41 protein-coding genes are annotated in these 40,836 nt (G+C 40.6%); 22 read left to right on the forward strand and 19 right to left on the reverse strand.

Annotated features, from left to right (window positions below):
* Positions 1-468: 468 nt before the first annotated feature.
* Together RMX98_RS29460 and RMX98_RS29465 are read left to right on the forward strand one after the other, a co-directional pair.
* Positions 469-1,485 (forward strand): NF038130 family PEP-CTERM protein, encoded by a 1,017-nt coding sequence (locus RMX98_RS29460; RefSeq protein ID WP_409881987.1) that lies wholly within the window; start codon positions 469-471, stop codon positions 1,483-1,485.
* 745 nt (positions 1,486-2,230) lie between these two features.
* Entirely contained in the window at positions 2,231-2,620 is a 390-nt protein-coding gene (locus RMX98_RS29465) for a response regulator (protein WP_322681845.1), read from the forward strand.
* A 21-nt stretch (positions 2,621-2,641) separates the two neighbouring features.
* Here RMX98_RS29465 and RMX98_RS29470 read toward each other — a convergent pair whose 3' ends face one another.
* Entirely contained in the window at positions 2,642-2,821 is a 180-nt protein-coding gene (locus RMX98_RS29470) for a hypothetical protein (protein WP_322681844.1), read from the reverse strand.
* A gap of 669 nt (positions 2,822-3,490) precedes the next feature.
* Between RMX98_RS29470 and uvrC the strand changes: the two genes are divergently transcribed.
* Positions 3,491-5,368, forward strand: a complete 1,878-nt coding sequence (uvrC, locus tag RMX98_RS29475; RefSeq protein WP_322681843.1) for an excinuclease ABC subunit UvrC — start codon at positions 3,491-3,493, stop codon at positions 5,366-5,368.
* Positions 5,369-6,020: 652 nt separating this feature from the next.
* Positions 6,021-6,200, forward strand: coding sequence for a replication restart DNA helicase PriA (locus tag RMX98_RS29480; protein WP_322681842.1), 180 nt, complete (start codon positions 6,021-6,023; stop codon positions 6,198-6,200).
* Positions 6,201-6,280: 80 nt separating this feature from the next.
* On the opposite strand, the gene RMX98_RS29485 is transcribed toward RMX98_RS29480, so the two are convergent.
* The 5 genes from RMX98_RS29485 to lgt all read right to left on the reverse strand — a co-directional run bounded on the left by RMX98_RS29485 (position 6,281) and on the right by lgt (position 10,756).
* Positions 6,281-6,799, reverse strand: a complete 519-nt coding sequence (locus RMX98_RS29485; RefSeq protein ID WP_322681841.1) for a hypothetical protein — start codon at positions 6,797-6,799, stop codon at positions 6,281-6,283.
* A gap of 474 nt (positions 6,800-7,273) precedes the next feature.
* The gene (gene rlmN / locus RMX98_RS29490; RefSeq protein ID WP_322681840.1) at positions 7,274-8,368 is read right to left on the reverse strand and encodes a 23S rRNA (adenine(2503)-C(2))-methyltransferase RlmN; all 1,095 of its coding nucleotides are present in this window, start codon (positions 8,366-8,368) and stop codon (positions 7,274-7,276) included.
* Between the two features lie 75 nt (positions 8,369-8,443).
* A complete protein-coding gene (locus tag RMX98_RS29495) occupies positions 8,444-8,797 on the reverse strand; it encodes a phenylpyruvate tautomerase MIF-related protein (RefSeq protein WP_322681839.1) in 354 nt (117 codons plus the stop codon).
* 104 nt (positions 8,798-8,901) lie between these two features.
* On the reverse strand, positions 8,902-9,666 hold the full coding sequence (cobM, locus tag RMX98_RS29500) for a precorrin-4 C(11)-methyltransferase (protein ID WP_322681848.1): 765 nt from the start codon (positions 9,664-9,666) through the stop codon (positions 8,902-8,904).
* 214 nt (positions 9,667-9,880) lie between these two features.
* Positions 9,881-10,756, reverse strand: a complete 876-nt coding sequence (gene lgt / locus RMX98_RS29505; RefSeq protein WP_322681838.1) for a prolipoprotein diacylglyceryl transferase — start codon at positions 10,754-10,756, stop codon at positions 9,881-9,883.
* A gap of 414 nt (positions 10,757-11,170) precedes the next feature.
* Between lgt and coaD the strand changes: the two genes are divergently transcribed.
* The 3 genes from coaD (at position 11,171) to RMX98_RS29520 (ending at position 12,774) form a co-directional block, all read left to right on the forward strand.
* A complete protein-coding gene (gene coaD, locus RMX98_RS29510) occupies positions 11,171-11,725 on the forward strand; it encodes a pantetheine-phosphate adenylyltransferase (RefSeq protein WP_322681837.1) in 555 nt (184 codons plus the stop codon).
* Positions 11,632-12,303: a DivIVA domain-containing protein gene (locus RMX98_RS29515; protein WP_322681836.1), complete on the forward strand. Its 672-nt coding sequence runs from the start codon at positions 11,632-11,634 to the stop codon at positions 12,301-12,303. Before coaD ends, RMX98_RS29515 begins: the two co-directional genes overlap by 94 nt.
* 144 nt (positions 12,304-12,447) lie before the next feature.
* Positions 12,448-12,774 carry a hypothetical protein gene (locus tag RMX98_RS29520; protein WP_322681835.1) on the forward strand — a complete coding sequence of 109 codons (327 nt, stop codon included), beginning with the start codon at positions 12,448-12,450 and terminating at the stop codon, positions 12,772-12,774.
* A gap of 75 nt (positions 12,775-12,849) precedes the next feature.
* On the opposite strand, the gene RMX98_RS29525 is transcribed toward RMX98_RS29520, so the two are convergent.
* From RMX98_RS29525 to cysS, 4 genes are all read right to left on the reverse strand, one after another.
* The gene (locus RMX98_RS29525) at positions 12,850-14,196 is read right to left on the reverse strand and encodes a TldD/PmbA family protein (protein WP_322681834.1); all 1,347 of its coding nucleotides are present in this window, start codon (positions 14,194-14,196) and stop codon (positions 12,850-12,852) included.
* 184 nt (positions 14,197-14,380) lie between these two features.
* Positions 14,381-15,820: a TldD/PmbA family protein gene (locus RMX98_RS29530; protein WP_322681833.1), complete on the reverse strand. Its 1,440-nt coding sequence runs from the start codon at positions 15,818-15,820 to the stop codon at positions 14,381-14,383.
* Between the two features lie 51 nt (positions 15,821-15,871).
* Positions 15,872-16,237 carry a four helix bundle protein gene (locus RMX98_RS29535; RefSeq protein WP_322681847.1) on the reverse strand — a complete coding sequence of 122 codons (366 nt, stop codon included), beginning with the start codon at positions 16,235-16,237 and terminating at the stop codon, positions 15,872-15,874.
* A gap of 10 nt (positions 16,238-16,247) precedes the next feature.
* Positions 16,248-17,696: a cysteine--tRNA ligase gene (cysS, locus tag RMX98_RS29540; protein ID WP_322681832.1), complete on the reverse strand. Its 1,449-nt coding sequence runs from the start codon at positions 17,694-17,696 to the stop codon at positions 16,248-16,250.
* A gap of 347 nt (positions 17,697-18,043) precedes the next feature.
* Between cysS and RMX98_RS29545 the strand changes: the two genes are divergently transcribed.
* From RMX98_RS29545 to RMX98_RS29565, 5 genes are all read left to right on the forward strand, one after another.
* Entirely contained in the window at positions 18,044-19,153 is a 1,110-nt protein-coding gene (locus RMX98_RS29545; protein ID WP_322681831.1) for a GTP-binding protein, read from the forward strand.
* A 530-nt stretch (positions 19,154-19,683) separates the two neighbouring features.
* Positions 19,684-20,136 (forward strand): D-aminoacyl-tRNA deacylase, encoded by a 453-nt coding sequence (dtd, locus tag RMX98_RS29550; RefSeq protein WP_322681830.1) that lies wholly within the window; start codon positions 19,684-19,686, stop codon positions 20,134-20,136.
* Positions 20,137-20,240: 104 nt separating this feature from the next.
* Complete coding sequence (gene psb28, locus RMX98_RS29555; protein WP_322681829.1) at positions 20,241-20,582, forward strand: photosystem II reaction center protein Psb28; 342 nt, start codon at positions 20,241-20,243, stop codon at positions 20,580-20,582.
* A 145-nt stretch (positions 20,583-20,727) separates the two neighbouring features.
* Positions 20,728-21,240: a molybdenum cofactor biosynthesis protein B gene (locus RMX98_RS29560; RefSeq protein ID WP_322681828.1), complete on the forward strand. Its 513-nt coding sequence runs from the start codon at positions 20,728-20,730 to the stop codon at positions 21,238-21,240.
* Positions 21,241-21,530: 290 nt separating this feature from the next.
* The gene (locus tag RMX98_RS29565; RefSeq protein ID WP_409881995.1) at positions 21,531-23,129 is read left to right on the forward strand and encodes a diguanylate cyclase; all 1,599 of its coding nucleotides are present in this window, start codon (positions 21,531-21,533) and stop codon (positions 23,127-23,129) included.
* Between the two features lie 728 nt (positions 23,130-23,857).
* Here RMX98_RS29565 and mraY read toward each other — a convergent pair.
* On the reverse strand, positions 23,858-24,949 hold the full coding sequence (gene mraY, locus RMX98_RS29570) for a phospho-N-acetylmuramoyl-pentapeptide-transferase (protein WP_322681826.1): 1,092 nt from the start codon (positions 24,947-24,949) through the stop codon (positions 23,858-23,860).
* A gap of 80 nt (positions 24,950-25,029) precedes the next feature.
* Positions 25,030-25,269, reverse strand: a complete 240-nt coding sequence (locus tag RMX98_RS29575) for a DUF3134 domain-containing protein (protein WP_322681825.1) — start codon at positions 25,267-25,269, stop codon at positions 25,030-25,032.
* Between the two features lie 244 nt (positions 25,270-25,513).
* Between RMX98_RS29575 and RMX98_RS29580 the strand changes: the two genes are divergently transcribed.
* The 4 genes from RMX98_RS29580 to RMX98_RS29595 all read left to right on the forward strand — a co-directional run bounded on the left by RMX98_RS29580 (position 25,514) and on the right by RMX98_RS29595 (position 28,055).
* Positions 25,514-26,098 (forward strand): PAP/fibrillin family protein, encoded by a 585-nt coding sequence (locus tag RMX98_RS29580; RefSeq protein ID WP_322681824.1) that lies wholly within the window; start codon positions 25,514-25,516, stop codon positions 26,096-26,098.
* 301 nt (positions 26,099-26,399) lie between these two features.
* A complete protein-coding gene (locus RMX98_RS29585) occupies positions 26,400-26,615 on the forward strand; it encodes a photosystem I reaction center subunit IV (RefSeq protein ID WP_094349537.1) in 216 nt (71 codons plus the stop codon).
* 253 nt (positions 26,616-26,868) lie between these two features.
* Positions 26,869-27,753, forward strand: coding sequence for a DNA-formamidopyrimidine glycosylase (locus RMX98_RS29590; protein WP_322681823.1), 885 nt, complete (start codon positions 26,869-26,871; stop codon positions 27,751-27,753).
* A gap of 86 nt (positions 27,754-27,839) precedes the next feature.
* Entirely contained in the window at positions 27,840-28,055 is a 216-nt protein-coding gene (locus tag RMX98_RS29595; protein WP_322681822.1) for an NAD(P)H-quinone oxidoreductase subunit O, read from the forward strand.
* A 434-nt stretch (positions 28,056-28,489) separates the two neighbouring features.
* Here the strand turns inward: RMX98_RS29595 and RMX98_RS29600 are convergent, their stop codons facing one another.
* Both RMX98_RS29600 and RMX98_RS29605 read right to left on the reverse strand, forming a co-directional pair.
* Complete coding sequence (locus tag RMX98_RS29600) at positions 28,490-28,879, reverse strand: translation initiation factor (protein ID WP_409881743.1); 390 nt, start codon at positions 28,877-28,879, stop codon at positions 28,490-28,492.
* Positions 28,880-28,970: 91 nt separating this feature from the next.
* Positions 28,971-29,453 (reverse strand): hypothetical protein, encoded by a 483-nt coding sequence (locus RMX98_RS29605; RefSeq protein WP_322681820.1) that lies wholly within the window; start codon positions 29,451-29,453, stop codon positions 28,971-28,973.
* Positions 29,454-29,792: 339 nt separating this feature from the next.
* Here RMX98_RS29605 and RMX98_RS29610 point away from each other — a divergent pair, with 339 nt between their 5' ends.
* From RMX98_RS29610 to RMX98_RS29620, 3 genes are all read left to right on the forward strand, one after another.
* Positions 29,793-30,473, forward strand: coding sequence for a hypothetical protein (locus RMX98_RS29610; RefSeq protein WP_322681819.1), 681 nt, complete (start codon positions 29,793-29,795; stop codon positions 30,471-30,473).
* Between the two features lie 63 nt (positions 30,474-30,536).
* Positions 30,537-32,444: a P-loop NTPase fold protein gene (locus RMX98_RS29615; RefSeq protein WP_322681818.1), complete on the forward strand. Its 1,908-nt coding sequence runs from the start codon at positions 30,537-30,539 to the stop codon at positions 32,442-32,444.
* Complete coding sequence (locus tag RMX98_RS29620) at positions 32,441-33,892, forward strand: DUF1802 family protein (RefSeq protein ID WP_322681817.1); 1,452 nt, start codon at positions 32,441-32,443, stop codon at positions 33,890-33,892. Before RMX98_RS29615 ends, RMX98_RS29620 begins: the two co-directional genes overlap by 4 nt.
* Before the next feature lie 129 nt (positions 33,893-34,021).
* On the opposite strand, the gene RMX98_RS29625 is transcribed toward RMX98_RS29620, so the two are convergent.
* Both RMX98_RS29625 and RMX98_RS29630 read right to left on the reverse strand, forming a co-directional pair.
* Positions 34,022-34,384 carry an aspartyl protease gene (locus tag RMX98_RS29625; protein WP_322681816.1) on the reverse strand — a complete coding sequence of 121 codons (363 nt, stop codon included), beginning with the start codon at positions 34,382-34,384 and terminating at the stop codon, positions 34,022-34,024.
* Positions 34,381-34,698, reverse strand: coding sequence for a hypothetical protein (locus RMX98_RS29630; protein ID WP_322681815.1), 318 nt, complete (start codon positions 34,696-34,698; stop codon positions 34,381-34,383). Before RMX98_RS29630 ends, RMX98_RS29625 begins: the two co-directional genes overlap by 4 nt.
* A gap of 456 nt (positions 34,699-35,154) precedes the next feature.
* On the opposite strand from RMX98_RS29630, the gene RMX98_RS29635 reads away from it, so the two are divergent.
* Positions 35,155-35,817, forward strand: coding sequence for a Nif11-like leader peptide family natural product precursor (locus tag RMX98_RS29635; RefSeq protein ID WP_322681814.1), 663 nt, complete (start codon positions 35,155-35,157; stop codon positions 35,815-35,817).
* 319 nt (positions 35,818-36,136) lie between these two features.
* Here RMX98_RS29635 and RMX98_RS29640 read toward each other — a convergent pair whose 3' ends face one another.
* From RMX98_RS29640 to RMX98_RS29650, 3 genes are all read right to left on the reverse strand, one after another.
* On the reverse strand, positions 36,137-37,723 hold the full coding sequence (locus RMX98_RS29640) for a glucose-6-phosphate isomerase (RefSeq protein WP_322681813.1): 1,587 nt from the start codon (positions 37,721-37,723) through the stop codon (positions 36,137-36,139).
* A 112-nt stretch (positions 37,724-37,835) separates the two neighbouring features.
* A complete protein-coding gene (locus RMX98_RS29645) occupies positions 37,836-38,093 on the reverse strand; it encodes a cytotoxic translational repressor of toxin-antitoxin stability system (RefSeq protein ID WP_099102182.1) in 258 nt (85 codons plus the stop codon).
* A gap of 62 nt (positions 38,094-38,155) precedes the next feature.
* On the reverse strand, positions 38,156-38,353 hold the full coding sequence (locus tag RMX98_RS29650; protein ID WP_322681812.1) for a hypothetical protein: 198 nt from the start codon (positions 38,351-38,353) through the stop codon (positions 38,156-38,158).
* A 361-nt stretch (positions 38,354-38,714) separates the two neighbouring features.
* Here RMX98_RS29650 and RMX98_RS29655 point away from each other — a divergent pair, with 361 nt between their 5' ends.
* Both RMX98_RS29655 and RMX98_RS29660 read left to right on the forward strand, forming a co-directional pair.
* Entirely contained in the window at positions 38,715-39,848 is a 1,134-nt protein-coding gene (locus RMX98_RS29655) for a branched-chain amino acid ABC transporter permease (RefSeq protein WP_322681811.1), read from the forward strand.
* Entirely contained in the window at positions 39,838-40,620 is a 783-nt protein-coding gene (locus RMX98_RS29660; protein ID WP_322681810.1) for an ABC transporter ATP-binding protein, read from the forward strand. Before RMX98_RS29655 ends, RMX98_RS29660 begins: the two co-directional genes overlap by 11 nt.
* The last annotated feature ends 216 nt before the right edge of the window (positions 40,621-40,836 follow it).

Here is a 40,836-nt window from a genome sequence, read left to right on the forward strand (position 1 = left end):
TTTCTAATAGTATAGCTTGTATTGATTGCCTCATGGGGCTTCTAGCGATCGCCCTCCCGGAAAGTGACAGAAGAGGGTTATAGCCGTAGCCACATAGGTTAGGACATTTTGAAAACTTCAAGGCTAGGAATAGTAATACTTTTACCTCCTGCCTCCAGCAAGACTGCCTTCTGCCTCTTGCTATATGTAATTTAATATACTTATATATTTTAGTTTAATAAGTAATTAAACTTATAAAAGTCTCAAAACATTCGTCATTTTTTTATTGATTATCAGAAGTAACTTTACCCAATCAGGTCTTCAAGTTTCTTAAACTGGGTTTGTGCGCTGAGATACCAAAGATGGCTAACAATACAGGTCGCGTTTTTAAGCAGCTGTATTGCAAAAAGCCTGTAGTCAAAACAGCCGAAGCCTAAAAATGGCAATAGTTTAAAACTTAACTTCCAAACTGACAGAGACTTGAAAACAATGAAGATGAATTTTCATAAACTTGTAATTGGTGCTTCAATGGCTATTGGTGTGAGCGCTCTTGCCACCGCCCCAGCACATGCTACATCTTTTAGCTTCGATAATAATACAGGAGAAATTAACACTTACACTGGTGGCTCAGATGGTACTTTCATTAGAGGGAATGCACAAGGTGGTACTAACGCTGCCATCAAAGCTTTAACAGATAATGACCCCACTTCTAACGTCGAGCTTTGGTATAGTACTGAGAATCCAACTTCTAACGTTGGCTTCACCGCCACACAAGGAAGCTATAGTGCTACCGTTAGCAGTGTCACTGCTGATGACTGGAGTAGTTTTGGTTCCAAATGGGTGGGTGATTTGTTGAATACCTATACTCCATTCCAGTCAGTGTGGAATGGGTTTTCAGCGAATACCAAATCATTAATAACGAGTTCTTTTCCTTCATTGGGCATAGGAGATCCTAACATTGGTGGCTTCCAATTCGGTCAAAATGGCGGTGTACAACTGCAATTGGTTGGTCACTTGGATGTAAAGACCAAACTCTCAGCTACAATTTCTAGTAATCTTAATACTGCATGGAGTGCAGGAGTCGGAGCAATATTAGGTAAAACGCAAGCAAATATAACCGTTTCTGATATTGACGCTAAGATTTCATTACTTAAACCCTTGAGCGCATCAACTACTGTACAAGCTCAAATAAATCTACTGACATCATACAAAGACCTCCTCAACTTCCAAGCGACATTAAATGGCTACGCAGGTGGAATTGGAGTTAGTGAAATTGCGAAGGTAGTTACTGGTGGTCAAACCTACTACGCTTACAGCTTTAACCCCACTGTGTCAGGAATTACAGCCTCTGATGACAAGTTATCCTACAGCGCATATTACACTTGGAACACACCAGGATACACTGATCCTTCAAAGCAAGTCCCAGAACCATCAATAATACTGGGTCTGCTAGGTGTTGCTGGTATGTTTGCTACCCAACGCAAATTTAAAAAAGCATCTATTTAAGATTGCAGGTTCAAAACTACAAATAACTAAGGGAGCTAACAGCTCCCTTTTTTGATGAATACTTCCTTGCAGCTATAATAAAATTTAATATTCTAAGTTATACTGCTTCTAAAAATATTTGCAACAAATAAATTACTTATAACGTAATATATTTATACGCCTCTACCAACCTATTCATAGCATAGATTTTTTTAAATAGTATTACTTACCCTTACATCTAGATAAAACCTATTTTAATAAGGGCAACTACCATACCGTTAATTAAGTATGCCTAAGTAGTTTTACTTATAAAAATTTGGCAATTAAATTTTGATAAACAGTTGTTTATTTATAACTATAAAAATCCGCTTTGATTTCTGTTCGCGCAGTGTGGTGTAGCCATACTGATTTGCGTTAGACAGGGAATAGGCAATAGGCACTCTTGCAAGGGGAAAGAAGGCTTCCTAGTTCTACTGAGCTTTTTCATGCAATCAAATATGAATTCTATAGAAGCTTAGAGAGGTTAGAGAAAAAGCTTAAATTTTGATTAAAATCTACTTAAAAAGACTATTATTTTAAGTAACATAATGCAGCTAAATTTAATAGATTTATATATTTAAATATATTACATAAGTAAGCTTTGTATTCATTTCACAATTTTAATCCACTACTGTTTTAGCTTCTGGTAACAATTGTTGGCTTTTACTTAAAATTATTAGATAATAGATAGCAATGACAGCACAATTACTCAAAGAGAGATAAGCCATTGCGGTCACACAAAGTTAAACGAATTTTGCTAGTTGAAGACCATTATCTCAATCGGATGTTACTTAGTGACTATCTAAGTTACTGTGGGTACGAAGTCCAAAGCTTATCAGAAGGGTCTGCTTTTTTCTCAACTATAGAGAAATTTGAGCCAGATTTAATGTTATTGGACTTGAAATTGCCAGATATTGACGGTTATTCACTCTTAAAAGAAGTCCAGCAAAAACCTGATTTGTCAAAAATACCGATTATTGTGATTTCAGCCTTTGCTTTTAAAGCAGATCAAGAACTAGCTCTGAGTTTGGGCGCACGTAGTTATTTTGTCAAACCTTTAAAACTCAAGGATCTCATCCTTACAATTGAAGAGGAGTTTATTTGTCGCCACAGATAAACTTTTATGCTATGCGTGCATTTATTCCCCTTTTTGGTCAGCAATAAACTCTTCAACGCGCTCACTAAGATTTTGTACAGAATTACCAATTGTTGAAATTTTCTGTTGTACTTGCGCTAACAACAGAGCTGCTGTTTGCAGTTCGTTGAGAGTTTCAGCCATAGCTTCACGATACTGGACTTCAAAATCTTGTAAATTCATAGTTTAAATTTCGTCTGGAATCATTATAATAACTATATTCTCAATCATAATCGTAAATTGAACTTCCTAAATCCGTTAATTCGCTTAATGTTGTAAATTCATTAAAAAAACCGAAATATTGTGGATTTATAAAATTTTTATCTAATATTTATATAACCAATATTTAGAGATATTTTTTAATTTTATAAATCAAGTAAATTAACACAAGAGATATTATTTAATAATATGTAAAGTTTTAGATATAAAGTATTATCAAATTAAAAACATTCACTATAGATTTAAAAAGCAAAGTTTTTATTCTGACAGTAGCAGCCAATGACTAAGGTCGTAGTTAGACAAACTTTCGTTTGCTCTAAAGTTTTGATACTTGCAGCAAGCCTCTAGCTTAGAAACTGATTCACTCTGCGGGAAGTTGCAGAAGCGTCTACGGCAGACTTCTGTTTGTGTTATCTGGCTTGAGAGTGCTGTTAGCGGATAGCTAGGGTTAAGCCAGTGCTGTAGTTAGGAGTTATTATTCTCCCGCAGTTCCCAGTTCCGAGTCTCTCTTTCATCTATTCTGGTGTATGCCGCTAGTGAAGCTTATTTTATATTTACTTGATAAATAATCTGTTAAATCGGCACGAAAAAATAATTTTTCTTAAAATAGAGAAAGATTACCTAATTTTGGTTGTGACAATATCTACTCAAATATTACCACTGGTTAAAGAGCCAGAACGACTAGAAAACCGTCTAGCCGAAATTCCACCGGAACCGGGGGTTTATTTCATGCGGGACAGTAGCGATCGCATTATCTATATAGGTAAATCACGTAAGTTGCGATCGCGTGTCCGTTCCTATTTCCGGGATGGCTACAACAAGACTGAACGGATCGCCACGATGGTCAAGTTGGTGACAGAAATTGAATTCATCGTCACTGATACTGAAGCCGAAGCTTTAGCGCTAGAAGCCAATTTGATCAAGCAGCACCAGCCATACTTTAACGTGTTGCTCAAAGATGATAAAAAATATCCCTATCTCTGCATTACTTGGTCAGAAGATTATCCGCGAATTTTTATTACCCGTAAACGCCAATTCGGTAAAGAAAAGGATAAATTTTACGGGCCTTATACTGATGCTGGTTTGTTGCGAGAAATTGTCCGCATCTGCAAGCGCATCTTCCCACAACGACAACGACCTCAACCACTTTTTAAAGACCGTCCTTGCTTGAATTTTGATTTAGGGCGTTGTCCTGGTGTTTGTCAACAGATGATTTCACCAGAAGAATATCGCAAAATTGTCCAAAAAATAGCGATGGTTTTTCAAGGTCGAACCCAGGAACTGATTGAGATTTTGACCCAACAGATGAACGCAGCTGCTGAGAACTTGAATTTTGAGTCAGCAGCAAGAATTCGCGATCAAATTTCTGGGTTAAAGTCGCTGACAGCCGACCAAAAAGTTTCCTTACCAGATGATACAGTTTCGCGGGATGCGATCGCACTGGCAGCCGACGAACAGCACGCCTGCATTCAATTATTCCAGATTCGTGCTGGGCAATTGGTAGGACGTTTAGCCTTTGTGGCGGATACTCACGCGGAACCAGGAGCTATTTTACAAAGAGCTTTAGAGGAACATTACCAAACTGCTGATTCCGTAGAAATACCTTTAGAGATTTTGGTACAGCATGATTTACCAGATACGGAAATATTGGCAGATGTTTTAACTCAACGTAAAGGCAAAAAAGTCACAATATTGACTCCTTTGCGCCAAACTAAGGCAGAATTAATTGAGATGGTAGAGCGAAATGCTCAGTATGAATTGCAAAGAATGCAGAAATTTGGCGATCGCAATCACCAAGCAATGCAAGATTTAGCTGCCATTCTCGATTTACCAGATGTGCCTCACCGCATCGAAGGTTATGACATCTCCCATATTCAAGGGTCAAATGCTGTAGCTTCGCAAGTCGTGTTTATCGACGGATTACCTGCAAAACAGCATTATCGTCACTACAAAATTAAAAACCCCACGGTGACAGCAGGACACTCAGATGATTTTGCTAGTCTTGCTGAAGTCATCCAGCGACGGTTCCGTAAATATGCGGAAGATCCGCAATTAAAGCGTTTGGGTAATCCTGACTGGCCTGATTTAATCATGATCGATGGTGGTAAAGGTCAGTTATCATCAGTTGTCGCCGTTTTGCAAGAGATGAATTTATTAGAAGACTTGCGAGTGGTAAGTTTAGCAAAGCAGCGAGAAGAGATTTTTTTACCAGGAGAATCTAAACCCTTGACAACTGATGCAGAACAACCAGGGGTACAGTTGTTGCGACGGCTGCGGGATGAAGCGCATCGATTTGCAGTGAGTTTCCATCGTCAACAGCGCAGTGATAAATTGAAGCGATCGCGTTTAGATGAAATTCCTGGCTTAGGACATCATCGACAAAAGCAGCTACTAGGGCATTTTCGCTCAGTTGACTATATTCGGCAAGCAACAACCACGCAACTCGCTGAAGTAGCAGGAATCGGGCCGCGTTTGGCTCAAGAAATTTACGATTATTTTCATCCTGCTTGAGGAGATTAGTAGTCTGTAAAATTTCAATTTATGTATGAATAAACAAGTTTGTAGTAAGGGCTAAAGTCCTTACTACACACCCTTAAAACTAGCTTGAAAAAGTATTAGTTCCACTCTCGCAGAGGATTCTGTTAAGTTTTTCTGCGAGAATTTAAGATGTGTATATACGGTAAATTTACGGTATCTCGTAACTATATCTCGTAACTATGGTAATTTTGATTAAATTTTCACACCAGAATTCCACCTCATAAATCTTGCCAGCAAAAATTAACTAATCCTTAAGATAACTATTTTGTTACTAAATATACAGTATTTTCTGTAGTTTAACTTTTGAATACAAGAACGGCTCTTTTTTGTATCTGTCCAAGATGACTAGAAATAAGCCTCTCTCAAAGCATTCGTCATAGGGATCAGTAAATATCTAAACGTCATTTAATTAAAAAAGAATTTATGTACCTAAAGTAAGAGGGTAAAATCACTTAAATTATAGGATAGTATAAAGAGAAATCGAAGTTTTTTCAAATCTGAAATTTTGTTTAAAATAATTAGCCAATATTAAAGTCGTTTGTTAAGTTGGGTCAAACCAAAATCTTTTCTACTTTAACTGGCAGTTTTCTCAAATAAAAAATAAATTACAACCAGGGGTTTTAAAATGCAGATAGTACAAAAGATTTACTGCCCAAATTGCGGCAGCCAAGCAGAACGTTATTATATTTCTGATAGTCAATTAACTCGAACACAATGCTCTAGTTGTGACTATTTGATGATTAGTTGCACTCGCACTGGCAAAGTAATTGAGGCTTATGCACCAGGAATTTATGCACAGCGCTAAATAATAAAAATCAAAAAAAATTAGAGAATATTTTCTCTAATTTCTAATAATAAATTTACTTGTCATAAATTTTAAAGACTTTACAGATTCTTCTGTTGTCTGAGTTGTTGCTGTCGGATTTGTTCTTGTAATCTAAATTGTTGCTGTTGTCTAATTTGTTGATCTTGTCTAAGTTGTTGCTGTTGTATTCTCAGTTGTTGCTGTTGTGAAAAGTTTTGCTGTTGTAGTCTTGTTTCTTCCTGTTGCAGTCTCAATTGTTGCTGACGCAACATTTCTTGCCGTTGTCGTGTAAATTCTTGCTGTTGTATTATCTGTTGTTGTTGTAGTTGTTGTGGTTGTTGAAAATTTTGCCGTAGCCATGTTTCCTTCATTCGTTCTTGTGTTTGCTGATTTTGCTCCTCTTGTTGTTGTCTGATTCTTTCTTGAAGCGAATCTTGTATCTGGGGATTCGTCCGAATTATTTGTTGCGGATTCGTCGGAATTATTTGTTGGGGATTCGTCTGAATTATTTGTGCAGACGCAGGAAAATTAATCGATAAAGCTTTGGCAAGCACAATCAATGGTAGCCATACTTTAACCAACGATAAGCGATTCAACATATAATTATTTCCTCAATTGTTATAGGTTGGGTTGAGCGATCGCTAAACCCTTAAAATGTCAACAGAATTTCCCTATATATCAATATAGGGGCTTGCAATAGTTAACTGAAGCTAATGTCTTATTTACCGTTATGGGCTTACGCAATACTTACGGCTGACTACGCCAACATTCTTCAGTCGGCGACGTGTTCTAAATATTAGTGCGTTGGGAATAGCTTTCTAAATCAAGGTTATATCCTGTGCATTCTCTTGATTTTTCATAAAACTCTTGCTTCTTAGATATTCATCTTAATTAAATTATATATTGAAATTTTTTACATGATTTGCCGGATTACCGTAAATCTACCTGCGGTGGGTAAGTTAACAAAGGGATCTCAAGCAGTTTTACGCCAGAGATAAACAGAGATGTATCTGAAGACATATCTCTGTTTGTCTGCGCTTTGATATTTATTCATAGAATTGATTGCAACAAGTTTAATCTTTACTTGCTCTCAATTGTCCGCAAGCAGCATCGGCTTCTAAACCACGGGAATAACGCACACTCACAGCAGTATTTTGTTGCTTAAGGACGTTGACAAATGCTTGAATGCGATCGCGGTTGGGGCGTTTGTAGTCTACTTCTTGGATGGGATTGTAAGGAATCAAATTCACATGACTTTGGAATCCCCGCAGGCATTTTGAAAGTTCTAATGCATGTTCTGGTAAATCGTTGACACCAGCGAGGAGAATATATTCAAAGGTAACGCGGCGGCCAGTGATTTCCACATATTCTCGGCATTCAGCCAGCAAATCTTCTAAAGGATAGGCGCGGGCGCTGGGGATGAGTTTTTCTCGCAGTGCTTGGTTGGGCGCGTGGAGACTCACAGCCAGAGTGATTTGCAAATGGTTTTGCGCGAATTGACGGATGCGATCGCGAATCCCCACTGTAGAAACTGTAAGCGATCGCTGTCCTATACCGATATCTTGATTTAGAGATTTCAGTGCTGCTAGGACATTCTCAGTATTCAACAACGGTTCACCCAGCCCCATAAACACCACATTGCTAACCCGTTGCTGAAAATCTTCTTGCACAGTTAACACTTGATCGACAATTTCGTGCCGTGCTAAGTTACGCTTGTAGCCTCCCTTACCAGTAGCGCAGAAATCACACGCCATTGGGCAACCCACTTGAGTAGAAACACAAACTGTCAAACGGGATTTTGGCCCATCTCCCCCTTCTGCAAAGGTAGGGATGCCAACAGTTTCAATAATTTGATCGTCTGCTAATCGCAAAAGATATTTGACAGTGCCATCGGGTGCTTCAGAGCGGTAATGTAAAGTTGAGCGCCCAATGGAGATTTCTGCTACTTCTTTGCGCCATTGCTTGGGGAAGACAGAAATATTAGCTAGTGATCGCACTCCCTTGTTATAGATCCATTCATGCAACTGCTTGCCTCTGTAGGCAGGTTGTCCCTGCTGCTGCACCCAAGTAGTTAACTCTGCAACAGAAGCACCGAGAAGGGGGGGAATTAATTGTGATTTTACTGGGTTGTGTAACTCAACTTGAGATACAAGCGGCGTAGCAGACATAAAAAATCAAGAGTTGATGTAGGATCTCTATCCTACACCTGCCAGATTAACTTAGTCTTAACCAAAGAAGACGGCTTAACCAAAGGTTGTGCCGTTCCAGCCCCACATTGCACCCTTAGCATCTGCAAACTCTATATAAATTCGATTTTTAGGCACGCCTAGAGTTTGGTTAATCTGCTGACAAAAGTCTTGACTCATTGCTGCGGTTTGATCTGGCTTCATCGTGCCGATGCTCTTAATTTCAATGTAGCAAACTGGGTCTGTATTCCCCGCAAAAGTCATAGGAACTTCTGGCTCAAAAGCAGTCATTACATAGGATTCTGGTTTTCCCAAATGTTTTGCTAACTTGGCTGATAGGTTTAAAAGCATCGATTCAATTTCAGCTTTTTCAGGAGCAGATGCAGAAGTTTGCACTTTAATTAAAGGCATAGTACCGAATTGCGATTTGGGATTTTATTTACATTGTTAAGTTTATCGAACCGCAAAGGAGATGAGAGAGTGAGGGAGAAGAATTAATCACCAGTGCCCAGTATTTAGTTATGAGATGAGCGAAATAGATGACTATGTTCAGGATGATATAAACGCGATCGCCCTGTTGCTGGAGAGAGTGCTGGACTGATTATATAAAGTGTAGTACGAATTAGTTTTTCTTGATGAGTGCAGTCTGCCATTTGATTTAAAGGGACAACTCTGATTTTTTCATCGGGCCAGCCGATGCGAAAGCAAATCGCAATCAGGGTTTCGCCAGGGTAATGTTCGAGTAGTTTAGCTTGGGCATTTTCGACATGACGCGCACTTAAATATAGGCAGAGGCTAGCCTGATGTGCCGCGAGAGAGGCTAATTCTTCAGTGGCGGGGACTTCTGTACGTCCACTGATGCGTGTCAGGATGATGGTTTGGACTAAACCAGGGACAGTCAGTTCTACTTTGAGTTTGGCAGCAGCAGCTTGAAAGGCGCTGATACCCGGTATGACTTCAAAAGGAATATTTGCCTCTCTTAGGAGGTGCATTTGCTCGTGGATAGCGCTGTAGAGACTAGGATCGCCAGAATGGAGACGGACTAGAGATTTTTGCTGCGATCGCACTCTATCGATCATAATCGCCAAAATTTCTTCTAAAGTCTGATTCGCAGTTCTAATTATCTCCGCATCTTTTCGGCAAAGTTCTAAAATTTGTTCGGGTACTAAAGAATCAGCAAATAAAATCACATCAGCAGTAGCCAGAAGTTTCTGCGCCTTCACCGTCAATAAATCGGGATCTCCAGGCCCAGCACCTACAATATACACAGATGGTTCTATCGCATATAGTGTTTTTTTATCACTCCCACTTTCTGTATATTCACTTTTAAAAGAACACACGGCAATCCCTCAAAAAATTTTTTGGCAAATTCTTCAGTATCTTTCCGGATTCACTCTCTTTCCCTAGTAGAGAGTAATGGTAGATGCACCCTGGTTAAGCCCTAGAGAATATTCTGGGGCATTTTTTATTATTTGGGTATTCTCCTTGTCTTCCTCATCTCCCACTCTCTCCGTTTCCCTTAAGAGTAGGAACTACATCGGGTAAAGGGCGTTTAAGTAAGTAAAGCCAAGCTAATCCAACTAATCCTAATAAAATTCCTAGACTACTGACTACTTGTGCCATCCGTAATGGCCCCAGCATCAAGCTATCAGTACGAAAACCTTCAATCCACAAGCGTCCTAAGCTATAGGCTGGCCAGTAAACGAGAAACAGTGTGCCTACCTTTAGGCGTGGCTTACCGGATAAAGACCGGAAAAACAACGTTATGAGTAGCGTAAACACCATTAAATCCCACAGAGATTCATAGAGGAAGGTGGGATGAAAGTAATCAGAACTAGCATATTCTAAAGGACGATGGTCTGGTGGAATATAGAGCTTCCAGGGTAAATCAGTAGGGTCGCCAAAAGCTTCAGAATTAAAGAAATTGCCCCAACGTCCGATCGCTTGCCCTAAAATCAACGAAGGCGCTACTAAATCTGCTAGTTGCCAGAAAGAAACCTGTTTGATTTTAGCAAAGATTAATGCAGCCAAAACCCCACCAAGAATCGCTCCATGAATAGCAATACCTCCTTCCCAAATCGCAAAGATTTTTCCTGGAGTTGGGGCATATTTTGGCCATTCAAAGAAAACGTAATATAGTCGTGCGCTCGGAATTGCCCCAATCAGCAACCAAAAAAACAAATCCCCTAGCAACTCAGGATTAACATTACGGCGCTTTGCCAAATGCTGGGAAAGGATGACGCCAATTAACACTGCTGTGGCAATCAACAAGCCATACCAACGGATACTTAGTGGCCCTATTTTCACCAGAATCGGTCCTGGAGAAGTAAATTGAAATGCCAAGGGCAAGGTGGAAAAATCCAGTGCCATGAAAAATTACCTAGAAAAGTTCGTTAACTACCCGCGCACTTTGCGAAGTACGGAGTTTTGGTGTTGCTGAATCGAGGTATGAATTTGGATGTAGAGACGTTGCAATTGCTAGTCTCTACAAGGATTTTGAAATAACGCAAAATTATTTTTCATACCGCAATCAGCAACGCCGGAGTTTTTTTTGTCTTGAATACTGGAACTACACTTGAATTCTCCACAAGATTGTGGGGACATAGGTAAAAATCCAGCAGCCATATTTAGGAGTCTAGTTCCTAACGCTTAGTTGAGCATAACTTGTGCCACTAAAACAATTGGTTTAGTATTCTTACTCACAGCGCAAGATGGTAGATTTGAATAAGTTACACAAAACGGTTTCGATATAATCACTTAAACAACTTTGATATATTTAAAATTGTGATTGCTATTTATCCTGGTAGCTTCGACCCCATCACCTTGGGACACCTTGACCTCATCGGGCGCGGGAGTCGGCTGTTTGAGCGGGTGATTGTCGCTGTACTGCGGAACCCTAACAAAATGCCACTTTTTAGTGTTGAGCAACGGCTAGCTCAGATCAGTATTTCTACAGAACATTTACCTAATGTAGAAGTAGACAGCTTTGATGGTCTTACCGTCAACTATGCCCAAATGCGACAAGCACAAGTTTTGATCCGGGGTTTACGAGCTGTGTCAGATTTTGAAGTGGAACTGCAAATGGCTCACACCAATAAAACTCTTTCTACCCAAATAGAAACAGTTTTTCTCGCAACCTCAAATGAGTATAGTTTTTTAAGTAGTAGTGTGGTAAAAGAGATTGCAAGGTTTGGTGGCTCTATCGATCATCTCGTTCCCCCACACATTGCCCTAGATATATACCAATGCTACAATCAGAAATCTCCAATAATATTGAACCCAATCTCAACGGAAGCAATCCCCCCCCTCAAGAGTATCTCGGTGGAGAGGGAAGCATAGATATTCAGGAGGAACTCAATCGGCTAGAGGAAATGGTTCTTTCTAGTCTCAGGATTCCGTTGACGGGACGCACACTCATAGATGAAGAAAAGCTGCTCGATCAGCTTGATTACATCCGGCTGGCTTTACCATCGCTTTTTCAAGAAGCAGCAGCAGTTCTTGACCAAAAGGACGAAATTCTGCTAGAAGCGGAAGAGTATGGACAGCAGGTTGTTGAGGCTGCACAAGCAAAAAGAGCGCAAATTTTAGCTGAAAGCGATATTATTCACCAGGCAGAACAGGAAGCTGAACAACTGCGGCGACAAGTGCAACAAGAGTGTGAGGGAATAATGCAAGAAACCCTCGCCGAGATTGAGCGTAAGCGGTATGCTTGTCAGCAAGAGTTAGAGTTGATGAGACAAAATGCGATCGCTCACGCTCAAGAAATTGAAGATGGTGCTGATGCTTATGCCGATGGCGTTTTGGGAAATATCGAGCAGGATCTCAAAGATATGTTGCGAATTATCACCAACGGACGGCAACAATTGCAAATTGATAACCTCACTCAGCGCAATTCACCTCCTGGTAAAAAAAGATAGAGGTTCTAACCAGAAATGAGCAAAAATTATCGGTTGGGTTTCGCTATTGCTTAACCCAACAATTTTCACTAAGGAGAATTTTTGGAAAGCTACCTGGTAATAGATTTAGAACTTTGGCTTGTAATTAAGCAGGATTTTTAATAAATGCTTACTTTTGCTCAAGTGAATTTTGGAATAAATCTAGCTGGTTTAATTGGAATTATTTATTTGCTTTGGGCAATTATTTACTTGATTTTAACAGTAGTTTGGCTATCCCAACGTGGAACCAGGCTTAGAGGTTGGGCTTTAGCCCTTTACCTTATTCAACTTATATTTACGCCAATTATAATGTTGTTAAGTGGAGCAATCTCGTATTATCAAGGTTGGCGTTTAGATCCAGTTCTTCAATTTGAACAATTTTTATTATTGCTATTAATTCTTTATCTGAGTATCAAAGATATTGTAATTAATGCAGTTTACAGAGATAGATAATTTTATAATTTGTTGTAGAGACGTGGAATTTCGCGTCTCTACCAAGCAAGAATACGGGGTTTTTATACAAAGCGATTACAATGTATACGTAAAATCTTCCACCAGCATACCGGGAACTAAGCTACCTCCTAGTTGGCGACTTTCATAAGTACCTACTTCGGGAATAAACTCCTGAAAATTTGTAAAATCTACTAATTTTTCTCCCCAAAACTGATAAAGACTTTCATCAAAGCGTAGGTTTTCAATGGGGGCAATAATTTCTCCATTTTCGACCCAAAAACAAGCATAGCGGGTCATACCTGTGATTCTACCAGTGTGGCGATCGCTCCAATTCAAGTAATGCAGATTTGATACATATAATCCTGTATCTAAACTCGGCAGAATTTGCTCAGATACTAAATTTCCTGGACTCACTTCTGGCGCTCGTAAAGTTTCTGAACCATTAGCGCCGTTGGCAATTTTTTGATATTCTTTCGCAGTCCGAGAATTCACCAAAGTATTTACCAAATATCCTTTTTCGATTACAGGTAACTCTGGTGCTGCTATTTCTCCCAATTCATTAAATCGTGGTACTAATCCCCGTTGAAAGTTTTCTTTCAAACTAAATGCAGTAGAAAGTTGTTTTTCTTTACGCCATAGAGCAGCCAAGGAACTGTTTCCTTGTTGAATATCAGCTTCGCTAACAGATCCCCAAGAAAGCATCAATAATAAATCTGCAACAGCAGCAGGTGCAAAATAAGTTCTGTACTGTCCCCGTGATAATTCTTTAACTGGACGAGCAAGCAATTCTAGTTGTTTTTTAGCTTCGTTAATTTTAGCTATATATGCAGATATATCCCAATTACTCCCAGCAAATGTACCTTTAACTGCTTGTTCAGATATGGAGAATAGAGAATAATCTAAGGTAAAAGAATCAGTAGCAAACCAGTGTTTTTGACCGCTAGAATCACCATAAGCTTTAATTACCATTCCCCCTGCATATATCCCGGTAAAATCCAATTCAGCAACTAGTTCTAGAACAGTTGGTACTACAGCTTCAGCCGCCAATAAATTCCCAGAATGTATTTCTCGACTGGTATTATTTCCTGATGGCAAAACTAGATATGGATCGATGGGTAGTAGAATAAGTTCGTCACGTAGCTCTTGCAAAGCAGTATATGCTAATTGCCAATCTACCTGCCAATTTCCAGTAAAGGGAAACTGCCGAACACTGTTACGCTGATCTTTCATCAAAGTCAGTTCTATCCACCCATCAGCAACACAACCAGTTTGTCGTACTTTGGCATGATTAAAACGAGTAAATTGACTTATTTCACTGCTGAGTCTCACAGTGAATTGTTCATTTTCTAATTTTTTGACCAGCAGATTTTCAATCAGTCGATTAAAGCTGATTTCTAATGCAGATAATTCCTCAATTTTCATAGATATTAAATATTAATAGGGAATAAGGTGAGGGAGAGAAAGTTATGAATTAGGAGTTGAAGAAATTAGTTAGTAATTACTAATTCATAATTATTCGATGGGTTAAAATCCCCCACTATGAGTAGAGACATTTTGTTTAGGGTCTAAATCCCTATGCAAAACTCAATTACGAATTACGAATTATTTAAGTTCCTCCACCAAAAACTTCGACATTAGCAAATACACAGACAGGTGAACCGTGTCCTACCCAAATGGCCTGATTTGGTTCTCCTTTGCCACAATAAGGAGTACCATACATTTGCCAGTTTGTAGCATCTCCGACTTTAATTAAACTATGCCAAAACTCTGGTGTTGTGGCGCGATAGTTAGGATTACGAAGGGTTTTGGTAAGTTTACCGTTTTCAATTAATTTAGCGTACTCACAACCAAATTGGAATTTGTAGCGGCGATCGTCGATTGACCAAGAACGGTTAGATTCCATGTAAACGCCATGTTCTATCCCGCCAATAATATCTTCAAAAGTGCCATTTAAAGGCTCTAAATTCAAGTTACCCATACGATCAATCGCTGGTCGATTCCATGAGGAAGCACGGGCACAGGCAACTCCTGCTACACCTGCTCTGGCTTGACTTTCCAGACTGCCTAAACCCCGTTGAAGTACTCCTTCTTTAACCAAGTATTCCTTTGTTGCGACAGCACCCGTATCATCAAAGCCATAGCTGGCAAATTCACCAGGCACGGTGGGATCAAAGGTAATATTCATCAATGGCGAACCATATACGAGGTTGCCAAAATCGCTTTTATTAACAAAACTGCCCCCAGCATAGTTACGCTCATCTCCCAAAATTCGGTCAATTTCTAGGGGATGCCCGACACTTTCATGGATTTGCAGCATCATTTGATCTGGGGCTAAAACTAAATTGGTGCGGGTAGTTGGGCATTCTTCTGCTGTCAACAGTTCTACTGCTTGTTCGCCAATTTGCCGCACCCGATGCCATAAGTTTTCTTGTTTTAATAGTTCGAGTCCGCCTTGGTAACAGTTTGCTTGGGAGCCGTTGTAGCTGCGCTGCTGTATAATTGCTCCATCTTGGGCAGTGGCTCCGTAATTAGTGCCTATAGATAGGATTTTTTGATAAACTTCTGAGCCGTTGCTGCTGACAAACCAAGACTCTCTCTCAATGGTGCTGGCACTGGCTATGGTTTGCACAATTTTGTCGTCAACTTTGAGCGTTTGGCAAATACGAATCAGTAAATCGTTGATTTCTCCTGGACTCAGAGCATCCAATGGCTCAAGAAATGGAGATTTGTATTCACCAACGACTTTAGGACGCTCACTTTCACGGAAGGGATGTATCCACCATTCACTGGCTGCTAGTGCCTGTTTATAGGCTGTTTGAGCAGCAGTTTGCAGGGAAGACGGTTCTAGAGAGTTAGTAGCTGCATAACCCAGACAGCCATTAACCAAAACTTCCAGCATAGCTCCAACAGTGAAGGATTTGCCGTTTAGTTGGGGTAAAGCGTCACGGACAAAACGGGTAGTAGAAGTCTCCTTTACGGCTCTAATACCAATCCAATCAGCAGGAATATCGAAACTAGCGATCGCTTTTTTAAGTTCAGACCACATAATTCAATTCAAAATTCAAAATTCAAAATTCAAAATTCAAAATTCAAGAAGTTATTGTTGACGATTTTGTTTGGTTTTGACGACTATTGCGGCAATTATTTTAATTAGCTCGTTAATTTCACCCAAAATTGGCAGTAGACGGTCTTCGGGGATCAACTCAGTTGCAATTAGAAGTCTTAGCCAATATTTGGTTTCCCTACCTTCTTTGAGAGCAATTTCTAGCTTGTGAATGAAATCGGCTGTACTCTGTGCCGATTGCGATTCTTCAACGTTTGCTCCAATCGATGTACCAGACTTAAGTAACTGTTGTGAGAGTGTTCGCCCCACTCCAGAACTTTCATTGAGTACCTTACAAAGGTTAATTATGCGAACAGAAAATTCAAATGTTCTATCTGTGATTTGTTTGTGGTTGTTCATCATTTTGAATTTAATTATTCCGATGCCAGCGTGTGCCATCACGGCTATCAATTAGCGTAATACCTTGTGCTTGAAGTTCGTCACGAATGCGATCGCTTTCAGCAAAATTCTTGCCTTTACGTGCTTCTTGCCTTTGCTGAATTTTCGCCTCAATTTCCGCATCGCTTAAACCATTACTCGTGTCAGTTTCGGCTTCTATCTCGGCTTCTAAACCCAAGACTCCAGCTAATGTGACGAGTGTTTGCCATTGTCGCTTTAACTCCTCTGGTAATGTTTCAGTTTTCCCTTCATGCACAATAATATTTCCCTCACGGCGCAGTTCTTTGGCTAATTCAAACAGCACTGTTAATCCACCAGGAAAATTAAAGTCGTTATTCACAGTTTCTTGAAAGCGTTCAACAGTTTCAGGAAGTAGTAAGGCAGTTTCTACTCCCCAGTCTAGTTGTTTACCGTACTGATAACCGAAGAGTAACCCTTCTTTAATGGTGTGCCAGCCGTTGGTTGCTGCGGCGATCGCTTCGTCGGTAAAATCTATTGGTGTGCGATATTGAGCGGTCAACACGAACAACCGCACTGCCATCGGGTCAACTCCTCGATCCAGTAAATCTCGAATAGTGGTAAAATTACCCAAAGATTTGGACATTTTTTCACCATCTACCTTCACCATGCCGTTATGCAACCAGTAACGCGCTAAGGGTTTTCCGGTTACAGCCTCAGATTGGGCAATTTCGTTTTCGTGGTGGGGAAAAATTAAGTCAGCACCACCAGCATGAATATCTATGGTATCACCCAGGCGATCGCGCACCATTGCCGAGCATTCTATATGCCACCCTGGACGACCTGCACCCCAAGGTGACTCCCAAGCTGGCTCTCCTGGTCTTGCTGCCTTCCATAAAGCAAAATCAAAGGGATCTTTCTTTCTTTGATATTCTGGATCATCTACGTTGACGCGATCGCTTTTCCCCGCTTGCATATCTTCTAACTTGCGTCCCGATAGCTTGCCATACTCAGCAAACTGCCGCACTGCATAATATACATCGCCGTCAGCAGGGTAGGCAAAACCTTTATTTTCCAACTCATGAATTAATCGCTGAATACCATTCATCGTGTGGGTAGCGCGGGGATATTCATCAGCTTCTTTGATTCCCAACCGCGCCATATCCTCAAAATATGCTTTGATAAAGCGATCGGCTACAGCTTCCATTGAGGAATGTTCAACACAGGCTCGATTGAGAATCTTGTCATCAATATCGGTAAAATTTTGGATATATCGCACTTCATAACCGATAAACTGGAGATATCGGCGTACTACGTCCCAAACGATGCAAGCTCTAGCATGACCCAAATGGCAGTAGTCGTATACCGTCACGCCGCAGTAATACATCTTAACCTTGCCTGGCTCGACTGTTTCAAACGGTTCTTGACGACGGGTGAGGGTATTGTAAAGTGTTAGGGTCATATATCAATTCAAAATTCAAAATTCAAAATTCAAAATGGAAAACCACGTATTGGCGGGCATTCTGGCTGCTGACTGTGTGAAAGTCAAAGGTGAAACAGCTTAACAGATGTAACCCTGAATAGAGAGATACGTAATAATAGGGTAAAGCAGCTGGGATGGCAGTCCAGCATCCCTATGCTAGTACGTCATGGCGGAAATCAACATACTATTGGACAAAATCTCGAAAGCTCATAAATCAAGAGTTTTTGAATTTTGAATTTTGAATTTTGAATTCCGCGTAGCGGCGCTAGTGTTTTATGGACTCTCTGCGCTACATTACTATTTTTTGATTATTTGATAACAGCGCTATGCAATCAGCAGTTACACCCGAATCTTCGGCAATGGATACGCCCAAACAAGGAATGCCAGTAACAATTATTACGGGTTTCCTCGGTAGTGGCAAGACGACTTTACTCAATCATATCCTCAACAACCAACAGGGTTTAAAAACCGCCGTTCTCGTGAATGAATTTGGCGAAATTGGCATCGACAATGAGCTAATTGTTTCCACTGGTGAGAACATGGTGGAACTAAATAATGGTTGTATTTGCTGCACTATTAATAATGATTTAGTAGATGCAGTTTACAAAGTTTTAGAACGCCAAGAAAATCTAGATTATCTAGTAGTAGAAACAACTGGATTAGCAGATCCGCTACCAGTAGCTTTAACATTTCTGGGCACAGAATTGCGGGATTTAACCCGCTTGGATTCGATTATTACCGTGGTAGACGCGGCGAATTACAGCCTAGATTTATTTAACTCAGAGGCAGCATACAGCCAAATTGCTTATGGCGATGTAATTGTGCTGAACAAAGCAGATTTGGTTGATGAAGCCACTTTGAACGAGTTAGAAGGAAAAATTAACGAGGTGAAGGAAGGAGCAAGAATTATCCGCGCGACGCGATCGCAAGTGCCACTCCCGTTAATTCTCAGTGTTGGTCTGTTTGAGTCGGATAAATATTTTGACACAGTGGTGGATGAACACGACCATCACGATCATGACCATCATCACGATCACGACCACTCAACATGTGGTCACGATCATCATGACCATGACCACGATCACCACGATCATCACCATCATTCTGACCATTTAGAAAATGATGGTTTTACTTCCATCTCTTTCCAAAGTGACAAGCCTTTTTCTATTAGGAAGTTTCAGTATTTCTTAGATAACCAGCTACCCTCAAATATCTTTCGAGCCAAGGGTATTATGTGGTTTGATGAAAGTCCTAAGCGTCATATTTTCCACCTTTGCGGTAAACGCTTCACCTTGGATGATGATGAATGGAAAGGTCAATTGAAAAACCAACTAGTACTGATTGGTCAAAATTTGGATCGTGAGGCTTTAATTAGTCAACTCGAAAAATGCATTTGTCTACCTTCAACCTCTCGCGGTAAAGGGTTTGGCAAATAAAAGTTAGGAGTTAGAAACGCTATTAATCGCGTCTGTATAAAAGTTAGGAGTTTAATATTCGTACTCATTCCCAGGTTCCACCTGGGAATGAATTCCCAATGGCTTTGCGTCATCTATTTTGAGCAATGAAAATGAGAGAATAGCTAGGCGTAGCCCGCACTTCTCTACAAGACGCTCCGCGTAGCTTGCTTCCCCGGAGGGGTAGGGCTGCGCGGAAATCGAGCGACTTGCACTGAGTTTTGACACAACGACAAGCTCAGTGCATCGCTTGGCGGAAATCGAGCGACTTGCACTGAGTTTCGACTACGCGGTAATCGAGCGAAGTCGAGATTCAACTACCGCGTAGTCGAAGTGAGTCGAGATTCAGTGACCATCGTAGACATCGCTTCCTCGTCACTAGAGAAAGTTTCAGCAAGAAACTTACAAACGTTATCGAACATTAAGAAATTTTATCAGATGGTAGACACTCGTTGTTTTTAGTTTTTATATATTGCTCTAAAATCAAAACGTTGATAGATGTTCTGATTAAAATGCGCGTTGTCATCCAGCGAGTCAAATCATCTCAAGTTACGGTTAATGGTGAAATTGTCGGCAAAATTGGGCGGGGGCTAAATTTGCTCGTCGGTATTGCTAATAATGATACTGATGCTGAAATTGACTGGATGGTGCGTAAGTGCTTAGATTTGCGGCTGTTTCCTGACGAAGGAGGAGACGATCGCGGGCAAAAATCTGTACAAGAAATTGGCGGCGATTTGTTAGTAGTCAGTCAGTTCACGCTTTACGGTGACTGTCGCAAAGGTCGCCGTCCTTCTTTTGACCGTTCAGCCGCTCCTCAATCAGCAGCAGATTTGTATAATATTTTTGTTACCAAATTAAGAGCTAGCGGGTTGCAAGTAGAAACAGGTCAATTTGGTGCAATGATGCAAGTTACAATTGAAAACGATGGGCCTGTAACTTTGTTACTTGAGAAAGAAGCAATTTAAGTATATACACTAAAAAAATGAATAACAGTAGCCTCTAGACCGTGGTGTTCTAATTGATGAGACAATATTAAATTAACCATCACAAAAGTTTAAATTCACTCATCATGGCGAAAATCCAGTTTTCTAGAGGTCTTGACGAAGAGGTAACTCCAGATGTGCGTTTGACGCGATCGCGCACTGGCGACAGTGGTACAGCGACGTTCATTTTTACAAATCCGAAGATTTTAGATCAAGGTACTACCGAAGATATTACTGGGATGTACTTGATTGACGAAGAAGGCGAGATAATTACTCGTGAAGTTAAGGCTAAATTTATCAACGGGAAACCGGAAGAATTAGAAGCATTTTACGTGATGAAATCTGCCCAAGAATGGGATCGCTTTATGCGCTTCATGGAACGGTATGCTGAAGAAAACGATCTAGGACTGAGCAAAAATCAGGCATAGGGGAGCCAGTGCGTTGCGGAGGTTCCCTCCGTTGAAGCAACTGGCGTTATAGGGAATCGCGCATCGCGTATGGGGCATAGGTAATTATTGTTATGCCCAATGCGCCATTCCCCGTTGTCTACGATCAAAAATTTATCACTGACCTATGACATCACAACCCCACCCAGATACGCCTAGAATTACAGTAAATTGTGCTGTGGTTACTGTCAGCGATACACGCACTTTTGAAACAGACAAAAGTGGACAGCTAATTCAGCAGTTACTCCTTGATGCTAATCATGCTGTGGGAGGCTACACGATTATCAAAGATGAACCGACACAAATTCAAGGGCAAATAGAAAATCTGGGTAAAAAATCAAATTTGGATGCTGTAATTTTCAGTGGTGGTACAGGCATTGCACCAAGAGATACCACTTATGATGCTATTGAAAAGTTACTAGAGAAAACCTTACCGGGATTTGGTGAGTTATTTCGTTTTTTAAGTTATCAAGAAATTGGTTCACGGGCGATCGCTTCTCGCGCTGTTGCCGGTGTTTATCAAGATAAATTAATCTTCTCACTTCCTGGTTCCAGTAATGCTGTGCGGCTGGCAATGGAAAAATTGATTTTGCCAGAACTCACTCACTTGGTAAGTCAGGTTTGTAAGGGGATAAAATGAGCAGTCTTTCAGAGAGTTACCATAATAAATTTTGTAAAACCAAGGTATGAGGCACTGAAATCATCCTTTCTCTACTTACATTTTGAGGCTACCCAGAATTATAGTGAAACCAATAAAATCTTAATGTTACATCAGCAATGCAGCCTGTTTACTGGAATTGCATAATAGCTCACGGCATCACTGCATTTTCATACTTTGGCATTCCTACAATAATAGGAGTTTTCTTTGCCAAAACTAGGGCGACTATCCCTTCTAAGTTTAGGCTAGCCTTTTTCTTATCAGGTGGATTCGTGCTATTTTGCGGATTTCATCATCTTTTAGCCGTCTTTGAGCCTCATTCGGCAATGTCGCTGTTGCACTTAGCTGTACTCGACTTAACGGCGTTTATTTCGTTATCTGCATTAATCTGCTTAATGCCAACTGCCTATCAAATTTTAGAAGCGATCGCTAAATCTCAAGAAAATAGTCGCGAACTTCAACGCAGCCAGCAGATGCAACAGCTATTTCTAGATCAGGGCCCGTTTGTAGCCTATATCAAAGATGAGCAATCTAGAATACTCTACTACAACCAGGAGCTACAGTCTAGATTTTCAGTAGATTCACAAGAATGGTTGGGGAAAACAGATAGTGAATTCTTGCCAGATCCAGAAGAGGGGCGGCAGGTGATGGAAAACGATCGAGTTGTTTTGAAAACTCTACGCCCTTTGAAGCTAATTGAAGAGGTAAAGATACCTGGGAACGATCAGCCATGCTACTGGTTATCTTTTAAGTTTCCGTTTAGCGATTATGCAACGGGTGCTAACCGTATTGGTGGGATCAGTATTGATATTACAGAATCTATAGAAGCACAGCGATCGCTCACTGACCTAAATCGGCAGCTAGAAGAAAAAACACTGGAATTAGAGGCAAAAAAACAGGAACTTATATATCTTTCAGATATGGCGGATATGCTTTATTCTTGCGAGTCTGAAGATGAGGTATATCAAGTAGTTACTTTAACCTGTTCCAAGCTCTTTCCTAATATGAGTGGTTGTATTTGTATAACTGCTAATTCCAAGAATTATGTTCAGATGAGTAGTTTTTGGGGAGATAGAAGAACCAATAAAGAAATATTTTCACAATCTGATTGTTGGGCATTGCGGAGAGGAAAAGTTAACCTTTTATCGTCTGCCAACTTAGGAATGATGTGCAACCACTTAATACGCCCTGTTAGCGGCGCACATTTGTGCCTTCCATTGTTTGGAAAAGGCGAAGTTGTTGGGATTTTATATATTTATGCCCTTAAAGAAATCAGTCCAGAAGATCAACAAATTGCTGAGATTATTGCTAGAACTTTAGGCTTTGCACTGAATAATTTATCGATAAAACAACGTCTAACCTATGATAGCTTGCGGGATGGGATGACCCAACTATTCAATCAAAGCTATATGGAAACCATAACGGAACAAAGGCTAGCGGAAGCTGAACGATCGGGACAACCTCTTAGTATTATTTTTCTTGATATCGATAACTTCAAATCTTATAACTCGCGCTATGGGCATGTAACTGCAAACATTGTTATTCAAGGATTAGCAAAGCTGCTATTAAAATCTATTCGCTCTTTTGACATTCCTTGCAGATGGGGTGGTGAAGAATTTGTGATTTTGATGCCTAATATGACATTGGAAAACCTCAGGAAGCGAGTAGAACAACTAAGGGTAGATGTTGAAAAAATGCAATTGAAGGACGGCGATCGCATCCTCGAAAACATCACCGCTTCTTTTGGAATAGCTGTATCAGAACCAGGGATTACAGTTAAGGATTTGCTGAATCGGGCAAATCAAGCGATGCTTGAGGCAAAGCGAACAGGGAAGAATCAGGTTCGGGAGTATGTAAATAGTTGTAATTAATTGAAGAAGAATTTAGGAGTCAGAACAAGAAAGCGTGGAATTTATATCTGCCACTAATTAGATTTCTTGGCAAAAGTCGGGGTAAAGGTGAAGGAGAAAAGGGTAAAGAAACTCAAAATCCTTCCCCTTTAACCTTTACCCTTTACCCTAAGAGTGGAAAAATATATTTTTGCAAGAGGTCTATTGGAGACCGCCATGATTTCGATTAATGAATTGGTGTTATATAGGACTCATATTTGATTGCGTGAAAAAAAAATCGGTATACCTTAATCTTCTGAAATCCTATTGCCTTTTGCCTACTAAGCCAAGTGATTTCAGTAATCAAACCGGATTCCTATAGCCGAACTCTAATTCCTACTGAATTCTGACTCCTGACTCCTGACTTCTGTTTTGATAATTTCCCTCATAAAAAAACAACTCCCTAAAGATGTGGGAGTTGTTTTTTCGTATTCAAACAGTTAGTTGTTTAAAACATTCAGAATGGAGCGATGCCTGCGGCGGTCACTGAATCTCGACTCACAACGACTGCGCGGTAGTTGAATCTCGACTTCGCTCGATTACCGCGTAGCGATGCACTGAGCGTAGTCGAAGTGTCGAAACTCAGTGCAAGTCGCTCGATTTACGCGTAGCGATGCACTGAGCGTAGTCGAAGTGTCGAAACTCAGTGCAAGTCGCTCGATTTCCGCGCAGCCGTTGCGGAGCGTCTCGTAGAGAAGTGCGGGCTGCACCTACGCTAAACAAATAGTAGCTAATATAGCAGCGATTATATAAAACACTCCAACCACTTGTAATTCTGACCAGCCAGTAAGTTCCAAATGATGGTGTAATGGTGCCATTTTTAAGAGCCGCTTGCCTTTACCATCAGGGCCCTTTGTAGCTTTGTAATAACTTACTTGTGCCATCACCGAAAGGGTTTCTACAAAAAAGATCCCACTGAGAATAAACAGAGCTACTAAAGTGTTTGTCAATAAAGCTACAGCAGCCAAAGCTCCTCCTAGCGCTAAAGAACCAGTATCTCCCATGAAAACACGGGCTGGATTACGGTTATGGGCTAAGAAACCTAAGCATCCACCACTTAAAGCAGCACAGAAAACCATCAATCCTGGTGCTGTCGGTGCGACTAAAGCACCTAATGCCAAAAGTGCGATCGCTACTGTTCCTGCTGCCAAGCCATCAATACCATCTGTTAAATTAGTCGCGTTACTTTCTGCAACTAGTACAAAACCTGCTAAAGGCCAAAATAGGAATCCTAAGGGTAGTGTGAAGCTCACCCAAGGTAAAGCAATATTTGTAATATTAGAAGGTTGATTAAACATCAGCCATAAACAAAACACAGCCGCAAAACTCACCTGCAAAGCTAGTTTTGTGCCGGGAGATATACCTTTATTTGATTTACGGCGCAGAATTTGCCAATCGTCGAGCCAACCAATCAATCCGTAGCTGATTGTCAATGCCGAAACTGCAAGCACCTCTTTAGAAAAGCCAGACAAGATGCAAGCAATTATCACACCTACAGGTATAAAAAATATACCGCCCATTGTGGGAGTGCCTGCCTTTTTCAGATGAGCCTGGGGCCCATCTTCACGAATTATTTGTCCAGTTTTGAGTGCTTGAAGTAAAGGGATTACCCAATAGCCCACCACACCTGAACCCACAGCACACAATAATAGTGGCAGGGTTAACGACATACTTTGCCACGGTAGCCTGTTGGCCATCGAATCCAAGAAAAATGCTGTTGTACCTAGCCCGATGGCTAATAAAGAGGCGAGAGCGATTCCAGAAATATTTAATCCTTGCTCAGGAGATAATTTAGCGTCCACAGAAGTTTCCCTTCACTCCACACTTAATAAAACTGAATACCAGGAACTAGGGATACTACCAAGTCCCCAACCTGAAAAGGCTAATCCTCAGCGATTCCTATATCATCATCGTCATCATCGAGGTCATAGCCAATCCCATCTTCTACACCCATTAGGGAGTCTATCCCTTCTTCGTCATCTTGAAAATCCGGTTCGTGAACATCACGCGCTATGATCCGACCTTTATTTTGTAACCAGTCCAACATAGAGGACTCTGGCTTTAAGGGGATGACATCGGCTCGTTGGTTACGAGGTTCTTCACGTAATGGAGAGTTCAACATAATCGAATGAGGACAAGAAAAGGTTTACGTAAGTTGACATTTAGAGTCTATCACTTGACACGGATTAATTTAGTTATCTTTTCAACCCTTTAGTTGATAAATCCGCATTCAGATAGAAATTTTTTATTTAATAGGCATATCGCTCAAGTCAAGCGATTCTTAGTAATTTTTATGGCTCTCCATATATGTCATGAATATCTTGTTTATGCTGATGGAAAGTGAGTGATTTTTGAGGTGACAGGCGATGATGGGAAAAGCGGCTCTTATGGATGCGATCGCTGGTACAAATCGCGGTCTACTGGCGACGCAAGCACAGAAACAGGTTATCTTAGCAGCGATCGCCAATTTAGAAGACTTTAATCCTACACCCCGTCCGGTGGAAGCTAGTAATTTACTAGATGGCAATTGGCGATTACTATACACCACTAGCAATGCTCTTTTAAATTTAGATCGTCTACCTTTGTGCAAACTGGGTCAAATCTATCAGTGTATCCGGGTAGAGACTACCAGTGTTTACAACATAGCTGAGATTTATGGCTTACCTTATTTGGAAGGATTAGTCAGCGTTGCTGCTAAATTTGAGCCAGTTTCAGGTCGGCGTGTCCAAGTTAAATTTGAGCGTTCTATTATCGGCTTACAACGTTTAATAGAATACAATTCTCCGGTAACTTTTATCCAACAAATTGAAGCAGGTAAAAAATTTCCCGGAATTGATGTTGCCATAAATAGTGACAAACAGCAAGGCTGGTTAGATATCACTTATATAGATAACGACCTGCGGATCGGCAGAGGTAATGAGGGAAGTGTATTTGTGTTAACTAAAACATAAGCTTTTACAAAATAACTGTTTGCGAACGAAGGTACGCCATAACGTGTGCCTTGTCAAGTAGTATCTAATACATTTTTAAATTTGGGTTAGGGAGATAAGGAACAAAGAATAACTAGTATTCAATACTCACCCCATTTCCCTAGTCCCTAGTCCCCAACGATGCACTGAGCTTGTCGAAGTGTCCCCAGTCGCCAATTCAGACAAATAACTTAACAAAGACTCTAACTGCAACCTTGAGGTTGTAGAGTGAAATCAATTAGCCCTCTAGATTGGCGATTGATAACTAAAAGGGAAAATAATCATGGTTCAACGTGGTTCTAAAGTACGTATTCTCCGCCCTGAATCCTACTGGTTTCAGGATCTAGGAACTGTGGCTTCCATTGACCAAAGCGGCATCAAATACCCTGTAATTGTCCGCTTTGAAAAGGTCAATTACTCTGGTATCAATACCAACAACTTTGCCCAGGATGAATTAGTCGAGGTTGAAGCACCAAAGGCTAAAGCACCTAAAAAATAGCAGCAAAGCTACAAGGGGGTTGTTTGATGCGATGATGAAGGGTAGTCTTAAGTCTGAAGTTATGAAGTCTGAAAATTTCAGTTCATTCATTCTTCGTACTAGCCTACCCTAATCTACAAGAAGCCGCCCTGCGGGTATTTACGGTTTCTTTTGGGTACTAATACAACCCACTTACGGGTATGTAAGTTACTACCCTATCTCTTCTTCCTTAATCCCTCAAATACATCACAATTGCTTGCTTAACTCAGCTTGAATGCCTGAACTGCCTGAAGTTGAAACAGTCCGAAGGGGTCTAAATCAATTGACCCTCAGCCAAGAAATCACGGGTGGAGATGTGTTGCTCGATCGCACCATCGCCTACCCGTTTTCTGTTGGTGAGTTTGTTGATGGAATTAAAAAAAATGCGTACCCCGGAGGGGTTGGCGCAGCCATCGCTACTTGGCATCGTCGCGGTAAATATCTGCTTGCCGAACTCTCCTCCCCCTCTTCCACAAGTTGGCTAGGGGTTCATCTGCGAATGACCGGTCAACTACTATGGCTGCATCGAGATGAACCATTACATAAGCACACGCGGGTTAGATTATTCTTTGGGGATCAACAGGAATTGCGTTTTGTCGATCAGCGTACCTTCGGTAAAATTTGGTGGGTTCCGCCTGGTGTTGCTGTAGAAAGTATTATCACTGGTTTAGCAAAACTGGCAGCAGATCCATTTTCGCCTGAATTCACTGTTGAATATCTAGCAAGCAAACTCAAAAATCGCCGCCGTCCGATTAAGACTGCGCTACTGGATCAGTCGGTGGTGGCGGGATTAGGTAATATTTATGCTGATGAGGCATTGTTTAAGAGTGGAATTTTACCTGAAACTTTGTGTATAGATTTGCAGCTAAAGCAAATTGAGCGTTTGCGAACAGCCATAATTCAAGTTTTAGAAACCAGCATTCAGGCTGGCGGTACAACTTTTAGTAATTTCTTAAGTGTTCAGGGTGTCAACGGCAATTATGGTGGTGTTGCCTGGGTTTATAATCGCGCTGGAGAACCCTGTCGAGTTTGTGGTATGCCAATTCAACGGATTAGGCTAGCTGGGCGATCTAGTCATTTTTGCTCTGAGTGTCAAACGCTATCGGGAGTTAGGAGTTAGGAGTTATGAGTTAGGAATTTTTACTTCTAATTCGGAATTCTCCTAAAATGCAGATAAAACAATCTAGAAATTTGAGAGAGGAATTCATGGCAGTTAAAAAGGGAGATATGGTTCGCGCTATCCGCGAGAAACTGGAAAACAGTCTAGAAGCAAAAGCCAGTGATACTCGCTTTCCTCCTTATTTGTTTGACAGCAAGGGCGAAATTGTCGATATCAAAGGTGATTACGCCCTGATTAAGTTTGGGAAAGTGCCGACACCAAATATTTGGTTACGTGTAGATCAACTGGAAGAGTTTAAATAATAAAGAAGAATTCAGGAGTCAGAATTCAAAATTGAGCATTTATTCTGACTCTGGATTCTTGTTGAGAAAACAGAAATTGTGGAATTGGTAATTCGTAATCAAGAAACCTCTCCCTGGTTTTACTACGTAAAACCGTCCCTCTCCGAGTCGGAGAAGGGAAAAGTTTAAGGTAGGGAGAGATTCGTGGAACTCAGGTTAATTCAGTATTTGAATGCGAGATTGTTTGACTTTTTCGCAACTTTGCGGTGATTGCAAAAACAAAAGGCACTAGGTTCAAATCCTAATGCCTTTTTTGTTAGTTATTCCAAAATTTATTATTTTTCACCGAGTCTAGACAACCTCAATTTCAAGCTTTTCCTCTTTTAGGCGAGAGGCTTTGAATTTCTGCCATTCGTTCCCTACTAGGAAAGCTTACTCAGAGGTTAGGTTTGGGGTTAACGGCGGTAATCCTCGTCTGCGGGGTCGCCGTAGGGATCTTCGCTGGCTGGACGGACGTTACCAAACTCCCCTTGGTCTGCGGGGTCGCCGTAAGGGTCTTCACTAGCTGGGCGAACGTTGCCGTAAGACGAGATATCTCCAGGATCGCCGTAGGGGTCTTGACTGGCTGGAATAACGTTGCCGTAAGACGAGACATCTCCAGGATCGCCGTAGGGGTCTTGACTGGCTGGAATAACGTTACCGTAAGATGCTGGGTCTGCGGGATCGCCGTATGGATCTTCGCTGGCTGGGCGGACATTGCGGTCGCGGAATTCAGCATCTTCAGCTTGATCGCTGTTTCCTCCAAAGAAAAGATCCTTCGCCTTTCGCAAAAAGTCATCTACCATGATCTGTCTCCTGATTTAAGTTCGTGTTTCCGACGTGCGCGAGGCGTTATCCTTCGGGGAAACCCGCTTAGATTTACACACGCTTTGCTATCTAGAGTGCTGGTGCTGCGGATGAAGTTATGCCACTTAGATCGCGACCTGTAGAACTCCTGTTATAACCTTGGAATTGGCGATATTGTTGTGCTTCAGATTCTGGTACTCGAATTCCTTCTGCTGGTGGAGTTACCCAATGAGCGCGATGTTCAGCATCGCGGTAGTATACACGCCCGTTCTTAGAGAGATAGTATTTACCTTGCGCTCCTTCTTGGGGAGCATTCTTGTGTTGGTTGTAGAGGTAATAAAGTCCCGCAGCACCTGCCAAAATCGCAACTTTTTGTCCTGTAGATAAGCCCTTTTTAGCTTCGGTTTGGCGATCGCTGACTGTTCTACCAACGGTATCATCAACAGGTGGTGGTGCTGAGGCTTTTTGGGAACCGCCTCCGCAGCTACTTAGCAAGGGTACCATTAGCAATGCCGAAAGTAGCACTGCAAATAGACGCGAAACTATTTTACGTTCTTTATATATTGTGTTCATTGGATTTCTTCATCACCTGTATTTGCTAAAAGCCTCGCTGTTGCAAAAACCAAGTTGGAAATCCTGTTATTTCACCTGGGATTGAAAAAACATATTTCACTTAATTTGTAACTGCACCAGCTACAGCATTTCACTTTTATGATGAGCGGTTTTTTCAAGTCTTCCATCCTGCCTTTGAGAGAAACTGCATTCATCCCAAAGAAATATATTATTCATTTTTGATTAATCAATTTAGCTGAAACGCCCAAATATTCAGCAATTTCTCGGTTATTTTTTCTGGATAAATAAATTAAAAAGATACAGCTACTATGATGATCTTTGCCAAAAAATAGATTAAATATGACATCAAAAAATACTGCCCAAACTAGCACTCGTGTCCTTTTGGCTTTGTGGGATTTGGGAGGAACGCAGCAGGAAGTTAAGAAGGGTCAACTCACTAAGCGAATTGTATCCAAAAGCCAGAAGGCGGCAGATTATCAGGGTTTATTTGAAGAATTGCAGAATCAGGGTGCGATCGCAATCTCCAAAAAAGGATATTCTCTGACATCTCCCAAGGGTTTAGAGGTATTGGGTGAGGGTTTGAGAAGTGGCGAGTTTAAGTTTGAAGGGACAACTGTTAGCACTTGGGTGGCGAATGCATTGGTGAAGTGGATTAGTCAGATTGATGTTGCGGTAGTTAGTGCAGATGTACCAGTTAATGGGGTTAAAGGTGGGTTAGTGAAGCTTTCTGAAGGAATCGCATCTTACGACGAGTTTAAATCTGTGGCGTTGGAAGTATACGACAAGCTTAACCAAAACTACAACCTGGATGATCTTGTCCCAATTTATCGTATCAGGAGAGAAATAGGCGATCGAGTTAGTCGTGAAGATTTCAACACATGGCTGCTAGAAATTCAGGAGAAGGACATTTTGCAACTTCAGGGTGGAAGCATAGAAGATAGCGCCCCCGACAAGATTGAAGATTCCATTACTACTAAAGTCAGTGGATTACGCTGTTATGCTAAACGCCTCAATTTTTAAACTAAGTTTCTCGATTTTTTCCCCTTTTATTTCTCAGTAATTATTTTCAGAAGATGCACAATCATGATTAATTCTTTCTCTTCATACTCAGACATCAACAAAGCTATTACAAGCCATAACCCATTTGATAGATCATTAGTAGTCAGAAATTATGATATCTGGAACAAAACTTTTCCTGATGTTCCTTCCATAAATGCTCATGCATCAGATGCTGTTTATCAGGCAATAGAGCAAATTAGCACAGGAAAACGTTCAGTTATTGGTATAACTATTAAAGCTGAAAAAGGATTAGGTAAAAGTCACTTAATGAGTCGGATTCGCCACCATATTCAGGATGAAGGTGATAGTTTTTTTGTCTATATGAGCGAAGTTGATTATGGTGACTCAAACAAAATACATTCTAAATTTTTAAACACATTGGCATCTAGTCTAAAACAGACTTGTAATCAAAATGTGATGCAATGGCAAGAGATCGCAACTACTTTAGTCAATGAGGTATATAAGTCAAGCTACACTCCTCAAGAGTTAATGAAGCGATTTCCTGGGGTTTTAGCTCAACATCCCAAAATCGTTGATGCTTTGACTGCTAAAGTACTGAAACTTAAGTCAAATATTGAAAATCCTTATTTGATTCAGGCTATCCTATGGACACTTTCTTTAGATAAAGTTTCATTTGCAATTAATTGGCTTGCTGGCAGAGACTTAGCACAGTCACAAGCTGACTCTATGGGATTACCAAATACTAGTCAAGACGATAAAGAAGCTGAAGCATTCCAAACAGTATGTCAAATTCTAGACTTAATTGGTGATTACAGGACAATAGTCATCTGCTTTGATGAGTTAGAAAGCGTCAATTGTAATGAGCAAGGTTTTACGAGGGCACAGGTTATTGCTCTGTTTGCAAAAGATATATATAGCAAAATTAAACGTGGAGTCTTAATTCTAGCTATGTTCGATGAAACTTGGACGCAACAAGTTAAAGTTGTACCACAAGCAGATTCAGTTATTGATAGAATTGGTGAAAAGAAATTTGATTTAAGGCATCTTAATAGTGATGATGTAGTAACTCTTGTTTCGCACTGGCTGAAAGATTTTTATGATACGAATAACTTAACTCCACCTCATCCTGTCTATCCTTTTGATGAGAATAATTTACGAGAGCTTGGTAAAGAAAAACCAATAGTTAGAAAGGTTTTACAGTGGTGTACAAATAATTGGAATTTGCCGGGTGTACCACTGGTGCAAGTAGATCCACTACATAAAATTGAAAAAGCTTTTAATAAAGAACTTACAGCACTTGATAATACAATAGACAATTACTTTGAAGACAGTAGTACCATAGCTAAATCTATAAGTTTTTGTTTATCAACTCTGAAAGGCGAAACTGTAGAGAGAGTAAAAATTGATGACGTTGAAGAAGTTATAGTCAAAAATGTAGATAAAGGCTACCTTAACTTTAGAATTATTGGTAAGGAAGATGGAAGAGTTGTCAAAATAGTCGTAGCAGTTGTACAAGAATCTAGCAATAGATTTGTAAGTGCTGCATTGAGAAGATTAATAGATTATAAAACATTTGATATGACTCGTGGCTGCTTAATTCGTGCCAAAGAAGTGAAACCTAATACTAAAGGAAAAGAACATTTAGATGAACTACTGTCTAAAAATCTAGGAGGAGAATTTGTAAAGCTTAGTATTGAGGATATTAAGCCTCTTTTAGCAATTTTATTTGTTCAGCAAGCTTGCAAAGATTATGAAATTAGTGAAGAGGAAATTTCTCAGTTTATAGTTAAACACAAAATTGCAGTTGATAACTACTTGATACGTGAAATTTTAAGTTATCCATCTGGTCAAATTCCCAGTGGCTTAATAAATGAAGAATGTGTTGTTGAAACTCAGCCTATACAAAATCCAAATGTAACGAAAGAGCTAGACGCTATGCTTGATAATTTAATTGTTAAACTTGGTTTATGAGTAATCTAATTTTGCTCAATACTGCCTTATGTCTACCTTCTCCCGATGTTGAAGGTTTGCTACAGGGTCGAATAATCATAGCTCTACCCCGGACATTTATTCATCCGGGGCGTTCCTTTGCTCTCTGTGCGTCTGAAAGCTCAACCAATGTGTTACCTAATGAACAATACTACAAATCAAATTTCTTGACGGTTACACAGAAAGCTATTACTCAAATAAGTTCTGAAACAGTCTGGATTCAATCTTGGGGTAAGTGTGAACTGTGCCAAATCTTAAATAATTCAGAATCGTTAAAAGCTTTGTCACAATTAAATATTTGGACAACAAAAGGATTACAAGAAATTCTGCTGCAAAGGAAGCATATCTTTCTTGCTTATTTGCGTGTCTATTTGTTATCTCAGCCAATTAAAATACCTGTGAATCCACAAAGCCAGTTTATAGGTTTACCTGATCCTTTGAAGGTATCTGTTGATTTACCAGTATTAAACGATCACACCTTCGCCCAACGCAAACACCAGTTAGAAAAGCTAGAACCCCCACTACATCCTGAATTGGAAGAATTGCAGAGTGCGATCGCATCCTTAACCATTAGCCAACCAGCAGCTAAACAATTAGACGACGATATCAAAGTATTTTTAGGTTGGAGTAGTGACAAGCTAATTAAGCAACCCGATCCAAATTTAGCTTGGATAAATGATATTGCAGCATTGGGCGATCGCAGCATTGAGCTAGAGGATAAAAAAACTAACCATGAAGCTGGTACAGACTTTGAAATCATCGCACGCCGTAGCCTTGATTTTTTAGGATTCAAAGTTGAAGAGAACTACAAAGGCGGTGCAGGTGGCTTAGACTTATATTGCTCACAGCCTTATCCTCTTGTTTGTGAATGTAAAGCAGGTAAAAGCATTCCCGATCGTGCAGTAGAAGAATTAGATAGGATTGGTAGAAGGCATCTAAAAGAAAATTATCTCCAAGCTGTAAGGTTAATTATTGGCCCAGGTAAACCGACTAAAAATTTAAAAAAATCTGCTGAAATATCAAAAATCAGTATTATAAATGTAATGACTCTACAAAAGCTAGTTGAATTCAAAGCAAAATATCCAGGTGCTATTAATTTAGTCGAATTACAGCAATATCTAGAACCTGGGCAAATTGACTATAAAATTGATGAATATATTGATAAAGCTGAGAAAGAGATTAAATTGCGATCGCACGTTATCCAGCTTGTCAAAAACTATTTAGAAAACTCAGGGATAAAATCTGCTGGTGTTGAAGCTTTACATGGTGCGTATTTCGGCTCACATCCGCCACAGCCAATAGAAACAGCAGAAATGCACGAAATTCTGATAGAACTTTCTTCACCCTTAACAGGCTATTTAGGAAGAATAAAAGGTAGCGATTGGAATAGCGATCGCTTTTACTTTCTCCGCAACTTACCTCTTAACTAAAGATAGTAAAATATATCTCTTTTCTTACCTTCGCGCTCTTTGCGCTCTTCTCTAACAAGACGCTGCGCGAATGCGGTTCGTTTGAAAGTAGGTGAAATGTATAGGCGTAGACATCCGTAGGCATCACAGTTAACCAAAAGTTAATATATCAGCCTGATAATTAACTATCAACGGCAGAATTTTTAGCCACTCTGAACCTAATAAAACTTCTATAATTTCATCTCCTGCATAAACAGGAGTTTTATACTCTTGTTGGTTTAATATCAACTTTCCTAAGTATATTTCAAACAAGGTTTCACCTTGTGCAGTTCGCAAAGTTTCCTTACCAATATAAGCCCAGTTCAGACTCTCTAAATCTTGTTTGTTAATAGCCAGAAAGCCTGTAAAACCAGAATCTAACATAGCATATACAGGCAAATTTAATTCATCATAAGTTATTAACTCAACTTCAAAAAATAGTTGCCCCTTTTCTCCAAAATTACCCTGAATCATATTCTACCAGTGGTTCCTGTTTCATTCAGACAAAAAACACAGTGGTCAGTATTTGGGTATTTTTCAAGGGCTTTTTTGTGAGCTTGCATTTTATCTGCATCAATCAAATAATCACCACTATTTGGCTCCACAGCAATATACCAGCCATAGTGTTCTTGAATAAAATCGGGGCGTACACGGTCAAAAATGTTCCGACAGCGCTGATAAAATACCTCATCTTCAGCTTTGCGTCTAGCAAGTTCTTCTGGTGATAAAGTACGTTCTGGAAAAATTCTGCCTCGACGTGCGGGTTCTTTTGCCGTTGATTCAGTCATAATAATTAACCCATTTATGAATGCTGCCTTAACTTTATTTTACAAGAAGATAAAAGCGATCGCTTTTACTTTCTTGGCGATTTACTTATTAACTAAAGATAGCAAAATATATCTCTTTTCTTACCTCTGCGTTCTCTCCGCCTCTATGGTTCGTTTAAAAATAACAGAAGTGCAATTCTGTGTAGTTAATTCATGAATAATTAATACTATCTATTGACTTAATTTTATTTTATGAGAATAAATAACGAGCGTAGGCATCGCAATCTTTCGTTTTTTCTCTCAGTATAGATTATTCTTTGTGATAAACCTTACAAAACTCTTATACTTATCTACTGTGTAACTTCATTTACATTAGATAAGTGATTTAGTACTGTCGAAGAAACACATTATACTTACTACACTGGAGTTAATTAATTACAAACCTCTATCAAGTTTAAAACTTAGGCAAGATGACCCATGTATTATCAAATTTGGAATTTCTTTCTTAAAGAAGATAAATACATTTATTGGAAAGAAAAAATAAAAATCAATAGAGGGTTTGACACAGTTACATGGCAAAAGATTGTTGATTTTTTATCGTTAGTAGAGCAAACTTTCCAATTGAAAAGTCAATTAGCAGAAACTGCTAGCCTTGAGCCGTTTCTAAAGTTGGCAATAGAAAATGGGTACAATTTGACTGCCGAAGAACTTGCCTGGTTTCTAATTACAAGGAGACAAATTTGGGATCTTTTTGATTTTGCCCAAAAAACACCATCACTCAAAGAAGAATTGCTCATTGCTAAAGATCCGCAGCAATTCGTCAACGTAGCTGCCGAGAATGGCTATTACTTTTCTATAGAAGAGTTAGCTTGGTTGTTAATCGAAATCAAATCATCGTCAGAATTAGTATCCATTAACAATAGTGTTGGAGAGATTCTCACAGGTTCAAACTACGGCAGAATTGAAATCGGATACTGGATTTGGCTGGCGGAAGACTGGGGAATTGTGCCACCATTCTGTCATATAGAGAAGCCGGGTAATTTATTATCTGGAGATACCAACAATCCTTTTTTACTTGATCGCTGTTTCCTACCCAAGAGCTATTTTAATCAACGCCTCTTGGTAAGTAGTAATTCTTAATTCTTAATTAAGAGGATTTTTAAATATCCTTGTAAATCCACGCCAGAAGCAACCAGAGTTGCTGACATTAAAAAGCTACAGGGTGCATAAGCTGTTAAGCATATAAGAAAGCACATTGAGATCGCAGGGAACAAGGGGGAGGGTTTGCAGCTTTTAGTACCATGAAAATGCTGCAATTTAAATGAGGATATACTCTAAATCACGAATTATACAGTGAAGCATCCTAGACGGAAGATATATCTTCTATCTAGGATGCTTCACGAAAAATTGTTGCTGATACAACAATTTTGTCCAAAATGTGATACTTAAACTAGAGCTATCAGCTAGCAGAAATCTTTAAACTACCGGGTTTGTGAAGATCACCTTGCAAAACGATACCTCGCTGATTGGCATGGATATGACGCAAAATCTTGTAAATTGCCTCAACTTGCTCTGATGCGCCTGCCTTTTCGGCAAGTTCGTCAAGAGAAAGGGGAGTTTTTTCTTTTTGTAGCACTGCTACGACTCGTGTTTGCAAATCGAGAATGGAGGCAGCAGCTTTTTTGCCAGCTTCTACACCTGGTTGATGGTAGGCGTTGATGTTGACCAAACTAGCATATAAACCAACAGCACGCTCATACAAAGCAATTAATGCCCCTACAGTTCGGGGGTTAACTTGGGGAATGGTGACTGTAATCGAATCGCGGTGATTTTCATAAAGCGCTTGTCGGGTTCCTTGAAGAAAACCGGAAAGATAATCGCCTGATGTAACTCCTGGATCTATTTCAGTGGATGGGCCTTGACGATCTTCCAACACTTCGATGAAGGTAGCAAAGAAATTCGCTACACCCTCGCGTAACTGCTGGACGTAAGCGTGTTGATCTGTTGAGCCTTTGTTGCCATAAACGGCGATGCCTTGATGGACAACGTTGCCGTCTAAGTCTTTTTCCTTGCCCAAGGATTCCATCACCAGCTGTTGCAAATAGCGACTGAATAAAAATAAGCTGTCCTTGTAAGGTAGGACAACCATATCTTTTTCGCCTTTTCCGTTACCAGCAAAGTACCAAGATAAAGCGAGTAAGGCTGCTGGGTTGTTTTTCACATCTGGGACGCGGGTAGCGTCATCCATCTCTTTTGCACCATCTAGCATGGCGCGAACATCAATGCCTTGCAATGCGGCGGGTACTAGCCCTACAGCAGACATTTCTGAGGTGCGTCCTCCTACCCAGTCATACATGGGAAATCTGGCCAGCCAACCTTCGTCTTTGGCTAGTTTATCGAGGTTGCTATCAACGCTGGTAATAGCTACTGCATACTGAGCAAACTCCAAATTATTTCCAGCGTAGGCTTTTTTAACTTCAATCATGCCGTTACGAGGTTCCGGTGTTCCTCCAGATTTGGAGATCACCAATACCAAAGTGCTGGCGAGGCTATTTCGTAGATGATTGAGAACGCGATCAATACCTGCCGGATCGTTGTTATCGATAAAGTGAATTTTCAGGGGCGGGAAATCAGGAGCGAGAGCTTCTGCGACGAATTGGGGGCCGAGGGCGGAACCACCAATGCCAATGGAGATAATATCCGTGAAGCGGTTTGCTCTGGGAGGATGAATAGCACCTGTTTGGACTTTTTCGGCAAAGGCTTCGATTTGTTCTAGGGTTTGGACAATTTCTTGTGTAAGTTCTGGAGCTGGCGCTAAATCAGGATTTCGCAGCCAGTAATGTCCAACCATACGGTTCTCGTCAGGATTTGCGATCGCACCCTTCTCTAGTTGAGCCATATCCGCAAACGCCTTGTCAAACTTCGGCTGCAACGATTCCACAAAGGCATCATCGAACCGAATTCGACTTATATCTAAGTACAGTCCTAATCCCTCGTGGAAATATAACCAGTTTTGGTATCGTTGCCAAAGTGCCCTAGCATCCATAGGGAAATCTCAAATAAAGTGTTTTTCAAAAACCAGTTTAATGGAAGGTTATAGCGATCCCTGCCTAGCCTTATACAGTTTACAGTTTTCAGTGTTCCCTTGACTCTTGACTTTAAACATCTGGCATAGGAATGACACGCAGAAATTTCACAATTTCACCCCGAATTTCTATACCAATCAGATAATTATCAAGGGTAAAACGGTGAAAAATGCCTTCACTATCAAGCTGTCGCAGTTCTTTTAAATCAGTCAGTTGCCACTTTTGGGCTAACTCAATAAAAACAAAATCATGCACCCGCTCGTAGGCGGCAGGCTCTAAATTCTTCAGGTCTAGTAAAAAAGACCTGGCATAGCGCATTTCCAGACTCACTAGGCGTTACCTTAACCAAAACTTTCGGGGTCACTGGCACTAGAAAAGAAAGCGCTGCTGAATTAAAAAAACATCAACAGTCTTACCGCTTCCTCATGGGTTAAGATATCCCACGGTTGCTGCGATCGCTTAACTTGTTGTATCGCTTTAAGCATATAAAAGTCACAATGTAAAGCTTCGAGAACGTTCCAAATGCCTTGCAAATCGTCATCGGCTAACTGCTCGATTAAATGATGCATTCTAAGTCGCAACAAATTCATACGTTAATTATTCCCTACCACCAAACACCAACAATAAATAGTATTCCCATAAAATTAGCTACGCTCAAGCTACGCTAAAATTTATTCGCCCGCCGCGAGGGGCAGAGGGGCAGGGGAGACAAGGAGAATAACTATGCCAATGCCCAATGCCCAATGCCCAATACTTCTCTACGAGAGGCTGCGCCAACGACTACGCGGTAGTTGAATCTCGACTCACTTCTCCTGTCGGAGAGGCTGCGCCAACGACGCCGCTCAGTGCAAGTCGCTCGATTACCGCGTAGTCGAAACTCAGTACAAGTGCCCAATTCCCAATACTTCGACTACGCTCAGTACAAGTGCCCAATTCCCAAATAAATTTAATATGGTTGACTATCTCATTTTCTTAGCAATTTCTACAGCACTTTTCGCTCTCTTCGCACTAGGACTCAATTTGCAGTGGGGCTTTACTGGGCTAATTAACTTTGGTCATATTGCTTTCATGACTCTGGGGGCATATACAACCGTATTGTTAAGCGTAAAGGGCGTACCCCTACTGATATCAGCACTAGCCGGGGCAATTGTCGCCACCTTGTTAGGTTTGGTAATTGGTTTTGCAACTCTACGCTTGCGGGAAGATTATCTGTCAATTGTCACTATTGGTACAGGGGAATTAATTCGTTTGGTGGTGAATAACCAGGAATTACCTGTGGGTGACACCTGGATTTCTGGGGCGTTTGGTGTCCAAAGTTATCCCATACCCCTATCCACAGAGCCGAATTTGTTTGTCAAATTTGTGATGATTGGGTTGTTAACGCTACTTGCTGCTGTAACTTTTTTTACCTTATGGCGATGGATTCGCACCACCCAAATATCTCGGACTACTGATTTGGGAAAAAGAATGACTAGCAAGCAAGAATTCGCATCGCGTTTGGGTGTGGGAATTGTGTTAGCAATTTTGGCGACAGCGATTTATATTTCTGGGGTAATCGGACTGTATAACTACAACCCAAAAGCGGGTTTAATGCTGGTGTTGCTGCTGGTTTTAGCATTTGTATACTGGCGCTTAGAAATTTTGGTGCGATCGCCTTGGGGTAGAATTCTCAAAGCCATCCGCGAAGATGAAGAAATTCCCAAAGCGCTGGGAAAAAATGTTTTTTGGTATAAATTACAATCTCTGATGTTAGGGGGTGCGATCGCGGGTATCGCTGGTGCTTTCTTCGCTTGGCAACTGGGAGCCATTTACCCTGATAATTTTCAACCGCAGATCACCTTTGACACTTGGATTATGGTGATTTTAGGCGGTTCTGGGAATAATGTTGGCACAATCTTAGGTGCAGTAATTTTCTTTGCTTACGATGCGTTAACGCGAGAAGTCTTACCCAGAATCGTTTCCCTTGATGAAGCACGTTTGGGCGCATTTCGGATCATGGTAATCGGATTAATTTTGATGGTACTGATGATTTGGCGTCCTCAAGGTATCTTAGGGAAAAAAGAGGAACTCACCCTTGGTAAATAATTATTCATCCCCACTTCCCCTTTTGGCAGCCACTGGACTTTCTAAAAGCTTTGGTGGTGTCAAAGCAGTTAATGAGGCCAGAATCGAAGTTGCTAAAGGCAGCATTACGGGCTTGATTGGCCCCAATGGTGCTGGTAAAACTACTTTATTTAATTTACTCTCAAACTTCATCCGCCCAGATAAGGGACGAGTGATTTTTGACGGCGAACCGATTCACAATTTGCAACCATATCAAATCGCCCAGCAGGGGGTAATCCGCACTTTTCAGGTTGCACGAACTCTCTCGCGGTTATCGGTGTTAGAAAATATGCTGCTGGCGGCGCAAAAACAAACGGGCGAAAATTTTTGGCAGGTGCAGTTGCAACCGCACGTTGTCGCGAAGGAAGAAAAGCAGCTGCAAGAGCGGGCAATGTTTTTATTAGAATCTGTAGGCTTGGCCAAAAAAGCACACGATTATGCTGGTGGCTTGTCTGGTGGACAACGCAAGCTGCTGGAAATGGGGCGGGCGTTGATGACTAATCCCAAGTTGATTTTGTTGGATGAACCGGCGGCTGGGGTGAATCCGAAACTGATTGATGATATTTGCGATCGCATTATCACTTGGAACCGTCAAGACGGAATGACCTTTTTGATTATCGAACACAATATGGATGTGGTTATGTCTTTGTGCGATCGTGTTTGGGTACTTGCTGAAGGGCAAAATTTAGCTGACGGTACGCCAGCAGAAATTCAAACTAATCCCAAAGTTCTAGAAGCTTATTTGGGAAAATAGAGTGTGATTGACTTTCTGTGCCAAACTCTCCCTATGTGGGAGAGAGGCTTTCATTCTTGCTTTTCTTCTCTGGTAAGGAACAGTTTAGGTTTAAGAGAAAGCCGCACACGTTGTTAAATCTTCGGAAATTTGGCTTTTGCAGGACTTACGCAACTGGCACAGCGTGATCGCTATTTTATAGTATTTATGTACTATATAAAGTGGCTGACCCATAGG

This window comes from Nostoc sp. DedQUE02 (assembly GCF_034531035.1).
Classification (GTDB): domain Bacteria; phylum Cyanobacteriota; class Cyanobacteriia; order Cyanobacteriales; family Nostocaceae; genus Nostoc.

Bases quoted from the DNA above. Each gene is read 5' to 3' on its own strand.
- RMX98_RS29495 (WP_322681839.1), bottom strand. From the start codon at position 8,797: ATGCCTTTAATTAAAGTGCAAACTTCTGCATCTGCTCCTGAAAAAGCT.
- RMX98_RS29655 (WP_322681811.1), top strand. From the start codon at position 38,715: ATGGTTGACTATCTCATTTTCTTAGCAATTTCTACAGCACTTTTCGCT.
- lgt (WP_322681838.1), bottom strand. From the start codon at position 10,756: ATGGCACTGGATTTTTCCACCTTGCCCTTGGCATTTCAATTTACTTCT.
- RMX98_RS29620 (WP_322681817.1), top strand. From the start codon at position 32,441: ATGAGTAATCTAATTTTGCTCAATACTGCCTTATGTCTACCTTCTCCC.
- RMX98_RS29470 (WP_322681844.1), bottom strand. From the start codon at position 2,821: ATGAATTTACAAGATTTTGAAGTCCAGTATCGTGAAGCTATGGCTGAA.
- RMX98_RS29535 (WP_322681847.1), bottom strand. From the start codon at position 16,237: ATGAACAACCACAAACAAATCACAGATAGAACATTTGAATTTTCTGTT.
- RMX98_RS29610 (WP_322681819.1), top strand. From the start codon at position 29,793: ATGACATCAAAAAATACTGCCCAAACTAGCACTCGTGTCCTTTTGGCT.
- RMX98_RS29545 (WP_322681831.1), top strand. From the start codon at position 18,044: ATGCAATCAGCAGTTACACCCGAATCTTCGGCAATGGATACGCCCAAA.
- RMX98_RS29480 (WP_322681842.1), top strand. From the start codon at position 6,021: ATGCAGATAGTACAAAAGATTTACTGCCCAAATTGCGGCAGCCAAGCA.
- RMX98_RS29460 (WP_409881987.1), top strand. From the start codon at position 469: ATGAAGATGAATTTTCATAAACTTGTAATTGGTGCTTCAATGGCTATT.
- RMX98_RS29580 (WP_322681824.1), top strand. From the start codon at position 25,514: ATGATGGGAAAAGCGGCTCTTATGGATGCGATCGCTGGTACAAATCGC.
- RMX98_RS29515 (WP_322681836.1), top strand. From the start codon at position 11,632: ATGCTACAATCAGAAATCTCCAATAATATTGAACCCAATCTCAACGGA.
- RMX98_RS29640 (WP_322681813.1), bottom strand. From the start codon at position 37,723: ATGGATGCTAGGGCACTTTGGCAACGATACCAAAACTGGTTATATTTC.
- RMX98_RS29485 (WP_322681841.1), bottom strand. From the start codon at position 6,799: ATGTTGAATCGCTTATCGTTGGTTAAAGTATGGCTACCATTGATTGTG.
- RMX98_RS29530 (WP_322681833.1), bottom strand. From the start codon at position 15,820: ATGTGGTCTGAACTTAAAAAAGCGATCGCTAGTTTCGATATTCCTGCT.
- RMX98_RS29560 (WP_322681828.1), top strand. From the start codon at position 20,728: ATGACATCACAACCCCACCCAGATACGCCTAGAATTACAGTAAATTGT.
- RMX98_RS29600 (WP_409881743.1), bottom strand. From the start codon at position 28,879: ATGGTAGATGACTTTTTGCGAAAGGCGAAGGATCTTTTCTTTGGAGGA.
- RMX98_RS29595 (WP_322681822.1), top strand. From the start codon at position 27,840: ATGGCAGTTAAAAAGGGAGATATGGTTCGCGCTATCCGCGAGAAACTG.
- RMX98_RS29575 (WP_322681825.1), bottom strand. From the start codon at position 25,269: ATGTTGAACTCTCCATTACGTGAAGAACCTCGTAACCAACGAGCCGAT.
- RMX98_RS29525 (WP_322681834.1), bottom strand. From the start codon at position 14,196: ATGAAAATTGAGGAATTATCTGCATTAGAAATCAGCTTTAATCGACTG.
- rlmN (WP_322681840.1), bottom strand. From the start codon at position 8,368: ATGTCTGCTACGCCGCTTGTATCTCAAGTTGAGTTACACAACCCAGTA.
- RMX98_RS29520 (WP_322681835.1), top strand. From the start codon at position 12,448: ATGCTTACTTTTGCTCAAGTGAATTTTGGAATAAATCTAGCTGGTTTA.
- RMX98_RS29650 (WP_322681812.1), bottom strand. From the start codon at position 38,353: ATGAATTTGTTGCGACTTAGAATGCATCATTTAATCGAGCAGTTAGCC.
- RMX98_RS29590 (WP_322681823.1), top strand. From the start codon at position 26,869: ATGCCTGAACTGCCTGAAGTTGAAACAGTCCGAAGGGGTCTAAATCAA.
- RMX98_RS29585 (WP_094349537.1), top strand. From the start codon at position 26,400: ATGGTTCAACGTGGTTCTAAAGTACGTATTCTCCGCCCTGAATCCTAC.
- RMX98_RS29605 (WP_322681820.1), bottom strand. From the start codon at position 29,453: ATGAACACAATATATAAAGAACGTAAAATAGTTTCGCGTCTATTTGCA.
- RMX98_RS29630 (WP_322681815.1), bottom strand. From the start codon at position 34,698: ATGACTGAATCAACGGCAAAAGAACCCGCACGTCGAGGCAGAATTTTT.
- dtd (WP_322681830.1), top strand. From the start codon at position 19,684: ATGCGCGTTGTCATCCAGCGAGTCAAATCATCTCAAGTTACGGTTAAT.
- RMX98_RS29635 (WP_322681814.1), top strand. From the start codon at position 35,155: ATGTATTATCAAATTTGGAATTTCTTTCTTAAAGAAGATAAATACATT.
- RMX98_RS29625 (WP_322681816.1), bottom strand. From the start codon at position 34,384: ATGATTCAGGGTAATTTTGGAGAAAAGGGGCAACTATTTTTTGAAGTT.
- psb28 (WP_322681829.1), top strand. From the start codon at position 20,241: ATGGCGAAAATCCAGTTTTCTAGAGGTCTTGACGAAGAGGTAACTCCA.
- cysS (WP_322681832.1), bottom strand. From the start codon at position 17,696: ATGACCCTAACACTTTACAATACCCTCACCCGTCGTCAAGAACCGTTT.
- RMX98_RS29615 (WP_322681818.1), top strand. From the start codon at position 30,537: ATGATTAATTCTTTCTCTTCATACTCAGACATCAACAAAGCTATTACA.